53 protein-coding genes, 4 tRNA genes, 1 pseudogene and 1 riboswitch (1 of these 59 running past the window's edge) are annotated in these 57,671 nt (G+C 50.4%); of the genes and pseudogenes, 9 read left to right on the top strand and 49 right to left on the bottom strand.

Annotated features, from left to right (window positions below):
- From SD70_RS19395 to SD70_RS19380, 4 genes are all read right to left on the bottom strand, one after another.
- Positions 1-432: the 5' portion of a hypothetical protein gene (locus SD70_RS19395; protein WP_041049177.1), read on the bottom strand. The gene continues 309 nt to the left of window position 1, outside the view; only the first 432 of its 741 coding nucleotides appear in the window; its start codon is at positions 430-432; its stop codon lies beyond the left edge, outside the window.
- Positions 410-1,321 (bottom strand): tyrosine-type recombinase/integrase, encoded by a 912-nt coding sequence (locus tag SD70_RS19390; protein WP_041049176.1) that lies wholly within the window; start codon positions 1,319-1,321, stop codon positions 410-412. The genes SD70_RS19395 and SD70_RS19390 overlap by 23 nt, the downstream gene beginning before the upstream one ends.
- Positions 1,322-2,007: 686 nt before the next feature.
- A complete protein-coding gene (locus tag SD70_RS19385) occupies positions 2,008-3,126 on the bottom strand; it encodes a hypothetical protein (protein ID WP_041049175.1) in 1,119 nt (372 codons plus the stop codon).
- Between the two features lie 552 nt (positions 3,127-3,678).
- Complete coding sequence (locus SD70_RS19380; protein WP_041049174.1) at positions 3,679-4,956, bottom strand: hypothetical protein; 1,278 nt, start codon at positions 4,954-4,956, stop codon at positions 3,679-3,681.
- 408 nt (positions 4,957-5,364) lie between these two features.
- On the opposite strand from SD70_RS19380, the gene SD70_RS19375 reads away from it, so the two are divergent.
- Positions 5,365-5,772: a homing endonuclease associated repeat-containing protein gene (locus tag SD70_RS19375; RefSeq protein ID WP_052487643.1), complete on the top strand. Its 408-nt coding sequence runs from the start codon at positions 5,365-5,367 to the stop codon at positions 5,770-5,772.
- Between the two features lie 164 nt (positions 5,773-5,936).
- Here the strand turns inward: SD70_RS19375 and SD70_RS19370 are convergent, their stop codons facing one another.
- From SD70_RS19370 to SD70_RS19355, 5 genes are all read right to left on the bottom strand, one after another.
- On the bottom strand, positions 5,937-6,563 hold the full coding sequence (locus tag SD70_RS19370; RefSeq protein ID WP_041049173.1) for a hypothetical protein: 627 nt from the start codon (positions 6,561-6,563) through the stop codon (positions 5,937-5,939).
- Positions 6,564-6,789: 226 nt separating this feature from the next.
- On the bottom strand, positions 6,790-7,824 hold the full coding sequence (locus SD70_RS19365; RefSeq protein ID WP_041049172.1) for a restriction endonuclease PLD domain-containing protein: 1,035 nt from the start codon (positions 7,822-7,824) through the stop codon (positions 6,790-6,792).
- A gap of 174 nt (positions 7,825-7,998) precedes the next feature.
- Positions 7,999-8,208 carry a DUF6199 family natural product biosynthesis protein gene (locus SD70_RS39875; protein ID WP_331436818.1) on the bottom strand — a complete coding sequence of 70 codons (210 nt, stop codon included), beginning with the start codon at positions 8,206-8,208 and terminating at the stop codon, positions 7,999-8,001.
- A 130-nt stretch (positions 8,209-8,338) separates the two neighbouring features.
- Positions 8,339-8,980 (bottom strand): hypothetical protein, encoded by a 642-nt coding sequence (locus SD70_RS19360; protein WP_041049171.1) that lies wholly within the window; start codon positions 8,978-8,980, stop codon positions 8,339-8,341.
- Between the two features lie 516 nt (positions 8,981-9,496).
- Positions 9,497-10,354 (bottom strand): alpha/beta fold hydrolase, encoded by an 858-nt coding sequence (locus tag SD70_RS19355; protein ID WP_041049170.1) that lies wholly within the window; start codon positions 10,352-10,354, stop codon positions 9,497-9,499.
- Between the two features lie 555 nt (positions 10,355-10,909).
- On the opposite strand from SD70_RS19355, the gene SD70_RS19350 reads away from it, so the two are divergent.
- Positions 10,910-11,605 carry a DUF4238 domain-containing protein gene (locus SD70_RS19350; protein ID WP_041049169.1) on the top strand — a complete coding sequence of 232 codons (696 nt, stop codon included), beginning with the start codon at positions 10,910-10,912 and terminating at the stop codon, positions 11,603-11,605.
- 533 nt (positions 11,606-12,138) lie between these two features.
- Here the strand turns inward: SD70_RS19350 and SD70_RS19345 are convergent.
- The 25 genes from SD70_RS19345 to SD70_RS19230 form a co-directional block, all read right to left on the bottom strand.
- Entirely contained in the window at positions 12,139-12,408 is a 270-nt protein-coding gene (locus tag SD70_RS19345) for a hypothetical protein (RefSeq protein ID WP_041049168.1), read from the bottom strand.
- Positions 12,409-12,507: 99 nt separating this feature from the next.
- Entirely contained in the window at positions 12,508-13,050 is a 543-nt protein-coding gene (locus tag SD70_RS19340) for a gamma-glutamylcyclotransferase family protein (protein ID WP_052487642.1), read from the bottom strand.
- A gap of 72 nt (positions 13,051-13,122) precedes the next feature.
- The gene (locus tag SD70_RS19335; RefSeq protein ID WP_041049167.1) at positions 13,123-14,073 is read right to left on the bottom strand and encodes an amidoligase family protein; all 951 of its coding nucleotides are present in this window, start codon (positions 14,071-14,073) and stop codon (positions 13,123-13,125) included.
- A gap of 287 nt (positions 14,074-14,360) precedes the next feature.
- Positions 14,361-16,079 carry a GLUG motif-containing protein gene (locus SD70_RS33635; RefSeq protein WP_052487641.1) on the bottom strand — a complete coding sequence of 573 codons (1,719 nt, stop codon included), beginning with the start codon at positions 16,077-16,079 and terminating at the stop codon, positions 14,361-14,363.
- A 120-nt stretch (positions 16,080-16,199) separates the two neighbouring features.
- Positions 16,200-17,057, bottom strand: coding sequence for a hypothetical protein (locus SD70_RS19320; protein WP_041049164.1), 858 nt, complete (start codon positions 17,055-17,057; stop codon positions 16,200-16,202).
- Complete coding sequence (locus SD70_RS19315) at positions 17,054-17,359, bottom strand: hypothetical protein (RefSeq protein ID WP_041049162.1); 306 nt, start codon at positions 17,357-17,359, stop codon at positions 17,054-17,056. Before SD70_RS19315 ends, SD70_RS19320 begins: the two co-directional genes overlap by 4 nt.
- A 132-nt stretch (positions 17,360-17,491) precedes the next feature.
- On the bottom strand, positions 17,492-18,082 hold the full coding sequence (locus SD70_RS19310; RefSeq protein WP_041049161.1) for a hypothetical protein: 591 nt from the start codon (positions 18,080-18,082) through the stop codon (positions 17,492-17,494).
- A gap of 14 nt (positions 18,083-18,096) precedes the next feature.
- Positions 18,097-18,468 (bottom strand): hypothetical protein, encoded by a 372-nt coding sequence (locus SD70_RS19305; RefSeq protein ID WP_041049160.1) that lies wholly within the window; start codon positions 18,466-18,468, stop codon positions 18,097-18,099.
- A 422-nt stretch (positions 18,469-18,890) separates the two neighbouring features.
- On the bottom strand, positions 18,891-19,706 hold the full coding sequence (locus tag SD70_RS19300; protein ID WP_041049159.1) for a class B sortase: 816 nt from the start codon (positions 19,704-19,706) through the stop codon (positions 18,891-18,893).
- 45 nt (positions 19,707-19,751) lie between these two features.
- The gene (locus tag SD70_RS19295) at positions 19,752-20,495 is read right to left on the bottom strand and encodes a hypothetical protein (protein ID WP_041049157.1); all 744 of its coding nucleotides are present in this window, start codon (positions 20,493-20,495) and stop codon (positions 19,752-19,754) included.
- A 401-nt stretch (positions 20,496-20,896) separates the two neighbouring features.
- On the bottom strand, positions 20,897-21,163 hold the full coding sequence (locus tag SD70_RS36200; protein WP_156158102.1) for a hypothetical protein: 267 nt from the start codon (positions 21,161-21,163) through the stop codon (positions 20,897-20,899).
- Between the two features lie 170 nt (positions 21,164-21,333).
- On the bottom strand, positions 21,334-21,600 hold the full coding sequence (locus tag SD70_RS36195) for a hypothetical protein (protein ID WP_156158101.1): 267 nt from the start codon (positions 21,598-21,600) through the stop codon (positions 21,334-21,336).
- Between the two features lies 1 nt (position 21,601).
- Entirely contained in the window at positions 21,602-22,279 is a 678-nt protein-coding gene (locus SD70_RS19285; RefSeq protein WP_041049155.1) for a hypothetical protein, read from the bottom strand.
- Positions 22,260-22,940 carry a hypothetical protein gene (locus SD70_RS19280; RefSeq protein WP_041049154.1) on the bottom strand — a complete coding sequence of 227 codons (681 nt, stop codon included), beginning with the start codon at positions 22,938-22,940 and terminating at the stop codon, positions 22,260-22,262. Before SD70_RS19280 ends, SD70_RS19285 begins: the two co-directional genes overlap by 20 nt.
- A 59-nt stretch (positions 22,941-22,999) precedes the next feature.
- Positions 23,000-23,521 (bottom strand): recombinase family protein, encoded by a 522-nt coding sequence (locus SD70_RS19275; protein ID WP_041049153.1) that lies wholly within the window; start codon positions 23,519-23,521, stop codon positions 23,000-23,002.
- A 22-nt stretch (positions 23,522-23,543) separates the two neighbouring features.
- On the bottom strand, positions 23,544-23,750 hold the full coding sequence (locus tag SD70_RS40440) for a DUF5348 domain-containing protein (RefSeq protein ID WP_394297988.1): 207 nt from the start codon (positions 23,748-23,750) through the stop codon (positions 23,544-23,546).
- Positions 23,751-23,783: 33 nt separating this feature from the next.
- Complete coding sequence (locus SD70_RS36190) at positions 23,784-23,957, bottom strand: hypothetical protein (protein ID WP_156158100.1); 174 nt, start codon at positions 23,955-23,957, stop codon at positions 23,784-23,786.
- A 754-nt stretch (positions 23,958-24,711) separates the two neighbouring features.
- Complete coding sequence (locus tag SD70_RS19265) at positions 24,712-25,740, bottom strand: DNA adenine methylase (RefSeq protein WP_041049151.1); 1,029 nt, start codon at positions 25,738-25,740, stop codon at positions 24,712-24,714.
- Positions 25,733-26,740 carry a hypothetical protein gene (locus SD70_RS19260; RefSeq protein ID WP_041049150.1) on the bottom strand — a complete coding sequence of 336 codons (1,008 nt, stop codon included), beginning with the start codon at positions 26,738-26,740 and terminating at the stop codon, positions 25,733-25,735. The genes SD70_RS19265 and SD70_RS19260 overlap by 8 nt, the downstream gene beginning before the upstream one ends.
- Before the next feature lie 399 nt (positions 26,741-27,139).
- The gene (locus SD70_RS19255) at positions 27,140-27,631 is read right to left on the bottom strand and encodes a hypothetical protein (RefSeq protein ID WP_041049149.1); all 492 of its coding nucleotides are present in this window, start codon (positions 27,629-27,631) and stop codon (positions 27,140-27,142) included.
- Positions 27,589-32,193, bottom strand: coding sequence for a hypothetical protein (locus SD70_RS19250; RefSeq protein ID WP_156158099.1), 4,605 nt, complete (start codon positions 32,191-32,193; stop codon positions 27,589-27,591). Before SD70_RS19250 ends, SD70_RS19255 begins: the two co-directional genes overlap by 43 nt.
- Before the next feature lie 205 nt (positions 32,194-32,398).
- Complete coding sequence (locus tag SD70_RS19245) at positions 32,399-33,223, bottom strand: hypothetical protein (RefSeq protein ID WP_041049147.1); 825 nt, start codon at positions 33,221-33,223, stop codon at positions 32,399-32,401.
- Positions 33,224-33,572: 349 nt separating this feature from the next.
- Entirely contained in the window at positions 33,573-34,988 is a 1,416-nt protein-coding gene (locus SD70_RS19240; protein WP_041049146.1) for a stalk domain-containing protein, read from the bottom strand.
- Positions 34,989-35,143: 155 nt separating this feature from the next.
- The gene (locus SD70_RS19235; protein WP_041049145.1) at positions 35,144-35,596 is read right to left on the bottom strand and encodes a hypothetical protein; all 453 of its coding nucleotides are present in this window, start codon (positions 35,594-35,596) and stop codon (positions 35,144-35,146) included.
- Between the two features lie 4 nt (positions 35,597-35,600).
- The gene (locus SD70_RS19230) at positions 35,601-36,485 is read right to left on the bottom strand and encodes a leucine-rich repeat domain-containing protein (protein WP_041049144.1); all 885 of its coding nucleotides are present in this window, start codon (positions 36,483-36,485) and stop codon (positions 35,601-35,603) included.
- A gap of 641 nt (positions 36,486-37,126) precedes the next feature.
- On the opposite strand from SD70_RS19230, the gene SD70_RS19225 reads away from it, so the two are divergent.
- Entirely contained in the window at positions 37,127-39,415 is a 2,289-nt protein-coding gene (locus tag SD70_RS19225) for an SNF2 helicase associated domain-containing protein (protein WP_331436817.1), read from the top strand.
- Positions 39,357-40,394 carry a DEAD/DEAH box helicase gene (locus tag SD70_RS39870; RefSeq protein WP_331436819.1) on the top strand — a complete coding sequence of 346 codons (1,038 nt, stop codon included), beginning with the start codon at positions 39,357-39,359 and terminating at the stop codon, positions 40,392-40,394. The genes SD70_RS19225 and SD70_RS39870 overlap by 59 nt, the downstream gene beginning before the upstream one ends.
- A gap of 92 nt (positions 40,395-40,486) precedes the next feature.
- On the opposite strand, the gene SD70_RS19220 is transcribed toward SD70_RS39870, so the two are convergent.
- From SD70_RS19220 to SD70_RS19200, 5 genes and pseudogenes are all read right to left on the bottom strand, one after another.
- Positions 40,487-41,134, bottom strand: coding sequence for a DUF2306 domain-containing protein (locus tag SD70_RS19220; RefSeq protein WP_041049143.1), 648 nt, complete (start codon positions 41,132-41,134; stop codon positions 40,487-40,489).
- Positions 41,135-41,276: 142 nt separating this feature from the next.
- Positions 41,277-41,597, bottom strand: coding sequence for a pyrimidine/purine nucleoside phosphorylase (gene ppnP / locus SD70_RS19215; protein WP_041049142.1), 321 nt, complete (start codon positions 41,595-41,597; stop codon positions 41,277-41,279).
- Positions 41,598-41,652: 55 nt separating this feature from the next.
- The gene (gene tkt, locus SD70_RS19210; RefSeq protein ID WP_041049141.1) at positions 41,653-43,674 is read right to left on the bottom strand and encodes a transketolase; all 2,022 of its coding nucleotides are present in this window, start codon (positions 43,672-43,674) and stop codon (positions 41,653-41,655) included.
- Between the two features lie 244 nt (positions 43,675-43,918).
- A pseudogene (gene purU, locus SD70_RS19205) lies at positions 43,919-44,813 on the bottom strand (formyltetrahydrofolate deformylase).
- 100 nt (positions 44,814-44,913) lie between these two features.
- Positions 44,914-46,047 (bottom strand): deoxyribonuclease IV, encoded by a 1,134-nt coding sequence (locus tag SD70_RS19200; protein WP_041049140.1) that lies wholly within the window; start codon positions 46,045-46,047, stop codon positions 44,914-44,916.
- Positions 46,048-46,204: 157 nt separating this feature from the next.
- Here SD70_RS19200 and SD70_RS19195 point away from each other — a divergent pair, with 157 nt between their 5' ends.
- On the top strand, positions 46,205-46,666 hold the full coding sequence (locus SD70_RS19195) for a DUF2621 domain-containing protein (RefSeq protein WP_041049139.1): 462 nt from the start codon (positions 46,205-46,207) through the stop codon (positions 46,664-46,666).
- Positions 46,667-46,879: 213 nt separating this feature from the next.
- Here SD70_RS19195 and SD70_RS19190 read toward each other — a convergent pair whose 3' ends face one another.
- Together SD70_RS19190 and SD70_RS19185 are read right to left on the bottom strand one after the other, a co-directional pair.
- Positions 46,880-47,089, bottom strand: a complete 210-nt coding sequence (locus tag SD70_RS19190; RefSeq protein WP_041049138.1) for a hypothetical protein — start codon at positions 47,087-47,089, stop codon at positions 46,880-46,882.
- Between the two features lie 214 nt (positions 47,090-47,303).
- Positions 47,304-48,326, bottom strand: coding sequence for a Gfo/Idh/MocA family protein (locus tag SD70_RS19185; RefSeq protein WP_041049137.1), 1,023 nt, complete (start codon positions 48,324-48,326; stop codon positions 47,304-47,306).
- A 194-nt stretch (positions 48,327-48,520) separates the two neighbouring features.
- Here SD70_RS19185 and SD70_RS19180 point away from each other — a divergent pair, with 194 nt between their 5' ends.
- A complete protein-coding gene (locus SD70_RS19180; protein ID WP_052487640.1) occupies positions 48,521-49,303 on the top strand; it encodes a metallophosphoesterase in 783 nt (260 codons plus the stop codon).
- A gap of 614 nt (positions 49,304-49,917) precedes the next feature.
- On the opposite strand, the gene SD70_RS33630 is transcribed toward SD70_RS19180, so the two are convergent.
- From SD70_RS33630 to SD70_RS19170, 3 genes are all read right to left on the bottom strand, one after another.
- A complete protein-coding gene (locus SD70_RS33630; RefSeq protein WP_052487639.1) occupies positions 49,918-50,163 on the bottom strand; it encodes a sialidase family protein in 246 nt (81 codons plus the stop codon).
- A complete protein-coding gene (locus SD70_RS19175) occupies positions 50,112-50,936 on the bottom strand; it encodes a sialidase family protein (protein ID WP_052487638.1) in 825 nt (274 codons plus the stop codon). Before SD70_RS19175 ends, SD70_RS33630 begins: the two co-directional genes overlap by 52 nt.
- 79 nt (positions 50,937-51,015) lie before the next feature.
- Positions 51,016-51,960, bottom strand: coding sequence for an N-acetylneuraminate lyase (locus SD70_RS19170; RefSeq protein WP_041049136.1), 945 nt, complete (start codon positions 51,958-51,960; stop codon positions 51,016-51,018).
- Between the two features lie 189 nt (positions 51,961-52,149).
- Here SD70_RS19170 and SD70_RS19165 point away from each other — a divergent pair, with 189 nt between their 5' ends.
- Both SD70_RS19165 and SD70_RS19160 read left to right on the top strand, forming a co-directional pair.
- Positions 52,150-53,055, top strand: a complete 906-nt coding sequence (locus tag SD70_RS19165) for an AraC family transcriptional regulator (protein WP_041049135.1) — start codon at positions 52,150-52,152, stop codon at positions 53,053-53,055.
- 3 nt (positions 53,056-53,058) lie between these two features.
- A complete protein-coding gene (locus tag SD70_RS19160) occupies positions 53,059-54,408 on the top strand; it encodes an MFS transporter (protein ID WP_041049134.1) in 1,350 nt (449 codons plus the stop codon).
- A gap of 58 nt (positions 54,409-54,466) precedes the next feature.
- Here SD70_RS19160 and SD70_RS19155 read toward each other — a convergent pair.
- The 3 genes from SD70_RS19155 to SD70_RS19145 all read right to left on the bottom strand — a co-directional run bounded on the left by SD70_RS19155 (position 54,467) and on the right by SD70_RS19145 (position 54,781).
- Positions 54,467-54,549, bottom strand: a tRNA-Leu gene (locus SD70_RS19155).
- Positions 54,550-54,563: 14 nt separating this feature from the next.
- Positions 54,564-54,636 (bottom strand) — tRNA-Lys (locus SD70_RS19150).
- Positions 54,637-54,709: 73 nt separating this feature from the next.
- Positions 54,710-54,781: transfer RNA gene (locus tag SD70_RS19145), tRNA-Glu, on the bottom strand.
- Between the two features lie 143 nt (positions 54,782-54,924).
- Between SD70_RS19145 and corA the strand changes: the two genes are divergently transcribed.
- Positions 54,925-55,860, top strand: a complete 936-nt coding sequence (corA, locus tag SD70_RS19140; RefSeq protein ID WP_041049132.1) for a magnesium/cobalt transporter CorA — start codon at positions 54,925-54,927, stop codon at positions 55,858-55,860.
- A gap of 15 nt (positions 55,861-55,875) precedes the next feature.
- Here the strand turns inward: corA and SD70_RS19135 are convergent, their stop codons facing one another.
- Both SD70_RS19135 and SD70_RS19130 read right to left on the bottom strand, forming a co-directional pair.
- A complete protein-coding gene (locus tag SD70_RS19135) occupies positions 55,876-56,880 on the bottom strand; it encodes an HD-GYP domain-containing protein (RefSeq protein WP_052487637.1) in 1,005 nt (334 codons plus the stop codon).
- A 209-nt stretch (positions 56,881-57,089) separates the two neighbouring features.
- Positions 57,090-57,174, bottom strand: a riboswitch (cyclic di-GMP riboswitch).
- Between the two features lie 239 nt (positions 57,175-57,413).
- Positions 57,414-57,504: transfer RNA gene (locus SD70_RS19130), tRNA-Ser, on the bottom strand.
- Positions 57,505-57,671 lie beyond the last annotated feature (167 nt).

The following is a 57,671-nucleotide window of genomic DNA, read 5'->3' as shown; positions in this document are numbered from 1 at the left end:
GTTTTCCGCCAAAGCATACGAAATCCCCTCGCCAGCGTAGAGTTCGAAGACGCGATCAAGATATTTTATATCCATCCATTCTTTTAACAGAAGAACGATTTGAACCCCTTCGGGTCTTGGAAACGAATCGGGAAGTGGATCAGCACAGTCGGCTTTAAGAATTAACGGAACCGATCCTCGGTAGTTCTCGAGAGCAAGCTTTTGAATGAAATAGTCCGGGTTAGCGAAAAGCTTGCTCAGGTCGATGCCGTCGAGACTGAAATCGGCCTCTTCCTTTTCCAACTCCATTAGCTCAATTCCAGCCTCATAAGCAACAATTTTGAATTGCTCGTCCACCACAGGAATAAACTTTCCGCCGATAACGTTCATTGAATACCACTCCATATCATTTTGATTTGAGTAACCAATTTCATTCAAATTCCACTCGCTCAATGACCGAACCCATCTCCTGCATCGAAGGCTCGATGTACCGCCTGGTCGTTTGAATATTGGCGTGTCCGAGCAGAGATGCGACCGTTTCGATCTGGCCGCTTTCTCGGGCAACCCCCTTAGCATACGTGTGGCGGAGCTGATGTACCGTGAAATCGATCTTCGTTAACTCCGACAACTTCTCGATCATGTGCTGAATTGCACGAGTTGTCATACGGTCACTTCGCTGCGAATAGAACAGGTAGGGCGATTTCCTATCATGGAAAAATAACCAGCGCTCGAGAGTATTTTTCGTCTTCTGCTTGAATGGAACATGCCGATACTTTCCGCCTTTTCCGCTTCTGACAACAATTAGACCGGAAGGCAAGATCACATCGGTCAACATTAGATTGGCGGCTTCATCGACACGCAAACCGCAGTTGACTAAGACGGAAACGACCGCTTTGTAAAGCGCCTTTCTTTTGTCGCTGGTGCGCTTTAATAACTCAATGGCATGGAAGATTCTTGCGACTTCATCTTGATTGAGCCATCTGGTCTCGTTCTGCTTGGCGACCGGGATCAGCTTGATCGCGCTGATCGGGTCGGAGCGGAACTGTACCCCGAGGGCTCCTGCGAATACTAGCAACGTCCTTAAGGCAATCAAATTCTGGTTTATCGTCGCCGGGGCAAACTGCCGCTGCGTCCGTGCATCCATTCTTGATTGGAGAAACGCCTTGAAGTCCCGGACTACGGTCTGCGTCACGTCCTCGATCTCCGTAACCTCACCCCATGAAGCCGCCAACCAATTCAGGAACCGCCTAAAGCACATTTCATAGCCTCTAAGCGTATTTGCCGATTTCCCATCGGCTTCCAACCGCTTCAAGCACAGCGCGGCGACCGCATCGATTCTCAAGATTAGCACCCCCTTGCCAAACGTTATACGACGAGTTGTAAACGTACATTGTACGACGAGATAAGACCGAACAGGTGGCGTTAACCGCCAGCCGGAATACCAAACTCGTCATATAATGACTATTGTGCGACGAGCTAGAAGGGAGGGGATTCCGGGCATAGTGAACCTCATGTCGACCAGAATAAAACCCCCTGACTGACGAAAAAGAGGAAACTGTTCTTTTGGGCAGACTTCGGATGACTGTAATTATGACTGTCGGTACGGATGCGGATCGCTAAGAACGAGAACCCACGTAGGAGGGATGGGAGTACACATCTGGTCAGCGATACCGCATCCATAACAATAGTAATTGGTCTCGGGGATGTACTGCCGAAAAGAAGCCGAACATGCGATTCCCGGAGAATTACTTTTTCGAGTTACAAAAAGAAAGACAGCACAGAACTCGTAGGGCGAGTCCTTTGCTGCCTTTTTCTGAATAGTATGAATAAATTAGTGCGACAGAGCCGCTTGATTAATAAGTAAGAGCCACATTGTTAACGAAATAGAGCCATGCTCATAACGTAGAGAGCCACCTCAGATCGAGGTGGCTCTCTACGTTGTAATATTGAACTATTAGCGTAATCGACCAACAACCACGAAGGGCTGAAGGGCCTTCGTGACTAGCCTTATCCCCAATCGGTTGGAGTTCACTTTTTTAACCGCAACCCGTTCAGTAGACCGAGGAATTGCTTTTTGGACGCCGCCTCTTTGTCATGCTTTGAAAATTCCAGTACGTAAATAATTTTGTCTTGTATCGGGATGACTGCGAAATAGACGTCATGTGTGCCGGTTAGGCCGGAGGCGGCTGTACCGTTGTCAGCGTCGAGCGTATATAGCTTGCCGCTTCCGATGGGAGTATCGATCGCTTCTTCATTTGTAAGTTCGCTATGGTTGGGCTGATAAAATTTGAAGTCAAAATCGTCAACATACGGGTACGTGACAACTCCACCGAGATTGACTCCGTTCTCGTCGGTGATGGATGCGCCAAAGCGGTCTCCGGTACTCAAGTTCCATCCCTTCGGCAAGGGCAGTTCCAGATTGGAGACATCGTATTCTGAGTCTGTAATCGGTTGACCGAATCTCGATTCACTGACGAATTCTCTTCCGTTCCACACAAAGGATTGTATGACGTCTTTTCCGATACTGTTGTCATAATACGTGCATGAAAAACCCAATTTGTTTTTAGCCAACTTGGTGGAGTAACGCCCAGTACCGCTCATTAATATTTCCTGATGCCCTTTAATAGGCAACTCTTCGATTCGTCCAGACTTATCAAGCGTAAACAGCTTAAATATACCGCCGTTGCTCGATGCATATTGACCAATTGTAAAGTCAATATTCCCATCCCCGTTGTAATCATCGAAATCGATGTCAAAGAACGAGTTGAACACCATTTCGTCATTAAAATAACTATTTAAATCGACGGCACTTTTCACATCGCCGTTTTCATTGGAAAGCTGGATTTGGAATTCTCCCTCCCAATTGCGTCCCATTAAAGGCCCTGGGGACCAGTCTTCGAAATACTTTCCGTTAGTAAGTACCACACTCAAGTATTCTTGCTTTTTTGTAATCTGGAATAGATCGTTCCTTGACAAAGTGAGCGGTCCCGTTACAAGGATTGTGTTGGATGCGGCTGTGCGCGAAGGTTGGATTGGACTTGCGGTTGCCGTGTATAAAGGAGTCGGTGAATTCGTGATGTTTGTTGGTGCCTCGGAGCACGCAGTTAATAGCAACACGGGTACCATTGCATAAAACAATTTTTTCATATTACATTATGCTCCTTTAAATAAGTTTCCTCTGCAATTACCGTTTAGCTTAATCCCCGTTTGGCTCTGTATAATAACATAATGATTCTACTTTTTATTGACACAGTGGCTCTGACCCATTAACCAAACGGTACTGTTACATCGAAATATGGCAAGCCGAAATATTCATAGTAGTCGGGACACCGGACAGATAATTCACAACGAAAGCAGAAAGAGCAAGCTCTTTTCCTTCTATAATTGTACACCCCAAAATAAAGCGACGGATTGGACATAAAGGAAAACTGTTCCTTTAATCCCCGAGATGGGGAAGTTTTTGGACACCTGACCGGCAGTCGATTTATGCGTCCAAATAACAGGCAACAGCATACCATTAAGAGCGGAACCCCATTTTAGCCGTGAAACGGCTTGTAAGCGATCAAACCCCGATCACAGAAGGACGAGTACAAGAAAATCGATTTGTGAGCCTCGTAGAGCGGATTTTTATGAGTTAACAAATTACGGAAAATAAAAGCTCAGAGAGGGAGTCCTAAACTGTCAATTTTCTGAAATCATTTACAGCGAATACGAAAACTGCATGTAATCGTCCAAGGATTGTATCTCTTTACCGGAGCTTTTATCCGCCCCGAATTTACCATCATCCCAAGAAGCCATTCTGTTCGGGATAAACGTTGTTCCGTCGAAAAGGAATCGGACTTTCATGTTAAAAATACTCCGGCCTTCATTCCTTGCACTTAACTCCGCCGTAATTGCTAGTTCCTTCTGTGCTTCATCTAATTCGAAATGTCCGAAAGAGATCAAGTCAATTGGATACACGGTATTAGGCATACCGCCTGTGGTACTTACTTCATGTGTCAGACGATGCTCGCTATCGATAAACTTTCCTGATCCATCAGAAGCAATCTGAAGCGACAGAGTGCCATGCAGGATAGAATTATATTTTTCCGGTGAAAAAACACGTTCCCAACGATTGCTGGTTCTCTTTAGAATGATAGCATCTTCATCCAAATTTACTTTCAGAAGCTGGCTTCCTCTAAAAGTAATGGCTTCAACAAAACCGTTCTGATAGTAGCCAGAGCTTCCTTTATGGTCTTGATCAAAGAGGATGACCGGCTCTCCATCAATAATCAGTTCGACTTTCTCATAGTTTGGTTTTGTACCCGGATCATAGTAATAAACAAGGCTGACATTGAGTTTTTGGTTGCTGCCTATCTCGACTTTATTGTCAAACAACACTTTCCCGTTGATTGGTGAAGGTTTATCTTGACCGACATAAATGGTTTGCCCCTTCTGGATATATCCGATATGAAGCAACTGCAATAACTCCAAAGGCTGAATATTGATACCGCCTCCATGATGAGTGAAAGGCTGTGTCTCCATCTTCACTTCATGGTCGTTCTGAAAAACGTGATAAGTTGCGTTAGCCCCTTCAGCGAATTTCAAATACTTTAAGCTTTCTTTATGACTCGTATCCAACCTAAAGGTGACCTCATTATCCTTGCTTCCAATTCTGAACTCGTATGGTATCACGAAATCCTTATATTGTTCCGGCTTCTCAATTTCCTGAACAGGAATCCCGAACGCTTTGGACACATCAAGCAATGACCAACCAAATCCGTTATCTCTCAGTTCCTTGTGTAGCATGCCTTCATAAACGAATCCCTCGTACTCATCACCCGGAACGGTTTTGATATAAGAAAGGGCTCGTTTCACGTCAGGGGTTTGCGCAGACTGTTGTATCTGAGTTGTTGGCTTTTGGAATCCTGACTTATCTTCGCATCCGAACAAAAAAGGTATTACAGTGAAAAATATGATGAATCGTTTTTTGCTCATCAGGAAACCTCCGATCTATTGCATATCCATAACCAATAGACGAAAGCGATAAATTATAAGTTGCGTATAAGCGGTTTGGGCAGAGAAGAAAACTGTTCTTCTAACCCCCGAGATGGGGAAGTTCTTGAACACCTAACCGACAGACGATCTATTCGAACCGAATGAAAGGCAAAAGCAAACCATTGAGAGCGGGTGACCCAATTTAGCCGTGAAAGAACTTGTAAGCGATCAAACCCCGATAGCGGGAGGTGAGAGAACCATAAAATCGATTTGTGAGCCTCGTAGAGCGGATTCTTACGAGTTAGCCCAAGAAGGCAACGTCGAGAATCGGGAAAGGGAGTTCTTTACTGCCGTTTTGTGGTAGACTTTATATAGAAGCCTTTTGATTATGTTACGGGGGATACTACGATGGAGTTTAAGTTAGAGGAAGTCCATAGGTTCCTGAGTGATGACGAACTGATCAATGACTTAAAGAGAGTTGCCGTAGTACTGAATAAAACAAAAATTACTCTTGAAGAATACAACGCTAACGGAAAGTATCATGGCACTACTCTGACAAGACGATTCGGGTCATGGTTTACCTGTCTTGAACTGGCAGGGCTGCAACCGACACGTAGTCCGATAAACATCTCGGAAGAAGAGTTGTTCGATAATTTAAGATCGGTATGGACTGTTCTCGGCAGACAGCCGCGCTATGATGATCTTTCTCCTTCAATATCGAAATATTCAGTAAGTACATATGAAAAACGATTCGGCAGTTGGAATAATGCCTTGAGAGCTTTTGTTGAACATGCGAATAACATGAATGAGTCATAAACCGAAATAACAAGCAACCTTTTTATCTCTTTGAAAATGAAAGGCAGTGCCAGAACTCAGATCGTGAGAGTCCTGTACTGCCTTTCTTCCTATTTATGTAGGCGATATCCTGGAACTACACTGCTGGTCTAAGTTCTGTGACCAATTGTATTGCCGGGCTTATATTATTTGGGTTTAAGTCGAAATGATGATAGTACGGTTTCCATCACATTTTCGTCTATTTTTTCGCTGTTAAAATAAAAGCCGTATGAACGCCCATTTTCCTTAACGGATACATACCAGCGGGTTTCCTTGTACTTCCATTCGGCTTCCTTATCAGCAGCCGGTTTCGTGTGGGTCAACTGAATCTTATAGATGTGAACATCCATATTCTTAATTGCTAATAAGTCGTTGCGTTCTTTGAAATCTGTCTGTTCAGCATGATTAGGCTTGAAGTTTTTCCATGTTTCAGAATCAAACCATCCTAAAATCTCGGTTTCACCTATTTGTTCCCCATTTTTTTGGAATGAGAAAGCGTCTTTACCACTCCCCTTTTCCACATGCCAGCTGTTCGGAATTGCAAAAGTAAACGTGGACGCTTCAACTGTTTGATACCCATCGGGTAAAGAGAACGGCGCTTGAGTTACAGGTGGGTTTTCGTTTTTCGTTGGCTGGTCAACAACTTTATCGATAGTAGGTGTATTTGATGCTGGTGCCGGTGTTTGGATTTCTCCCCCCTTTTCACGACCACAAGCAGTAACGATCATCGCTAGAATAAAGACAGCCATTATCGATTTGAATATATAGCTCATGAGTATTCTCCATTTTTGTAATAAATTTGTATAGCGTTGCGGAACAAAAAGGGAAACATACCAAAGGTAAACCCCTGTTATGTTTCCAGATAATTATTCGTTTTATGATATAATGTCATCAGAGTCTATTGCACCACAAATTCCGAATAGCCGATTTTTTGAAGAATGAATGATATGTGCCACCTTAGGTCACCGATCCAATAGTAAGAATTTAAGTATTGAACTCTTATACGCTGCCCTCAATGATACTAATCACATGCTGAGCAAACTCCTCTGACAGCCTGATTTTGTCTGCTCCGAATTGCAAAGCTCCGAGTGTCCTTCCTCCTACATAAGTAATGGGCAGCTTGGAATCAAAAGAAGCCTGAATACTCGAGATCGTATTTTCGAATTTATACCAAGCTTGGCTATACTTCGGGCAGAGGTTCCTAGCCTTTACTTCCCAAGGCCATCTGTAATTCTCGTTCCATATGTACGGTTCGCTTATCACCTCGAAATACCCCAATAGTTTTGTCGAGCCAACCCCATAACAGATTAGAATATCTCCAACCCGTACTGAATTCGGGCGTCGTTTCGAGAAATGCATGGCCTCAATATCACTCGATAATTTCCTGGAAGGCTCGAAAGGTTCATCTGAGAAGCCAACCGGCTTTATGAAATAACGAACGTCCGACTTGGTTTCGATAACCTTATGCTTGATATAGCTATTTACTTCCAGATTGATCTTAGGAGCGACCGGTTCTCCCGAGTTCTTAGTGTAACTGTCGATTTTAACAATAATGTTGTGAAGCTCCTCATTCGTAAGAGCGTGACTGCTGACTTTACTGATATCGGCAATGATTTGCTTTAACGCTGCCGAGTCATCTATCTGAACACCCCACTCATGGTTGTGGCTTAACCCCCGATCCGTGAAATTCGCTGATGTAATGATACCCCTGATCGGGCTGCCATCTTTACTGGCGATATAGATTTTACCGTGTAGTTTGTTGTCAACGTGTACTCTATACGCAATCGAGCGAGTGAGACAATTTACTGAAAACGAGTAGAGGGAGTTGGCCTTTTTGAACAGGTCGGGATCATTGTCCCGTAAGGTTGTGATTAAGACGATACGCTTAACTCCAGAGGGAGCGATGATCTCATCGAAGAATACATCGAATGATTCCATCAGGAACGGACTGATAATGTGCAATTCGTCGGCGTCCTTGACCAAGTTCTTTATATCGTTGAAATGACTGGAGTCAATATTATTTAGAATCTTCATTCTGAAACCTCACTTGAATTGGATTCCGATCTCAGGCCACTAGAGACCTTCTTCATATTTTGACAAGACTCAACTATCCTTGTTTGTTGAGTTTTGACCAAAAAGAAGGCCGTCACGTGAAGCGTACTATTGGCGTATCCGGTTAGAGTTCAAAGACTAATATTCATTACTATACTACAAAACCCAAAACGCCAGAATTTCGCCTAATCCTGCAAGAGTAAACATCAATCCACCAATACGAGTCGACCATACATATAAGTCAGATGGCTCTGTTGCATCGCTAGATTTCCAACTTTCCGTAATTGACCAGATTATCGAAGGTTTAAACAACATAAATAGTCCCAATATTAAAAGAAGAACCCCCACAACCCCCAAAACGTTCATCCCCCAATCAGCATTTTACCTTCATACGTTTGGCGATGGAAAAAGTTGCATAAACATAAATTGCTTCCACGTTATGCGACCGAAACTTCAATAAAAAATCGACTTCCCTTGACTGTTAAAACAAGTCGAATTAGGAGCCTTCAGCTATTTGCAAAAAATCACCATTGGTTTGAGAAAGATGAATGGATCCTAGATCGGGAAACCACGTCAACTCTCTGGTCGATACACCGGCTGCAATGAACTCGATGCCCAGTTCGCGGAGATACTCCAAGACTCTGGTCAAGGCAGTTACGATCTCGGCCTGATTCTGCTGGTGGGGGAACCGCCGCGATAAAATGATGAACCGGGGTTTCGCCGTTTGCATTAACAACGGTAACGCTTGGAGTCCTTGGCCGATTTTCCGAATCGGCATTTCCTTCAATGAGTTCAGACTGGTCGGTTCGTAGTAATACATGCTTAACCAAACTGATCGATATACGATGGTAATTTCAAAGAAAAGTGGCCGCGGCGCAGATGCAGAACCCCGGTGAAGCCACTCGCTGGTGCTAAGAATTAATGGAGCCTCGCCACCGTAGGACTCGACGGCAAGGCGCTTGTAGTACAAATCCAATTGATTCTGGACTTCGTTGAGTCTGGATGTGGGGAAGTGCTTAATGAGGGTTGAATCTTCAAGGGTTAAGGTCGCTTCGTTCGCAATAATATCGCTGTGCCGATTTGTAACTGGAGAAAAAGTCAGGTCAATGCCGAGCATATCGAAATTGTATGTGTTCATGGCAGAACCCCCGTATCCCATGAAAAGCTGGACAGGATGCGGAACGCTGATTGCCGGTTCAAGAACCCCGCAGGAGGAAGGACGGGATTCCATGAACGGTCAGCGATACCGCATCCATGCTAAAGGTATTTAAAGTCGAATGAAAACTGTCTAAAGGAAGTCGTACATGGTTAACAAAAATACGAATTGTGCGAGTTAGAAATAGAAAGCCAGTATGAAACTCGAATAACGAGTCTTGTACTGGCTTTTTTCTAAGATATTTTGATCCAAATATGAGGTTGACAGCCATCACGCGCCGCCGCACCTCGCGCGGAGAACTGCGCGAGGTGCCGAAGTAATGCTCCACGGGAAAGGCGAGTAACGCAACTATCGTAGCCGTTAGTTGAAAACAGGCAATCACAGAAATCGGAAGGTGTTATAATAGGGTTTCACTTGAGCGATTCTACCATATATATTGCTAGAAAGAGATTGATTAGGTTACGAGGTCAAGTAACTTCAGGCTGAAAGGTCGAACCCTCAGCCTGAAGTTAAAAAATCATAAAGTTCAAGTTGCACGGCTAAAACCGATCCAGTGTGATCATAGTCTTGCATTCGATGCAACTCTGCGTTCGGGATGAGAGACGCTAGATATTCCGCGTGGCGTATCGGTACAATGTGATCGGCTTCGCTATGCCAGAACGCAACAGGAACTTGAATTTTTTGCAGCGGGATGTCCCATGGTTGCCCAAAAATCACATAATCATCTATCATCCCTTCTACTTGCCGAGCAGCTTCGATAGCGAATTGTTTAAAAACGGGAACCAGGTCATCCGAAATTAATTCTCTATCCAATTTTGGAAGGTTAGAGATATAATACGCCGTGAAGCGGTCTGGGTCAGCATTGACCATATTTGCTAACTGTGTTATGTATGCACGGGTGAATTCAGGACCCTGAAGACAAGTCTTTTCTTCATTAGAGAGACCTTCTTGTCCAAGGATATCGATAGGACCTAATCCACAAATAACGGCAATTTTTCGAACACGAGTCGGCATCCTATACGCACAGGCAAGAGCAAAAGGACCACCTCCAGAAATACCTACAATAGAAAAACGTTCAACACCAAGTTCGTCAGCCAAAGCTTCTATATCCTGGCACCAATCTTCAAGTGTTCTTCCTTCTTTTGCATCCGACAACCCGTACCCAGGTCGTTCCGGTACGATGATTCGCAAAGGAACTGGACCTTCCTTTGCAATAGACTCTAGTCGGGTGGCGTAGATTTGAAAGCGAGCTCCCGGCGTTCCATGAAATACGAAGACCACTTCACCATCACTTTGACCATACTCTGCAAAGCCAAGTTTTCTACCGTCAGACAACATTACGGTACAATCACTCATGTACTCAACCTCCATTTCAATTTAATAATTTGTATTCTATAAAAGTAATTACAGAACCTTCATACTTCTTCAAAATAACTCCCGTTACTTCAATGAACCAAAAGAGGAGCTGCCTGAAGCAAGCTCCTCCATTATCCTGCTCGTTAGTTCAGCAAGAAAAAGTAACTCGGCGGGGATGGCGCAACTCCGCTTTGTTCGAAATAAATCCACGTAAGCTACGCTCGGTTTTTTGCTTATACATTTGACCTTTTTGACTATCGAATGGTAAATTGTGTATACTATTCGTATCTTGTTAGTTTTGGGAGGTAGCCCTTGGGGATACACCAACCAACTTAGCGAAAATTATAAATGCGGGAGGGATGCTTATGCAGACACTGTGGAGTATGTTCGAAGGTATCAACGTTGGAATCCCACCGTTCGTAGTACGCATCAAGAAGCCAGACCTTTCAAAATTCGCTAAGGTATCTCCCAATGCTAATAAGAAGGTGCCGAATTTGGACAGCCGCTGAAACATGGCGGCTGATTTGTCATGGGGTCAAGAAGGGAGGTCTTCTTTTGACGAAGAAAAGGCATCACTTCGTTCCCGAATTTCATCTTGCTTTGTTCACTAAGGATGGAACTAAGGAAAGCAAATTGTGGGTTTTTGACCAATTAAACGGGAAACAATGGGACGCTATTCCGGGGGTGGCAACACCTGAGAGGTTTGAATCGATAAAGCAAAGAATGAAAGCAGATGGAGTTGAATTCGACAATAACGTTTCGTATGAAGACCTGAGGAAGTTCATCTTCGAGGAAAAGTATACGATTTCTTTCGACAACAATACAAATATCAATAATTTGTTAACTGCTATCGATGTCCTCATTCCTCTGCTAGGTGCTAGAAACTGGACTGTTGCCTATGCACCGCCCGAGGTTGGTGATTTCATCTGCTCAGATAATCCAGTGAGCCTTCATTGGATAACACAAAAAGAACGAGGGTTTTGGTCATCTCCTGGTCATGGTCTCATGGAGACAGAAGTCAGTGTCCCTCTGAGTAGTCGGATCATGCTACTAGGTCGATTTGAGGAACTTCCACCAAATGTCGTTATTTCGTCAAAGCGAAACTTAGCCATTTTAAATAGTTACACTGGAATGTACGCTGACCGATTTATCTACTCCAGAGAGAATGATTTCTTATGGTTCAAAAGAGACAACAGTGTAGGCAACGTGGCTGACTTAAAACGGTTGATACTTGAAAAGAGTGAATCGTAATGAGGAAGTCTTTGCGGCATAGACATCACTTGTTGGTTTTACCAGCTCTGGCTATTCATGAAGAAGAAGACGAGCTGCCGGAGAAATTCTCGGAGACTGGGTAGAGCGGTCAGAGAGGGCATTGCGGATAGAGCGGGCAGACTGGTCAAAGCATCACAAGCATAACCTCTCCTTCCTTCAGATCGGAATCGCCTCTGTGTTCTGGATTAACTGTTCCGCTCAACATTGTCGACTTTGCTGTTTACGCTCTTGATTGTCATCGTCTTGTCCTGTACTTTATGTATCCTATCTCTGTGTTCAACTCCAGACGAAATTTTTAACATCCATTGAAGCGATATTATTCTCAATCAGTATGAAAAATTTCTTCGTTGGCCGTGAACCTAAGAAAAGAAGGTGCCGTTTATTACCCCGGCACCTCTTCGATCAACTATACAAATTTTACGGCTAACCTCACGCGGGTCGAAGTGAGATGGGGGAGGAACGTTCAAACTGCAAAAAATATTCCGAACCCCCGTGGGATTACAGCAATTTGTTCAATACTCGTCGGGAAGCATGAACGTGTAATATTGAACCTTACCATCATTACCGTAAACCGCCCACACTGTTTCAGAAAAAAGTGGCTTGTCCACAGTCACCAGATGATTATCATTGCCGTCAGTAACAACGGTTTTACCATCAGCCTTCCGAAAGACAATAAAATGCTCATGATCTTCAAATAGCCTGTTAATGATCGAAATGACTAAACCCCAATCCGAACAGCCGATTCGTTTCACCCCAACGGTCATGACCTTCATTAACCGCATGATTACTTACCTCCACAAACGCAATTATGCGCCGCTCTTACGTGAAATCCAAGTATATTGACATAAATACAATGTGCTGATTTTAGGATCTCTTGCCCTTTACTTGTTCCGCCGCGGCGCAATTGTATCCTCATTTTCACCACCAACTTCAATATCCAGTTCGGGGAACGTAGCTCCAACTTTAATAGCCGCGATTGCCAGTGGCCGTTTACTCATCCCGTTTTGCTCATACCCTTCGCGGATTGTATTGTAGTAGGAAAGGGAAGGCGGCTCAATCGGCCTTGTGTCAGGATTCATGATGTAGACCATGACTCGAACCTCAGCCGATTCCTTTAATTCGCCAATTTGATCATCGTCTTCGTACAATGACTCAATCCGGGCGGTCAGGATTTCTTTACGGTAAAGACCGATATGTACCCCTTCATATCGATCCAGTCGGACTTCATCAGCTTCCGAGATTCGCCAGATTACAACCGGCACGCGTTGTCCGGGTGCTTCCGTAATGTTGGCGTAATAACGGAACTCCAAAACAAAGTCTTCAATATAACCGTGGCCGACTACTTGACTCTCGGGACAACGAACCGACATCCCGATCAGATTCATATTGCTTCCGTAAGCGGCATACAGCTTTGATTTTTGCACATTGTTCACCCTTTCGTTGGAATTGGTCTTCTAACTTAACTCACTTGCCCACTCAATCCAAGCGCCTTCTCGTTATTCTGCTATTTCCGCCAGCGTCTGTGCTGCCGGATCTCGCCACGCGGAATTTCCTTCGAGATGCTTTAACAGATGATGGCGCATGGTCTTGAACTCGTCGGAGATCGCACCCATCCTCAGCAACCAAACGCGAAACGCATATTTGTCATTCCCGTTATGCGCGGCGGTGACTCGATTGGTCGCCCGATGCTGATTTAACGCCTGAGCGACGATCAGTAAGCTGAACTGAACATAGCTCTTGACTTCTCCCGCATGGAGAGAACCATTGAATAGGCGGAACTCTACGGTTTTGAATCTTCCTGAAAGAAGGTTATGGAGATTCAATAAGCAGTAACGGCTATCGTGATATCGATGATCAATTGGCGATTCCGAGTTGACAGACGCATACCATACATTCCCGAATCCATCGAAAGTTGTCGGCTTCTTCTTATTTAACTGCCGGATGAAACCGTTAGAAAGCGGCTGACAGAACCGATTCTGTCGACTCGAATGACACTGTACGGCTTTGTACATCAAGTGTTGTTTGGCATACACGATGTTGCATAATACCCGCAGACTTTGCGGAGTAAAACGTTCGGCTCCGACATGCACATGGATGCCTGTGCTGCTGTTCGTTCCAGCCCCGGCGCGGCGAAGCTCGCGCACAACATTTTGCAATGTGGGGATGTCTTCATAGTCTAGCCTGGGCGAAACCAGCTCGCATTTGTAATCGTCCGTCGCAATTTGCACCCGATTATTCTCTAACCGATGCGGTGTTACGGAGCCGTCTCGCACGACTCGCCAAATCCGATTCTGACGATCTTTGACCTCGTAATTATCGAACCCCCAACCTCCAATCTGCGTTGCAACTGTTCCAAAGTACTTTGCTATGACTTCCGCTGCCTTCGACCGATTGATTCTTGTAAATTCAATTTCAATACCAAACTTAAGTTCTCTGCAATCAACCAACCCCTTCTGAGCCTCCCAACCAACGCAAATTTCCCCACGTTGGTTGTACAGACACTCAAGAAAAGTGAAGGCATTCTCGCACGTTTTTGAAAAAATTCTGAGAAGAATTTTGTAAAGATGCCGGTTAAACGATCAGCATAGCGATAGACAGCCGATCTTCACGATCACCCCCATCCGTATTGCCTTGTTTAGTACAAAAAGTCAATTTCCTCATCAAAATTCGAACCCCTAATTGGGACATAAAAAATCCCCTCTGATTAGAGGGGAGGGAGGAACCCCTTATAGGATTAACTGGCAAGCCCGACGCGCAAATACATTTGATAACTCATTACCTTGGATTCAGTGAACGCTCGGCCATGCTTACCGTCCAAGCTCAATTGTTTCGTTCCCAGTCGATCAAGCCTGATCAACCCCACAACCGTATCCGGGACTTGATCTTGGGTTTCAGCAGGTGACCAGATCGTTTTTCCATCCAAGTTAATGCCAAGAGCGATTTCGCTCGATGACTTAGACGCGGGAAGTTTTAACCATCCTTGATCGGAGTACTTATCCGCATTTACAACTTTAGTTGAAGTCTGTCCTGTCGAATGCATGCCGAGAAACTTCACATCAATCGGCGCGTTTGACTGGTTCAAAACCTGAAACGGAACACTGACAAAAGATTTGTCCGACGCGTCCGGTAAAATTGCAAAGCTAACCGTTGTCGGCACAGTTACGATTATCCATGTTGCATCTACAGTACCTACGATATCAAAATTTTGGATAACGTTACCGCCAATTGTGCCCCCGGTTCCCCAGGAGCCGCCAGTCCCTCCGGTGCCACCAGACCCCCCAGTGCCGCCCGTACCTCCACCAGAATCTCCTGCACCCCCAGTGCCGCCCGGATCACCGCTTGGGTCGCCAATACTAGCAAGTGTAACGAGCGGATATCCGTCATTAACACTGCTTGTAGAAACCCATTCCACACTCGAGAGGTTTCGATTTGCATTTAATAATTGAGCAAACTCCGGAGAGGTCATCTCGCTTGTTGTTTTCCCCGTTATGCCCGCTGAATCTCCGCTCCCAAATGCTAACTTTGGATTTTGCTGAACCCCTTCGACGATTATAGACGTATCCGTATTCCAGTAAGCATAAGACGCATCAAGTACCGCCGAACCTCCTTCTGTTCCGCCAACTAAACCGCCAAAATAGTGATCCCCTGGCCAACTGCCAACAGGAGAGATGTCGATTAAATCTCCCGTCGAGTATGAATTTGTGATTGAACCTGCTTCTGAACTTTGTCCGACTAGGCCGCCGACATAGTAAACACCGCTAACTGTTCCTGTAGCAAAAACATTTGAAAGTATGCCACTATTATATCCAACCAAACCACCGACTTTTTGATTGCCTTCAACATCTACAGCGGCATACGATGCGCTGATCTTTCCCTTAATGCCCGTTACACTCGATCCCGCATTAATCCCCACCAACCCACCAACACCATACCATTGGGTGCCATCTGTGGCCTTGATAGAACCTGTTGCGTAAACGTTGAAGATGGTACCTTCGTTCGTTGCGGCTAATGCGCCAACTCTATCGCCAACTGTATCGAAATTTACATTCTCTAATCCAAGGTTTTTCACGACTCCGGTGCTGCCAATATACCCAAATAGTCCGGTATCCATGTTGTTCGACGGATTATTTTTGGTCAAATTCAACAGCTTATGACCGTTTCCATCAAACGTTCCGTTAAATGTGCCAATAAAAAACGGATAATCCGATGTCCATCCGGCAACGTCAATATCATTGGCTAACTTTAGAAATTTTCCTTGAAACGAGTTCCCTTGATTCATAACTTGATCCGATACCCATTCCAGATGCGAAACCGTACTGATTAAGTACGGATCGGATTCTGTGCCGGAACCGGGAGGTGTGGCCGGAGCCGCATACGATGAAAGGGGAGAGAGGACTGCCAGTAACAAGGCGCTTAATAGAGACATGAGCATGACCTTCGAAAATACCTTCATGATCGCACCATCCTTTAAGAATTTTGAAAAATAGGGGATAACGAAGGAACATTACCCCTTTTATGCGGTTACTCCTCGTAAAACAACCGATTTGAGAGAACAACGGTTTGTGAGGTTGGCTTACACAACACCGCTCATAAGCTGCAAGAGCCAAGAAATCAAACCGCCAAGTTCTCCGGCGATCAAATACAAAAGGCAAAGCGCGAGGATAATGTACGTAAACACTCTACGCCTTAAGTAAAGCCAATACGGATTTTTATAGCCGCCTACAGAGCTTATTGAACTCTCAACTTCTCGGACAACCGACTCTGCATCGTGTGTAACCCACGAAATCTTTTGTCCATCCTTTTTTACCATTCGTTCTCTCGCCATCGGCATGCCTATAAAAAGCAAGTCCAAGATGGATGTTGCAATCAGAAAGAAGGTTATAATGAAAACTGCAACTCCAACGATTACTCTGATAGTTGGGATAAAAGGACTTACCCACTTTCCAGCCGTGTACAAGTCTGCCGATGTCTTATCCATCATCAGCGGAACCATCATTCTCGAAATCTCGTCATTCGCCATCGTCAAATGCTGATAAATATCGTCTTGCGTGCTTTTCGATACCCGTGAAGACTGGAGATTTTCAACAAACAAGCCTAAAGCCTTCTTGCGGGACTTCGCGGTTGCTGACCGAAAATTATCGTCGTGATACTCCAGAATTCCCTTGTTCTTGTCATACGTCAGCATTCTTGTGTCCGTGTTCTGGTTCTCCGACATGGATGTAAAGTCCAACTGCATGTAGGAGCCATCTGTGCCTAACGAATCCCAGACCTTCTCAAAGTAAGGTCGATCTCCAGCGTTAATCGGAATCGATATAACCGACGAGTTTTTCGTTCCAGTAGTACCATCCGATACATCAGCAAATGCTACAGATGACCCGAAAGCCAAGAAGCAAGCCAACGTCAGCATCAGCCAAAGAGAGAATCTTTTCATGGATTGTTCCCTTCTTTCTGCACAACAGGTCGACTAATAGCATCCTTCGTTTCAAACCGCAGACAATGGTAATAGGCCACCACTGCTGCCACCGTGATCGAAACGACATACTTGCCGACCGTTAACTCAAAATGCACTTGCTGACCCATCAAAGTCAGAACCGTCAAATAACCGATGGTTACCGCCATGATTCCAAGCAAAATAACAATTGTCTCAAGGAACCAGATCAGCGTCCGTTGCACTTTCCAGATTGCATTACTCGCAAATACCGCAACCAGCACATTCTGGAGTTTTGCTTTCAACCTGCATACCCCCCATGATTGAAATGGATTTACGTTTAGACGGACTCGTCAATCGAATCCGTCAAAACAGGAATTACGATGTCAAGCCGCCGCTACATATCCCGACAGCGGCGGCTAACTGCATTTTTTCGATCATCCTTCTGTCAACGCTACGCGAACGTACAACTTGTAGTTCAATGTCTTGGCAACATCCCACGCATTACCGTGCTTGGCGACGACCTGAATTTCCTCCGAACTGTTTGGTTCCAGAGGGAAAGTGCCAGCAGAGACAGAAGGCGTTACCCCCTCGATTTCTGCGGGCGACCAGACCGTAATTGGCGTACCACTAACCGATTCTAATCCAAGAGCAATTTGCGAAGTGGTCGCGGATCTTCCCAATGCCGACCATTCCTGATCCGTATGAGAAGCTGCATCGACCACTTTGGTATCGGTGCCGCTGGCGGATGTGATTCCGAGTATCTGCAGATCAACCGGCGCATAGGTGCTATTCACAACGGTTGCCGGAACGGAAGTGAAGGGTTTCACGTTATTCGGATTGATCGCAAACGACAAGACCGTCGGCATAGTTACCACGATAGTCGTGGCACTGGCAGTACCCACAACATCTACTGTCGAGCCGTTGTCCGGATCGATTGGCTGGTCGGCAGAAGCGACTGCCGAACCGAATACGAGTGACATTAACAAGGCAGCTGAAACGATTTTCTTTGAAAAACTTGTTCTCATGGACAACTTCCTCCTCAAGATTTGGTTACAGCCATAATTTCTGTTTCTTGAACCCCGACAATTTCGCCTTGATAGACAATGTTGTATCGGACAATCAACTTGTTCTTGTCGCCCTCCAGCGGCTTCGATAGCTCTGCCTTCTGGATGTACTGCTTGGGCTTCATGAGCGGCGATGTGTACAGCGTTTCACCTTTATGAATCACCTCCACGTAGCACTCCAGCGAATTGCGTTCCGGGTTGGCCACCATTAAATGAAGCGTCTTGCTGCCCTTTTGAATCGTTGCCTCCGAGTTGACGGTCACCGTAAACATCGAAGCGTCCTGCTTTTGCTTCAAATAATCCCGGATGGCGTCATCGGACATATGCGGCAAGTCTCCGTCCAGCACTTCACCTCCTCCGGGCAGTGGAACCGGCTTTTTCTTGTCCACTGGATCGCTGTCATGGTTACAACTTCGAAGAAATATGAATAGGACGGCAATAACCAATATCGCTCCGATCCCGATCCAGCGGTTCCGGTTACGACTGTTCTTTTGACGGTTTCGCTCATTCTCGCTCAAGAGAGCGTCCTCCTTTCCTAACTGAAGCCTGATTGATACCCCCATCTCATCTCTAAAAAGGTTCCGTATGCGACGTTTGAGCCGCATACGGACAAAAGAGAAAAGAAAGGAGGAACGGTCGTACAACCGGGTTTGGGAACCCTTGTACTTCCAATAGAAAGTAAATCATTTCTGTTTTTACATGCGTCCGATAAAAAATGTCTGAAGGAAACCGAACCCGAACTAGCACTTACGGCAAGTTTTCTGTTCGTTTATACTACGGTGGCAGAAGTTTCTTTCATCGCAACCAATTGAGCATGAACGGCAAGCCGTTTCGTCGTCCCGGCTGGCCCGTAACATGTCGATAACGTCAGATATTGATCCAGCGGCGTGATCAGATGATTGTCGATGGCCTTAACCTCATTTTTCTCGCGGATATGCTTCACGAAAGATTCGCGCCAAGGCAACTGAGTGCCGTTACCGACGTAAAGCATATCGTCCTCATCGGTAACGTAGATCGAAACGATTTTGAACACCATCTGTTGGGAAGGCGTAGTTAGCTGAATTATGCCCGAATCCGGCTCCTCTTTAAGAATGGTCAGCAACTCTTTCAAACTGCCGAACATTCTTTTGTTGCTAAGATTGTGGCCGTACAGAACGGTATTCGTACTAAAATTCCTCATATTGCTTGATGCGGAAGCAAACACCCAACCCAAGGAACTTGGTTTCTTGTCAAAATCGTGGTCAAGATAAAACTCGTTGTCCGTTGTCTGCACGATCGGTATATCAATGCCAACTGAACCGATTCTGAGCCACCCAACGACATCCTCATTTTGTTTCAACAACTTGTCGAAATCGACCGGCAGAAAGGGTTGAGTATTTGAACCCCCGACTGGGACGATATTGACCGATTGTGCGGAAACCGGCATTGGCGCTTTGGCATACTGCTGAACTTCCTCAAGAATTTGGTTGGTTTCCTCCGCATCCGAATGCCATGATGCCAAGGCATATGAGAAATGCCCCAGAAGAACCAAGGAACTGGACATCACGCCGTAAAAAATGAATTTACGAATAGGCGGCTTAACCAAATGACTGCACCTCCGGTTTCAAACTGCCAAAATTATGCGCTGATTCTACTGAGGAACTGCGAACTCTTCCTCTTCGGATGCAAAAAGATTCTTTTCCTGAAGCGATGTCCAAGCATCCCAAGCTTCCTCAAAACTCTGATAATTGCCCTGAAGCATTCGGTATAAGACTTGCCGCTCCATCACGTGCGCGTTATCCGTAGATTGCATAATGTAAAGCAGATGCGCCAGACGCTTATGATCAACTACTGCCAAGCATTCTTTGAAGAAACTCGTAGAGAAGAAGTGCAACAACCGTAGTTCCATCCTGAACTCATCCAACACACGAAAACCCATATTGGCAGGCTCCGGGAACCATTGACTCAAATCACCCAAAAACAATCTCTGATCACCACCGGGATTGACCCCAACACGAAACTGCAACAGCGCGGCATCCAATGCTTCCTGAGATTGAGCTTGTACGATCATTCGGATCGTATCTTTTCCGATGCGCCGCTCTAAACATTTACCGGCATATGAAACGGCTGACTCGATATTGTTCAGAGGACATCCAAAGTGCTCTGCCGTCAACTTGTAGTTATAGCGACACTTGAAGAAGAAGCGAAGCTTTTCTTTACCGGATGCATGAGAAAGAAAGTCCAAACTGCGTGTGTACTTCACGATTTCCATTAGCGCGGCGTACCGACTTTCTTCCAGCCGTTTCGCTTCTTCGTCCACAAAAGGTTGAGACTGCAATCTGTTCCTAGCCGAATAAACTGCTTCTTCAAGCTGTTTGAAGATAATCTTAGCCATTTTCCGATTCACCCCCAACAACACCAAAACTGCCGCGGCAACAACTAAAGTGACAAGAAAACAACCTAAACGAACCGATTAACCTTTACTTAGAAATTTCAAGCGATGAAAACTGAGAAAAGTAATTTCTTTCGATTTCCCCCTTTCAGAAAAGTCAGTCTTGACAGCCATTCGAACGCCAGAAGAAATGCGATTCTAAAACGAAGCCGACTTTTTTCTCAGTCGTGCATTCAAGTAAGAGTAGATCGAGGTCGGGCTTTTATTTTTCACACTGCTGTAATTCACAAAAAAAAAGTGCTGTCCACACCCCGATAAAAGCGAGATGCGAACAGCACTGTTAAAGAAGGAACCTTATCTGATGGATACCTTCTGCTTTGGGGCAGAAAGCCCGGAAGTCACGGTTAATTGACATAAACAGAAAAGATTTTTACCCCGGATAAAGGCATAGGAAAACCTTTCTGCGGGCTGTTTCCGTGACTCTCCGAACTTTTTGCAGATCGAGGATACGCATAATACTTTTCCTTGCCATCCTTAAGTTCATGCACATAAACCCGGTAACGAATGCCGCCAATACTCGTATCGTCACCATCGTAATAAGCATCATCCGGGATATCCGTGATTTTTTCGACGACCTCAACCGTTCCATAGCCGGGAATTATCGTCTGCATATAAAACACCGCCTGTTCGAGTTTTATAAAAGAATGAAGCTCTGTTCTAAACGACTGATCTCGTTTTATAAAATACTGCCCAACTTTTATAAGACGCTGGCCTTCATTTATAAAAGACTAACCAACTTTTATAAAACGCTAACCGACAGTTATAACGGTCTCAGCCAGATTTATAACGTCATATCAAAGGAAGGAAAAGGAGCGAGTGCCAGAATAGATGACCAGTTTGCCATGCAGATAAACAAAAACGGAAAATAACAACATAAACCGAACAGCATAAATAAAGAGAAAATGCCTCGCCGCTCTATGAGTGCACCAGAAAGATGCATAACTAAAGGCGGCAAGGCGATTGTGGAGAAAAATGAACCTGTTTCAAATATGTTTGGTTGTGGTATGATGCAGATCACTTGTCGCATTTTCCTGACCATCGGCTCCAACTTAGAACACCCGCCGAATCGGTGAAACATATTCAGACAAATTCAACCGCTCAATCAATTCCTCGTTCTCCAGTATGATGAGAATCAGCGTCTGGAAGGTATTCTCCTGCATCCAAGCGGAGACTCGATGGCTCAATAAGGTCATTTTTCCGCCTCTCCATAAATACTTGACTGTTGCCAACTCTTCAAAGTCATTGTGACGTTCAATTAGTTTCACCAACTTCTTGATTCCCCACGCTGTGCCTTTTAACGCGCTGGATAATAGAACATTCAATGCAATATGCTTTTCATCCGCAAAATAATCAGAAATGAGTCGGTAAACTTCACAAATGACTTCGAAGTCCTCATGAATAGCCGAGGATTCTGAAGAATCCGAACCCCGTAACAATCGGAGCGGAATGCCGTATAAGCGACTCGGGTACCGTTTTGCTTCATCATCGTTCAACATCGCCGTTTCTCTGCTGATTTTCCTGGTAAACGTGAACAATTCACAAACCGCGGCAAAAGCCTCAATATCGTTCGCCTTACCTTCATTCGACTTGCCGTCGATGGGTCGAAGGCAGAAGTCCGTCAGCCATTCCCGAGCCTTTGCACTTGTAAGCGGTCGTGTTATGACCGGGTAGATCTCCTGCATGACCTCGATATCGGTAAACGTCTTGTTAAGGCTGAAGGTTAGCATTCGCTTGCCCTCCAGTAGTCTCACTCCATTTTTTCCTAAACAACTCGACGTAATTAAACCCATTTCTATACTTGGGCCTAATAAACATTTTGTGATGATCATGATTTCCTTTTTGAGTGGTAATGTTTATATTGCCTATCCCATTATTCTCTTTCTCGCCGTCAATGTGATTAGGAACGACAGGTCGACCACTTCCAAGCGCGGAAAGAGCAAGTGATCCATAACCGAGCATTGCTATGATTTGATGGACTCTGGGAATAAAGTGACCACCCTCGTTACATTTAAAAAGGAGACTTCTGCGCCCCCCTGAACGCTTATAGCTGTTTAGCAAAAATTCCCCCTTTGTCGGGTAGAATACGCCGTTTTCATACACTACACGATGCTCACCTGTATTTTTGCGAGTCAAAATGATTTTGTTCTCCTTGTACAAGCTCTCGTACAAGTCGGCATTGAAACGATATATTTCACCTGTATTAATCTCAACAAACAGAACATAGTTTTGAAAGATCATACGAACTACTCCTGGAAAAACAACACGTTTCGAGTTGTTGAGCATGATCATATACTGCTGCTTTTTTGACAGACCCCCTTGTAGAGGGATTATGTTGTCAATCGGAACTCTATCCTTCAGATCGGCCACCACTTCATATTCAGCAGTCATTCAAACTCCTCCTCATTTTTCTCTTTATTAAATCTCTTTTAATGATTCAAACTACTAAATTACGCTTCGAAGGTACGAACTAACTCCCTGAAACGGTGAGCATTGATCCCCAGTAGTTTAGCGGCGTCATTGGAATTGTACGCCCCGGATTTATACTCACCATATACCTTCAGAAAGTCGGTTGGATACAGCAACAACTTACGTCCAATCTTCCTAAGACGAATTTCAGCGATGCGTTGTTTTTCTTCAACGAAATCAAAGATGAATGAGAGCGTCTCGAAGCTATCGTCTGTTAAAAATCTCTTGTTTCTGGAATCGAGCAACACCAGTTCTACATTGAGATTCCGGATTGTGCTTAAAAACAAACGTAAATCGGAGACGTTGTCGGCAACCTCACTCAGGGAGCGAAGAACGAGCGTATCCGAGAGAGAAAGAGTGTTCATCATTTCCTTAAGCTCTTTACCCCCCGTTTCACCGATCTCGTTAATCAGATCGATGAACAACTTTTCTGCATGAGAAACAACCTTAAACTCCTCGATATCCTGCTTGCGCCGACATCGAATGTACCCCAATCGTGCCATAACCAATAACCCCTTCCGTGACTTATATCAACACCCTGTACTTCTCCTGCTTACGGAGGTTGAACTTCACATTGCCGATGCAAATGTACCATTCCCTTCCGAACTCAATCCTGCAACGGATAAATGAATTTGAAAAATAAATGCTAAACCCATCTCCGCAATGAAGTGGATATTCGGAGCCGTCGTCTAAGTCAACGACCCAACGATCTAGACCAATGTCATATCTCATTGGATAGCCCATGTAGAATGTACACCTCCTCTCTTAAATCGATGCCCCGAATACACAGATCGCAAGCACGATTCCCATCGCAACGGCAATCGATTTGCTGATCTGCCGAACTACAAGCGGAGCGGATTCATTAGTTGCGATTTCCAGACAAGTGATGCAACCAACAAAGCTGAACAGAATACCGGCAAACAGAAAAAGATACAGCATTACGACCATCTCCTCCATTTTTCTCTTTAGAAAAAACCTTATATTTACTTTTTAACCATATAACCCTAAAAGGTTGTTGACATAATAGCTTCCTTTCAGAGAAACCGCAAGTAGTTTTTTGAAAACAAGGAGATTTATTTTCACAAGGAACCCGACCACAGACCGACCGCCAAAAGCGACCGACAACGTGACAGCCGGAAAGCCGCCTGTCAGACGACGAGAGGGGGAGGGTAAGGGTGAAGCACCAGCCGGGGGGAGAGAACGCCCGTTTGGGCAAACGTAGAAGGCGTGACGAAAGCAGGGATAGCGGGAAGGAAGCCGGAGCAAATTGGGTTTAGTTGGAAAAGGCGTGGGATAATAAAAATCCGAGCGAAGGGAAGCGAACCCCGCTCGAATATCGTCAGGATTCGCTTAGCTCATGATTTTTGAGGATGTGTACGTTTAGGTGAGGTCATGATGCAGTATAACGATACGATTCGACAAAGCTATGCGGACATTTGGGGCATATCAGGCCGAAAGTGTGTTTATACGGTAGACTTGTGACAACATGCTGTCAGTAAGTTCGACTGGAAATAAAGGAAAAGTGTTCTTTAAGACAGGTATTCTGACTGGATCACGATTACTCCCGGTTAAGCGTGGTCATGAAATAATTTCAAGACAGGGAAACCCGAATCATCTGCAATCAACCGATTCGGGCTTCCCTGTACTTTTATGAATCAACTGATAACCCTTATGGTCACTGCGGTCATTGTGGTCAGAGCGGGAACCGTGGTCTCTCAGCCCTCTGTTTAACTTGAATATCGGGTGAAATAATAGCCAGCACTTCATCCGGGATATGGAAATTGACATAGATGAACTCCTTAGCCCTTCGGTCTGTTCCTGAAGAAGAAACAGGTTTGTTCATTAGAAAAATCTTTGTCCAGCCGTCATTGCATAAATCATTGTAAATCTCGCTATCGTAACCGCAGACCATCATGTAGGTGTTCGTACACCTGATTAACTCGCGAAAATTGATGTGGTCATCTACGTCCCACGAGTAGGCATAAGGCTTTTTGTTACGCATTTCATTCGGGTCATAGGGAACGTCGGCAAATACTAAGCATTGTGATGGAGAATAATCCTCCTTCCCTTGCTCGATGCTTCTAATCAGTCTTCGACAATCCCAGCGAACAACATCAACCCCTGACAGGATTGGTGTGAACCGTTCAAGTTCTAGTATGCGGTTGTAAAATTTATCATAACGGCTTCTTTTTGAAAAATCGTCAAACACTTTCATGTCTGCCGCTCTGCTCATTTGTGCTGCAATAAAGGTATTTGCCGCCGCACTGATCCAATCACGATTGAAAATGCCCTTTTCAGCAAGCATATTATCTTGCTCTCGAGCGGCTACTGCTGCCTCGAATACTTCGCGGCTATAATCCGTCCAACTGAGCCTTGTAACTAACTCCTTCGTGAGGTTCTGATTTCCCAATACTTTGAATAAGCAACAAACCGGGTAATCAATCTCACAGTAAACCCGCTGTTCAAACAACCCCCGATCCAGATTCAAAAGACAACGTCCTCCACCACCTGTGGCTTCCACATAGCTTTTCAACCCGTACTGTTTAGCCGCCCATTCAAGAAGCGGAACCAGTATCCATACTAAGCCATACTTACCGCCGAGGTATGAAATGATTGACTGAATGGTTCTCTGCATCGCACTCCAAGGAATTGCCTCAACAAAGGAAGGAGAGGAGAAGGGGTGCCTCTCCTGATTTTTTGGTGAAAGGAACGGATTAGTCATTGTTAACACCTCCGACCACTGCTTCATACACTTTCGGGATTTCAAGAATGTAGAAGCGCTTATGCTTGTAAGCTTGGGGTATCCCCTTGATCTTGTCATTATTTCGATCATCATTCGACTTGGTGAATATCTTTAATAACCCAAATTTCTTCCACGTATACAAAATCTCATTGCGTTCAGGATCTGTTTTGGCATTATACCCAACACGACTTGGTTGATCTGAATCTTCATTCCAAGTAAAGACAGCATCTACTGTATGAGGATGTACAGCTACAAGACCTCTGGGATAATCCGGGGTGTCCAAAACAATCGCTTTGTGAGCCTCTTCAGAATAATTTCCTTCACTGAGCCGGGCAATCTCAGAAAGATCAATAAACAATTCTTCTTCTAATTTTCCGAGATTTTTGTACGCAGCATCTTGATCCAGCGCTCCTCCAAGAAGCGACTCAAATTCTGCCGACGTGATCTGCCTTACATAGTCTGTTAGGGCAAGCTTTTTCGCATAACTAATCATTTCCTCCAATTGTTTCCGTGACAAGTAACCTCCAAATTCACATAACGCACTTAAAATTTCGGGAATCTTTTTCTCGTTCCCCTCATAAAGCTCGTGTAAAACATACGACTGGCTCGATTGAACGAATTTTAAGTACTTAAACTCGACCAAGTACGCGCCTTTCGGATACCTGATGGTTTTTGCCCAATAGACCGTTACTTTCCAACGCTTTCCAAACACGATAGAGCCGGCCGTGAACTCCGCTTTCCATTCAAAAGACTTTTCGATTTCCTCAATAGATGTTAAAATTTTGTCATCGGATTCGCCTTCTTCGCACTTGTCGTAACTAGACTCTTCGAAATTACTCCTGTGTTCGCCCTGCTCAGCATTGCTACTGATGGGCAGTTGCGGGTTGTTTTCGCCTTGTACCGGAGTTCCGTGATCTGCTCCAGTTACCGCGCCCGCATTTTCCGATAATTCGTTCTTCTGTTTTTCTTCTTGTGCCATTTTTATTTCTCCTCTCGCATCTTTTTGACTTTCGAGAGAAGTACAGGACGATCCGAATATTTTTACAAAAGTAAATTAGAAAAAGGCCAAAATTAACCCTTTTTTGCCCTTCTCGAAAAATTTTTTCGCCTTCTCAACTATCCAATACAGCCCCATTTCCAATATCTTGTAAATGGGATTCTGACTCCAGAAGCAGATATCATAAAAAGCAAACGCGGAAACCAGAACATATGCATACCGATTGTCCAAACAACCGCCAATCTAAATCATAAATAAAGCGCCATACAGGATGGCGCATAGTCAAACATAACAGAAACCATATACAAGCACTGAATTGAATCGGGCATTCTTTATCAAAGAGTGTCGGTCAACGAATTGGCAACCGACACTCAAGCATTCTTACCACACCGTTCCGAAGGAATCCAAAACACTCACGTTCGGCGCAATGAAGTTGACGCCTTTTTCGGCAAACTCTCCGGTCGACGAATCGGCCTTCATGTGAGCGTCATTGCAGTTAGCCAGCTTGAAGTCCATCGTGACGAACCCCTGCTTACCAACGCTGAAGAATTGAGATTTGTCGGAGGGTACTTGCAGACCTTCAATCTCGAGCGGCACTTTGTCCGTATACGTCACCAGCGGCAAAGCAAACGTTGTGATGTACTCTCGGACGACGAGCTGCGTGGTGTCCTCCGAATACCAGCCTTGTCCGACCTGAAGATCGTTTGTACCCCGCACCGCATTCCCCAGTGTGGCGACCAACGATTCGCTTAATGCTGCACCGCCATTTTTCTCGAAGTTGGCGAATACGTTATCGTCGCTGAGGATTTTCATGTTGACCAGAGCGGTCTTTAAATCGGCATCAATGTTTTGAACCGACCTGTTTCCATCCACCCCGACGAGCTTACCTCCACGAATTTCGAGCGTATGGACGACCTGGGATGTGGATGCCTCCGTAGCCGACACGTTGGAAGTGACCGCGCCGAATTCCTTGCCGCCGATTTCAGTCTGCCTTCAATCGTAAGAGGTATCGACCATTTTCCGTCGTCGCCCTTCGTACCGTACTGGCTCAGGAACCCCTGATTGATCTCGTCCGGATTATACGTGCCGGATGGATTCCATACTTTATTCAAGGCAGAACTGCTGATATCCAGCGCGAAGTTCCTGATCTTCAAGTCGCCATCGGATTTGCCGCTGACCGTCACTGCGGAATCCTTGTAGATGACCTGTTTACCGTTTGCACCCAGTGAAGCCGCCAACTGTTTCGCGCCAGCTTCTGTCGCGGTCGATACCCCCGTGACCTCGGGGCTTACCTTGACGTTGTCGAACTGTACCATGCTGAAGCTGACCGGCTTGATCTCCCGCAACTTGTCTCCGGCTGCAAACGCCACGCTGGTATTGCCCGAAGTGTCGGAGTAGGCGTACAACACCTCGGGATTAACCTTGAAAGATTTCTCGCTCTGCTTCGTCTGCCAGAACAAGCCATTCTCCGACTGCGATTGGGCGCTGAACGTAGGGAGCGTGCTATCATCCTTCGGCACGTAACGCTTGAACATCACTCTGGTACGGTAATCGGCAGTGCGATACGATGGAGTTGCCGATCCCGACCAGCGATATGGCGTACAGCCAAACAAATCACAGGAATAGCGGGTCTCGCTGTACTGATAATGATCAGCCGGGCTTTTTACACCATACTGGAACAAGGATTGTTTAAGAACGGTCAACCAGTTCGCTTCCTCACCCATGCTTGCGGCAGTAATTCGCCCATCGAACAGGTTGAAGTTGTTGACCCACGACGCCAGCTTGATGTTGGACACCGAACTGTTATCCCGGATCGCCAGCAAATCACCTGCCAAGTTAAAGGAAGCCGATGACGAATATGGCGTTACCGATCTGATCGGTGTATCGTTCACCAGCTTCGCCTTGCTCATGGCCCATTTCACATTGCTCAAGTCAGGATCGATCAGACGGAACATTGTGCTTCCAGAAGGGGAAAGGCCGGGATTGATGAACGTTTGGATCGGCAAGGAAAGCGCAAACCTCGCCGTGTTCACGCCTTCGTCCGCGATATTTCCCCAATATTGCGATAACCGCCATTGCGGAACCTCGAACCCCGATACGACAGGCTCGGGACTATCCTCGACCGCTTTTACGAACAGCGTCAACTTCGCATTGGAATAAACGGGTTTGCCGTTCTCCTTGACATCCTTGTACTTATTCTCAACTGAAGGTAGCGGGTCGCCGTCACCGCCTAGATAGAAATGAAGCTTGTCTGGCGCAGGAGTGTCCCACCCCAAATCGATCTCCCAACTGTTAGACTCGGCGGAAACCGGAATCGAGACTGAACCATCCACACCCGTAGCCCGTTTGGTCATCTCTGACTTGTTAATGTTCTCGTTGTCTTTCTTGTCGACTAACGAGAAGCGGGCTTTGGGATCGGGAACCAGATCATAGGTTTTTCCTTCATGTTCGACCGACATGCTTCCTTGGATGGCCTGTTCCTCTGCGTTCTTCGCAATATCCCACAAATAACGTTTGCTTTCTTCCGTCCAGCCCTTCACCGGCTCGGTAAAGGTAACCCCTGTCGGAGTGCCGTTGCGGTCAACGACTTCGACGTTCAACTCGGCATCAATCGCTGGTTGGTTGTTCATATCTTTCCCACTGCCATATCCCCACGGCTGATACCCCCACCCGCCGAACGGGTTGACCTTGTAATCAGCAGATACCGGAACGCTCTCGCTGGAAGGCTGCAACGTTTTGGCGTAATAGTCCCGTGCATAGGAACGGAACGTGTACGGAATATTCCCGTTTTCCTTGTACGGAGAACGATCCGCATCCGCGGCGGAAGATGCACCCCCGAGAGCGACTGCTTCAGCCTGACGTAATGCGGTCAAACCTTGAACCGTACTGTCATTGGGCCGTGCCGTCTGGCGAACCCACAAGTACCAATCGACGGCATTTTGCATCGGCATAAACGCATATTCCCGATCCAACGGGCTGCGTCCGTCCCGAACGCTGATTCCGACAACCGTTTGCAAGTTGAGGATTACTTTGTTTTGGTTAAAGGCTTCCTTCATCCTCGATGCAAAATCATCGTATTCCCGGCCCGACAATATGCCGCGTTCCTTGATCAAGTCCAGATATCCCTTGAACATCATGCCGGCCGCAATCTGTGCGTCCATCTTATCCTCGTCACTCAAGCCGGAGTTGTTCTGGTCGGCTACGTAATCCGTCAACAATTTGCGGAACGTTTCACCCGCCACTTGCTCCGTCCCAATGCCGGACAAGGAACGATTCGGATTGTCGGGAGCCATCAGATACAAGGCTCTTTCAACGAGCTTCACAAAGACGTTATCGGAACCCATAATCGTTGAGTTCTCATGATTCGCATAAGGCAACGTGCGTTTCAACAATTCTTCTCGGGAACCCCCCGGAGCGCTGTCAGGATACAACGGATTATCGCCGTACAACGTTTTCACCCTGCTGCTGGAGCCGCTGCGTTCAAACGTCACCAACCCCGATCCTTGCTTGGTGAACAGATCATGAGAGGTTTTGTTCGGAGCCATGTAGAACATCATCGACTCGTTGTTGAAGTTGAACCCGTTCTGCATATCCGATTCGGTAGCGTCTGCTGTCAGTACTTGATTATCGTCGATCAGAAATCCGACTTGCAAAACCGCCACCGAATCGGAAGTTTGGAACGATCCGGCTGGCGTCGAAGAATAACTGCCGCCTGTAGCCGGGGGAGTGCCGCCAACGTTTGCTTCGCTCGAAGCTGCCTGAACCCCCGAAGGCGCGACGAATGAAAAAGTCGACGTTACCAAGGCCAGCACCAGAATAATACTCAGGCTGGAACGGGTAAGTGCAGAATTTGTGCGTTTCCTTTTATATAGAAGGAATGCAACTCCGCCAGTGAACACGGATGCACAAAGGACGAACGCCAACCAGAGATAAGGAAGCACGTCTCCCGTTTTCGGACTCGACGCTCCGGCCCCGGTTGCGATACCGGCTCCCAATACCACTTTGGTTACGGGGGAGCCTGCATCGATAGCGGCGGTCATGATTTCGCCCGTATCATTGTCCTTGATCATAAACGACTCGCCTGGCATTACGGCAAATGTTTCCGATTTATGGCCGCGATAGGACTTATCCGCCACCGCCGCGACGTTCATGATCGAGAAGTTGTAGTCTTTGCCGCCTTTACTGATCTCCAGCGTGTGCTTCGGTGTCAGGTCGATATTGATGTTGGCTTTACCCCCTGAAACGACTAAGGTATCGGTACTGGCCTTCGCCGCGGCGTACTTGCCATCGACCGTTACCTTGTACGTGCCATCGGCAATACCTTCGATGGTTTTACTGCTCAGGTTCAGCGGATAAATGCTCGATACCCCATCGGAGGACGTGAGGGTGACATCAACTTCCGACCACGCTTGGCTTAAATCGGCATTACTTTCCGTTGAAACATGGACGCTTATCGAACCCGATTTTGCAGATGCCTGTTCAAAGACGACAGGGAACACGACTGCGCTGCTCGATGAACCGGAAAGGAGAGAAGTCGGCAAACTGATTTCGGCCTTTCCGTTGGCTCCATCTTTGACGGTTCTTCCGGCAGACGAGACGAGGAACTTCCAAGTGAGCTTGTCCTTGTCGATCCAGACCATACCGCTATCATCGGAAGTGTAAGACAATGCGCCTTTGCCTTCCAACAACTTGATCTCGATAGGAACATTTTTGAGCAATGCGCCAGAAGCGTCCTTAAGCAATAAGCCGACCAGCTTCGGTTTGGTCTGCATCATCGCTCCGAACGGGTGAAGCTTGGTTCCCGCCAGATCACGAATGGTTTGGTCTTCTTGATCGCCTTCTGAATAATCGAACGTGCGAACGGTGAAAGGAAAGTGGGTGCCGACCTTCACATTGAAGTCATGCCGGGTCACACCGCCATCCGCTTCGGGGACATCATCGCTGAAAACCAAATGCTCGATTACCCCGTCTGCTTTTCTGAGAACCAGCGCCAGCCGATCTCCGAGACGATATTCCGGATGATTGAAAACGAGCCGGTAGCGGTTCGTTTTGCGGTCGAAGTTCTGGCTGTTGCCTGTGGCCGAACTGATCAGCTTGTTGTCCTGTGCCGACCATAGCTCCAGCGTGAATTCAGGGATATAATCCGATCCCCATCCCGCTGGAGCGTACACATCGACATACAGACCGTCGGTTACGGTGCGGTCGGAGCGGTCAACTGCAACCGGAGCGGACGTTGTGGGCGATGTGGTCTCTGTGGCGGCAGTGGGTAGACCGGATAGCCCGGATAGGGACTCTGAACCCCCGGCTCCACTAGCGGCTACAACTTGCGAATCGACCGAACCGTTACCGGCTGTCGATTCCGCCGCGAATACGGATGTGGCGAACAACGAGAAAAGTAAGACCGTTGCTGCCAGACTGCAAATGATTCTTTGCATTCTGCTTTCCTCCTGTAAACTTTGGTTTGCACCTATGCAACTTGGCTTCGCCGGTGCTTGATAGGAGTACATTCACTTGGAAATCCACTGCCCTCGCGAAAAAATATCTTCGGAAATAACCCCCAAATATCCACAGATTTATCCACACTTTGTTCACAGGCAAAAAGAGCGATACCGCTCAGGTATCGCTCCGATTAGGATCGACTTAAAATAAGTGAAGTATGGCAGAAATGATATCTCCTAGCCCTCCCAGCACGATATACGAAATGCATAAAGCAAGGACAATATAGGCGAATACTCTTCTCTTGAAATAGAGCAGATAGCCGTTCTTATAGCCTTCGTCGTTGCCAAGACTTGTCTCGATTTCCCGGATCACGAATTTCGCATCCGCTGAGACAAACCATATCTTCCCGCCGTTATACACCTTTTCTCGCGCCCAAGGCAACCCGATAAACAAAAGATCGGCAATCGTCGAAAATGTCCAGAACAACGTAAGAACAAAGGTGACTACGCCCAATACCCCTCTGATGATCGGAACGGCAGGATTGATCCAACCAAAGGCTGTGAATAAATCCGCACTCGTTGTTGTCGATACCAACGGAATCAACATTCGTGACATGTCCGAATCTCCATCGGATATCCGGTCAAATAAATATTGTTGCGTCTGTAAACTCAACTTCGAAGCTTTTACCTCCGAGACGAACTCTTCCACAGCGCGGTTTTTGCTGGTTCGGGTGGCTTCCGAAAAAGCCAATCTGTTGAAGGCAATTACCCCTGCATTCGGGTTATAGGTAAACAATTCATGTTCCGTGGATACCGGATGATCCACATTAGGCTCAAGTTGAATACGGGAATAATCTGTTCCTGCCCCCAAATTTCTGAAAATGACCGCCACTTCTTCCTGTTCCGAAACCGGAACTTCGATTTCGCTGATCGCCGTTCCCTGGTCAGCGGCATGGGCTGACGGTGGGGGAAGATAACATAAACAGACTAGCACCAATATCCCGACGATCCTTCTCAGCAATGTCATAGGAAAGCCTCCATTTTCCTCAAATAAAAAGCAATATGCAGAAGTCGCCTTCTGCATCGGAGAATGAACTTATTCAGTTCGAGCCATTTTTCCACAACTAAACGGCTTGGTTAATGTTTAAGAGTGATCTTGGAACCATCAGTTGGTTGAACGTAAATGTAAAAGTCTTTTTCCCACTGATCAAAGTCCGGCAGTCTATGCAGACCAGTCAAGTTGTACCATTTCCCGTTTATCATGATGGCTGACTCCGCATGTCCTTCCGGGCCGTAGATCATCGTGTTATACCCCAAGACATCGAATACAGCGGAATCGACTTGTGAAATGGATTCGCATCCGCGATTCAACTCAATCAGTGCTTGGTACGCCGAAAAGGGAGCCTCGCCAAGATCTTTTGCCTTCTCAACCAATTTGGTGGAAAGAATCCGCGCTTTGATGATCTTGACAATCTCTTCTTTGCTAACGCCGTCTGCAACAAGTCTCCATAACGCTGTTCGGCAAAATATAACCCCTTATTCCGTTCCGAACGATCACTTTTGTCACCCGACCATCTTGCGCCGTTCATGTACTCGGCCAGATACTTCTCCTCTTGCGAGATGTCGATCTTGTCCAGACCGGCAACGGCTTCATCGACGATCTTCATGACCGTATCGTATTGGGACTGATTCAGGCTGCCATAATCATGTCGACCGTAACGAACTGTACGTTTCTCGAAATTGCGGTACTCAAGGAATTTTCCGTCCATGTCGACGATCCTGATTTTTTCGGCGGGTAAGACCGTTCCTGTCGTAACCGGCTCTTGGGCAGTGCCGGTATTTTCAGAACCCCCGACAGCACTTTCGATGTAGACGGTGTACGTCTCGCCATCCCACCTGACCGTTCCGCCTAACGATTCGCTCACGAAACGGAGCGGAACCATCGTGCTGCCGTTTACCTTCTGCGACGGTATGGCCAACTTTACCGTTTTGCCGTTTACGGTGGCTTCGCTCTGGCCGACCGTAAGCTTGATCGTCGTTGCTCCTTTTGTGGCGGTTACGGTTTCGGTTGCGCCGTCCCAACTGACTTTTGCGCCAAGCGTTTCAAATATCCCCCGAAGCGGCACAAGGACGCTGCCATTCACCATGATCGGCGGCTGCGGGTAGTTCTGCACCACATTATCGATCACGACAACGGGATCTTTCTTTTGGACAGACGCGATCATGACCTTGCCTTTCCCGGAAGTGGCAGATGAAGTTCCGTCCAAGCGGCCTTTGATCCGGTTTATTTGCGACAAGATGGTGTTGTTCTGGCCTCGAAGCGCAGACAAGCCGTCGCCGCCTTGGATGGTTACGACGATTTTGGTGTTCATGAGGGCTGTCCGCAAACTTTCTCCCTGAAAAGCAAAGCCTTCGTCCATCTTCTCTTCGATGGCCGACAAGCTATCCATCATCTGTGTGACGGTTTCAATGCTCCAGCCGCTTTCTTTCAGAGCGGCAACCGCCTTGTTCAGATTCGAAACATAGGTATCTTCATCGAAAACATACGTCTCATATCCGCTGGAGACGGATTGCTGCTGCGCGGCGGCGACTGGAGAAGATAAGGAATGGGGAGAAGGAGCCGCAAGTGCAGAACCCCCTCCGAGGACTAGCTGGCCGATTAATGCGGTGGTCATAAGAACCCCGTTTACAACAAGAGCGAACGACCGTTTGGCTGGCTTGCTGCGCGTGTAGACGGAACTCATCTGAACCTTGACATGACTGAGTGTTTGCTTTACCGGCTTTTCGTTCATCAATGTTGACCTCCTTTGCGAATTGGCTTTCCTCGCCACTTGTTGTATTCGCGCTCTGTTTGTAGGTCAGCAAAGATATTTCTTTCTTCGAAACGAGAGCCGGTAATCGTTGGGAGTTATGAAACTTCTTGAAGTAAAAACTTCCCGGAGACAGTTCATATCCATGCGCCCAGTTCCTTTAATTGCTCGACCTTCTGTCGATGCCAATCGATTTCCAAAACATCTGATCGTTCAAAACCGAACTCGGTCTGCGTGTAGTAGAAGAATGGCTGCGAAAATTCTAAGGCTGGTATTTGCTTCATGCCGACCCCCTCACGAATTGTCCGAACCACCTGCACGTCGATAGTGTCGGAAGGGAAACGGACAACATTATTCGACAACTTTTTCGGTTTTATCAACTCGTCGCCTTGGAAATGGAATTCCTTAATCGACGTTAACGTAAGGCGGTCTCCATCCAGCTTCCAACGAAACGTATGAAACGAATCGTACTCCGCCGCGCTAAACCAGAAGTAATAACCGGTTCCGTTCTCCATCAATGCAAGCGCATCGTCTTCCCATGCGATATGATAAAGTGAACCCCCTGTCCAATAACCGACAATATCTGGCATTCGATTAACCTCGCTTTCTTCTTGGGTTATACGAATCCACATCGTGTCGCTGAACAGGCAATTGATTCAAAACAGAATAATCGGTGATCGGGTTGTGTCCGACGCACAATTTACTCAAGTTGACGAAGTGTACCAATGGCGAAATATCTGTAATCTGGTTATGGCGCACATCCAGATAGTCCAAATGCCAACGATCTCTGGCAATTAACGATAAGTCACTCAGCCGATTATATCTGAACGTTAAAGAATAGAGTGGCAGATCCAAAACCGAACTGAAGTCAGAGATTTCATTATGAGACAAGTCCAATTCGGCCAGCCATTTCAACTCTGCAAGGGGAGACATATCTTGAATTCCGCAATGTATCAATCGAACGAACTCAAGCTTATGGCTCCAGAGGAACGGATCACTGGAACGGGCGGCGATTTCCTCCTGTTTAATTGCCAATTCACCGAGCACCCTCAAATCCTGCAACGAAGCGTTCTGAACGAACAAGCATCGCAAGTTAAGCAATTCTCCTAAAAACGACCAGTCTTTATGTCGACTATCGACGACATGCAACTCGGTTAGCTTCGAAAAGTTACTAAGGAAGCTAAGGTCTGTCGTCTCTGCATACAAATAAAGGGCTTTAAGGCGGTTGAAGTGCCGCAAATCCGATTGCCACAGACCATTTTCCGAACTCAGTACGTTGAAGCATAACCCCGGTTTATGGATGTTAAATGCTCCACTTTCCGATTGCCAAGGAACCTGAAGATACTTGTCCGCTGAAGCGAAAATTAGAATACTGTCTAGTCGGGCAACGTCTTTGTGCGAAAGCCTCTCTTTTCCCATGCCCAAAGCTGTCTTAACCGCACTTTCAAAGCCTTTGTCCATAAAATCGATGAACCCCATATGACCACCTCTCCAAGATTAATACTTTCGTAAATTACCGCATTAAAGAAACGGTGTTCTATGTTACCGTAAAAGTGCCGTGATGGGAAGATCTTCTTCGGGTGATTTGAAAATAATTATCTTAAAACAACATGATAAGAGTTATTACAGCGAACCCCTTATGACAGGGCAGATAGAATTTTAAGCATTTATAGAATAGATTTTCACCTAGGAAGCACAACAAAAAGACGAAGGTGCCAATTTTAATCGGTGCCTTCGTCTTTTCACAATTACTGGATGACCCACAAGCAAATATAAACAGTCATGACTGCCCCATCAAACAACACGTTTGGCACGTACAACTTTACCATTCAACATAAACAAAACAAACTCAATTTTTTCACAAAGATCAAAGAGCGTGGTTTTAGGGTTATCGATGGTACGGTTCAGCGTATCATAAATAATGATGATAATTTAAGGGCGTCCTGGATGACGCCCTTTTCATCGCCACGGATACACCCGCATATCGATCGCATCGTTTACTAGCACCGCGGGACTGCTGGCTCCCCCCGTTATATCCGTCAAGAACCAACCCGTTTATGTTACAATAATCACAACACGCCAATGGATGCCTCAGAGGCAGGAAGGTCCGGAGCGAAGACATGCAGCTTACCAAAAAAGCCATCAAGCAGCGGTGCGGCACATACACCTATCAAATTGGCGAAAGATTAAGCCGCGCGAATAAAGTCCGCTTTACCCGATTCGATCCCGAAAACAACGAATATGCGGCTGAAGTAAAAGGGAGCGCGAGCTGCGAGGTGCGCCTCGCTTTTGACCACGACGGAGAAGCGGTCGCCAAGTGCTCGTGCCCTACGCTCGGTTCCTTCGATTCGTTCTGCCAGCATATCGCCGCCGTCTTGATCCGCCTGCACGACATTCAGCAAAACGGCGGCTTGCAGGCACCGCCGGTTATTGCCGCCTCGCAGCCGAAAGAAACCGCAGCCGACCGTACGGATGATACTCGCATCGCCGAACGAATTCTAGGACTTTTCGACGACAAGCCGGTGCGCCCGATTCACAATAAAACGCTCGCGGAAACAAGAACCGCTCTCGAGGCGGAATTCATCCTCAAGCTCTTGGCCTACCCCAACAACACTTTCATCTTCGGCATCGAGCTTAAGGTCGGCCCCAAATCGGTATATGTCGTACGGAACCTCGCATCCTTTTTGGATCAACTGGCCCGGGGAGAAAGTTACCCCGTCACGGCGAGCTTCAGCTACGATCCCGAAACGCACAGCTTTGCAAAAGAGAACGAAGCCGTTCTTCGCGTTTTGATCGACATGGTTCGGGATACCGCCCAGTATCGCGCTGCACAGCGCATGGTTCCCGCAATCGCCTCCGGAACGAGCGGCGACCGCATGCTGCCGATTCCGCCGCAAGCGTGGGCGGCCATGCTCCCTTTACTGATGAAGGCGCCCAGAGTGACGATTATGGATGGCGACAACAAATATGACGGCCTTCAGCTATCCGACGGACCGCTGCCTCTCCGCTTCGAGTTCGAGCAAGAAGAAGGCGCAGATACGTGCCGTCTCCGCGCTCACGGATTGGAGCAAATTGCGGTAATGGAGCCGTACGGCATCGTTTTCACGAACGGCAAGCTGGTCCGGCTTGCGGCGAAACCGTGCAAACGGCTTGCCGAGCTGAAAGCGATCCTCGAGACGTCGGACCGGCGCGATATTCCGGTTCCGCACGAACAAATCGGGACTTTTATGGAGAAGGTCGTTCCCGGCCTGGCCAAGCTGGGCAGCGTCGACATAGCTCCGGCCATCGCCGAACGCGTCACGCAAGCCCCTCTGCAAGCGAAGCTCTATTTGGATCGAGTAAAAGATCGGCTGCTGGCCGCAGTCGAATTTCAATACGGTGACGAAGTCATCAACCCGCTGGAGGATAGCCGGAGCCAGCGCGACGCTCATCGGATACTTGTCCGGGACCATGAGCGGGAGCGGCGCATCATTGACCTGATCGAGCAAAGCCCGTTCACCAAAACGGAAGCGGGCTACTTCATGAACGAAGAGGAAGCGGAATTCGACTTTCTCCATAACGTTGTGCCGCAGCTGGAACCGCTCATGAAAATTTATGCGACTTCGGCCGTAAAAGTCCGCTTGCTTAAAGGACATGCGCTGCCGAAGGCCAGCGTGCATGTCGCCGCGGCCGAACGAATCGATTGGCTGGAATTCCGCCTGAACATGGATTGGATTCCGGAAACCGAAATCCGCCAAATCGTCAAATCGCTGGAGGAAAAGCGGAAGTACTACCGACTGCCGAACGGTTCCCTCCTGCCGCTTGACATCGCCGAGCTGCAGGAGATGGCGCAGCTTTTGGCGGAGCTGGGCCTCACCTACGAGGATGTGACAGGCTCGACAATCAGCGTCCCTCTTTTCCGCGGGCTCCATTTGACCGATCGGGAATACCGCGGCGTGAAGCTCGACAAGCCGGTTCGCCAGCTCCTCGATAACCTGCGCAATCCGGACAATCTCGACTTCCCGATACCCGATCGTCTGGCCGATGTGCTGCGGGATTATCAGAAGCTGGGCTACCAGTGGCTGAAGACGCTCGCTCATTACGGTTTCGGCGGCATTTTGGCGGATGAGATGGGGCTCGGGAAGACGCTGCAGAGCATCGCTTTTATCGCATCCGTCCTGCCCGAAATCCGGCAGCGGCGCACGCCGGCCCTCGTCGTTTCGCCGGGATCGCTGGTGTACAATTGGCTGAGCGAGCTGCGGAAGTTTGCGCCGGACATTCGCGCGGTAATTGCCGACGGCAACCGAACGGAGCGGGCAAGGAAACTGCGAGGACTGGCGGAGCGACGTCGTCATCACTTCGTATCCGCTCTTGCTGCGGGATGCGGACCTGTACGGTCAGCAATCGTTCCACACGCTCTTCCTGGATGAAGCGCAAGCTTTCAAAAACCATGCAACGCAGACAGCCAAGGCGGTCAAATCGATCCGCGCCCCGTTCCGCTTCGCCCTCACCGGAACGCCAGTCGAGAACCGTCTCGAAGAGCTGTGGTCGATTTTCGACGCTGTCTTTCCGTCTTTGTTCCAAAATCGGAAAGCGTTCAACAATTTGACTCAGAGCGAAGTGGCCAAGCGTTCGCGCCCCTTTATGCTGCGCCGGTCGAAGCGAGACGTGCTGCAGGACCTCCCGGACAAAATGGAGTGGCTCAAGCCTTCCGAGCTGCATCCCGACCAGAAAAAACTGTACGCCGCCTATTTGGCCAAGCTGCAGCAGGAAACGTTGAAGCACTTAAGCGTAGACGGCTATCACAAAAGCCGCATCAAAATTTTGGCCGGCCTCACCCGGCTGCGCCAAATTTGCTGCCATCCCGCCCTGTTTGTCGAAGGATACAAAGGAAGCTCCGCCAAGCTGGAGCAGCTGCTCGACATCGTGGAAGAATGCCGGGCCAACGGGAAACGCATGCTCATTTTTTCCCAGTTCACAGAGATGCTGGGCCTCATTGGCAAAGAGCTGCGATATCTAGGAATCCCTTACTTCTACCTGGACGGCTCAACGCCGACCCGCGAACGCGTCGAGCTTTGCAGCAGGTTCAACGACGGCGAAATGGACGTCTTCCTCATCTCCTTGAAGGCGGGGGGAACCGGCCTGAACTTAACCGGAGCGGATACCGTTATCCTTTACGATCTGTGGTGGAACCCTGCGGTAGAGCAGCAGGCCGCCGACCGGGCGCATCGCATCGGCCAGAAAAACGTCGTGCAAGTGATCCGCCTCGTTGCCAAGGGGACGATGGAAGAAAAAATGTACGAGCTGCAACAAACAAAGAAACATTTGATCGAGGAAGTCGTCGGCTCCGATCGGGAAGACGTTGCTTCCCTGACCGAACAGGACATTCGGGAGATTTTGATGATATGAGGTGAAGCGATTTGGGCTTGCACGGGCTTGCGGAACAACCGCCGCGCGTCTTCCGGTGCCGTTTTCGCGAGAAGAAGCCGCAGGGCTGCAAATCAAGAATCGCCGGGTAATCGATGCGCCGATTTCAACACGATCCACTCGATAATGATGAAATTGAGAAGTAACCCCGCCCATATATTGACATTCAGGACTTCTTCAACCATCTTCTCTCTCCCCCCGGGGAGGGAGAACCCGTTTAACGTATAATAGGCCAGCAGCAGCACTGGTACTAACAGTCGTCCGCTTACGGCAACCAGCGTTATGCCGAAACTCCGAATCATCCATTTGCGATGCTCGCCAAAACGCTTCCTTACCGCGGAACGATACCCTTTCCAGGAAGTAAACAGCCACGTAAGCGCCAATGCTAGAAATGAAGTCGCTTTCGCAAAGTTTTCAATATAAAAAATAACCGCTAGAGCAAGCGCCCCGCTTATCATCACGCTGCCCACATATATCCTTCCGAGATAACGGTGGATGCCCGGGGTTTTTATTCGAATACGCTCGATGAATTGAAAGAAGCCTGCAATTAAAGCTACACAAGCCGTAACAATGTGAGCAATCAAAAGGGGAAATTGTATGGCCGTCGAAGTAATCGGCACACGGCTTTTGGCGGGATTCAGCGTGATATAAGGAGCCACAAAAGGAATGACGACTCCTAAAGAGACAATAAGCAGCAACCACCAACTTTTTTTAGGTCTCACTTCTTTCACACTCCCAGACTTTGCAAATTAGTCTAGCCGGCATCCGGCATTGTAAGGAAAAAGACCGTCAGAGCAAGTCACATGCCCTGACGGTCTTTTGCTGTACATGGTTAGCCGTTCCGCTGTTGCGAACCGTCTTGCTTTACTCCTCTACGTACGAGCAGCAGTAATCGGTCACGCTGTACACGACGAGCTGGAAGCGCGCGTGCGCCGGCACCTCGAACGTGCCGCTGCCGTCGATTTCGAGCCAATCGCTGCGGCCCGGGATCAGCACCTTCAGACGGCCGGCTACAATCTCCATAATTTCCTTCGAATCGGTGCCGAAGTCGTATTCCCCCGGCAGCATAATGCCGAGCGTTTTCCTCGTGCCGTCCGCAAAAAGCACCGTGCGGCTCGTCACTTTCCCGTCAAAGTACACGTTCGCTTTCTTCACGACCGAGACTTGATCGAATTGTTCCGCCATGACAGCCTCTCCTCTCCCGTATAGGCCGGCGGATGCCGGTCTATGCCGTTTCCCTTTATTTCAACAAAGCTTTGACGCGGGCCGCAACGTTCTCGACCGTGAAGCCGTACTCCGGCAAAATGCGGCCGGCCGGCGCCGAAGCTCCGAACTTATCGATGCCAAGCACATCGCCGTCCAGACCGACATACTTGTACCAGGACATCGGGTTCGCCATCTCGACGGCCAGACGGGCTCTGACGTTTGGCAGGATAACCGAATCCTTGTACGATTGCGGCTGCTTCTCGAACAGCTCGAGCGACGGCATGCTGACGACGCGGACGTGAATGCCTTCGGCAGCGAGCTGCTTTTGCGCCGCAACGGCGAGCTGCACCTCGGAGCCGGAAGCGAGAATTTGCGCGACCGGCTGGCCGTTCGCCGCGTCGGAGATCACATAGGCGCCTTTGCGAACGCCTTCCTTCGCCAGCTCTGCCGTGCCTTCGAGAATCGGCAAGTTTTGCCGCGTCAGAATGAGCGCATACGGCGTATCCTGATGCTCCATCGCATAGCGCCAAGCTTGCGACGTTTCGTTGGCGTCCGCCGGACGAAGCACCGTCACGCCGGGCATCGTGCGCAACGCCGGCAGCTGCTCGATCGGCTCGTGCGTCGGGCCGTCTTCGCCTACGGCGATGCTGTCGTGCGTGAATACGTAAATGACCGGCTGCTTCATGAGCGCCGCAAGGCGGATCGAAGGCCGCAAGTAATCGGAGAAGACGAAGAACGTGCCGCCGAACACGCGCAGCCCGCCATGCAAGCTCATGCCGTTCAGCGCCGTGCCCATCGCGAATTCGCGCACGCCGAACCAGATGTTGCGGCTCGCGTAATCGTTGCGGCTGAAGTTGCCGAGCCCTTTCATCTCCGTATTGTTGGAGCTGAGCAGGTCGGCGGAGCCGCCGAACAAGTACGGCACTTTTTTGGCGATGGCGTTAATCGCGGCGCCGGAAGCGGCGCGCGTCGCAATCGCTTTATCCGTCGGAGCGTATACGGGAAGCTCGGCGTCCCAGCCTTGCGGCAGCTCGCCGGATGCGGCGACGCGCAGCTGCTTCGCCAGTTCGGGATGCGCCTGCTCGTAACGGGCCACTAGCTCGTTCCAAGCTTTCTCGGCAGCAGCCCCGCGCTCCTTGACTTTCGCATATTCGGCACGCACTTCGTCCGGCACGAGGAAGTCCGGCTCGGTCGGCCAGCCGTACGCTTCTTTGGTCAGCATCGTTTCTTCCTTGCCTAGCGGCGAGCCGTGCGGACCGGCGTGTCCGCCTTTGCCCGCCTTGTTCGGGCTGCCGTAGCCGATGACTGTCTTCACTTCGATGAGCGTCGGGCGGGACTTGTCCGCCTTCGCTTCCGAGAGAGCCGTCGAAATAGCCGTCAGGTCGTTGCCGTTGTCGACGCGCAGCACTTGCCAGCCGTAAGCTTCGAAGCGGTGGCGCACGTCTTCGGAGAACGACATGTCCAGATCGCCGTCGAGCGAAATATCGTTGGAATCGTACAGCATGATCAGTTTGCCGAGACGCAGGTGGCCGGCGAGCGAAGCCGCTTCCGACGCGACGCCTTCCATCATGTCGCCGTCGCCGCACAGTACGTACGTATGATGATCGATAACGTTAAAGCCTTCTTTATTGTAAGTAGCCGCAAGATGCGCCTCGGCCATTGCCATGCCGACTGCCATGCCGACGCCTTGGCCGAGGGGACCGGTCGTCGCATCGACGCCCGCGGTATGGCCGTATTCCGGATGGCCCGGAGTCAGCGAACCCCATTGGCGGAAGTTTTTGATCTCCTCCAGCGGCAAGTCGTATCCGCACAGATGGAGCAGTGCATACAGCAGCATCGAGCCGTGTCCGGCGGACAGGACGAAGCGGTCGCGGTTGATCCAATGCGGATTGGCCGGGTTGTGGGTCATGTGCTGCGTCCAGAGCGAGTACGCCATAGGCGCCGCCCCCATCACGATGCCGGGATGGCCCGAATTCGCCTTGTCGATGGCGTCAATCGCGAGCGTCCGGATCGTATTGATGGCAAGCTGGTCGATCGATTGGTTGGTTATAGCCATGTAATGATATGCTCCTTTCCGATTCCCTTGCGTGTCTGTTTGGCGCATTAACTTACTGAAGTCACTCCAAATATTGTACCATTTGCATCGTAGCTTTGCCACAACCTGCCTTGAAAATGCGAAACATCGTCTCGACCTCGACGGGCAACGAAAAAAAGGCCGTCCTCGCCAGCGTACCGACGCTAGCGGGGACAGCCTTTTGCCATGCTCGTTCGGTTCCCGGCCCACAGCCGAAAGCCCGTTATCAGTTAAATACAACCGTCTTGTTGGCGTGGACGAGAATGCGGTCTTCGACATGCCAGACGACGGCGCGCGCCAGCACGATCCGCTCGATATGGCGCCCGATCCGCTTCAGATCGCCGGCGTTGTCGCGGTGCGAGACACGCTGCACGTCCTGCTCGATAATCGGCCCGCCGTCCAGCTCCTCCGTCACGTAATGCGCCGTCGCCCCGATCAGCTTCACGCCGCGGTTGTACGCTTGCGCATACGGTTTGCCGCCTACGAACGCCGGCAAGAACGAATGGTGGATGTTGATGATCCGATTGCGGTAATGCTCGATAAACCACGGCGACAAAATCTGCATATATCTCGCCAAAATAATGACGTCCGCCTGCGACGCGGCGACCGTCTCGATCTGGCGCCGCTCCGCTTCCGCCTTCGTGTCGGCCGTCACCGGAATGTAATGGTACGGCACGCCGAAAGAGTCCGCGATCGGCTTCATGTCCGGATGATTGCTGACAATGACGGCGATGTCCGCGTCGAGATCGCCCGCCTGCCATTGCCACAGCAGCTCGAGCAGGCAGTGATCCTCCTTCGACACGAAAATCGCGAGCCGCTTTTTGCGGCTGGCCGGGGAAAGCGTCCACGTCATCTCGAACTGTGACGCTACCGCGGCGAAGTCCGCTTTGAGCGACTCCAGACGGTCCGACAACCCTTCCAAATCGAACTCGATGCGAATAAAAACGGTCCCCCGACGGATCCATCGTATATTGATCCGATTGCACGATATTCGCGCCGTGCTCGTACAAAAACCGCGATACGGCTGCGACGATGCCGGGCCGGTCCGGGCACGAAATGAGCATTCGCGCCCGGTTCCGCATCGCCTCCGTCCCGCGGCCGCTGCTGATGCTGCGCTCCATAAGCTGCCTCCCTAGATCTGGTTGTAGCACCCGACCCGCCCGCCTCGTCCGCCTGTCAGGGCAAACTTCAGCCGCAGCGGGCCGTTCCTGCCGTTACTTTTTACTTCGTCAGCGCCAAAAGCGCGTCTTTGCCCGCCAGCCAAGCGGTGAGACGGTGGTTGATCTGCTCCTCGCTGAGCTCCGGGAACAGGCCTTCCGCCTCGATGAGATCGTAGAGCCGCTCCATCGGCTCCCGGCCGTCTTCCTTTTTCGCCTTTGCGTCGGTTTTGAGCAGCTCCCACGTATTCAGGATGAAGTCGCGGTGGTGAATGTCCTGCTTCGCGAAGAAATGCTCCAGCTTCTCCACATGCTCGGCGAACTCGCCCCCGAACCGATCCAGCGCCGTGCCGCCGAGCAGAGCGATTTCCGCTTCGTACATCGGACGCTCCGCGCCTTCGTTTTTGCCGATCCAAGGCGTCTCGAGAATCATCGGCAAATGCTTCAGCTTCTCGTGGTGCACGACGTCGTAGATCGTTTTGAAGCCGATCCAGCCCGAGCCGACCGGCGCATGCCGGTCCTTCGCGGCGCCGCGCGGATTTTTGCTGTCGTTCAAATGGACGACGGCGAGCTTGTCCAGCCCGACGATTTTGTCGAAATGCTCCAGCACTCCGTCGAGATCGTTCACGATATCGTAGCCCGCGTCATGCACGTGGCACGTGTCGAGGCATACGGTGAGCCGGCCGTTCGACTCCACCTTGTCCATAATTTCCGCCAGCTCCTCAAACGAGCGGCCCAGCTCCGAGCCTTTGCCGGCCATCGTCTCCAGAGCGATGTTGACACTCGTGTCCTTCACCCCGCTGAGCACTTCGTTCAATCCTTCGGCAATGCGGCCGATGCCGTATTCCGGATCCTTGTCCGTATACGCGCCCGGGTGGAGGACGATGTTGCGTACGCCGAGGTAATCGGTGCGGCGAATTTCGTCCTGCAGGAAGTCGACGGCGAGGCGGAACGTATCTTTTTTGTACGAACCGAGATTAATAATGTAAGGGGCGTGCACGACGATTTCGTCAATGCCGGCCTCCTTCATTTTCTCGCGGCCCTCATCGATATATTGGTTTTCGATCGGTCTGCGCCTCGTATTTTGCGGCGCTCCGGTATAAATCATAAACGTGCTGGAACCGTACGAGAGTGCTTCCGTAGCAGCGTTAAGCAGCCCCTTATCGGAAAACGAGACGTGCGAGCCGATTTTCGTCATTACATTATCCCCCTTCGTTCATCACCAAATATTATCTTTTTATTTTACCCTTTCCCACTCTACAAGTCTACTAGACGGCATCAAGCCCGGGGATGAAGCGGGCTGATCTTTGCGGCGTGGCCGCCGTCCCTGACGCGCCTTGGCTGCCCGTGCACAAATGCGCTATAATAACCGTGAGGTGACTTTCCCTGTGAGCAATTCCATGTTCATGTGGTTTATCATGTTTTGGGTGTTCGTGCTGCTGTTCTTCATGTCCGTCGGCGGCTACTTCATGTTCCGCAAATTTTTCAAAGTGCTGCCGCGCGCCGACGGCAAATCGAAGCTCGACTGGCAGAACTACTATGTCGAGACGTCCCGGCATCTGTGGACGGACGACGCCAAGGCGTTTCTCGACCAGCTTGTCTCCCCTGTACCGACGGCGTTCCGCGACATCGCCAAACATTCGATAGCGGCCAAAATCGGACAGCTGGCGCTGGAGGAGAAGGCGCCGGAAGTGACGCGCGACCACTGCCTCCGCGGCTACATACTCGCTACGCCGCGCCGCGATTACAAGAGCCTGACGAGCTTTCTGGACAAGAATAACATCGACTACAGCTCCTACAAGCATCTGCTGCAATAGCGCAGTCAGGAAGCGGCTAATGCCGTACCCTGCACCCTTATCGGCAAAAAGGCCGCCCGCTCCGAGCTCCGGCTCGGGAGGGGCAGCCTTTTTTTTTTTTGCTACGCTGGTTGTATAAAGCTGCGCCCGTAGTGGGCTGATTTCGCTGCGGTAAACGGGCACCGTCCCGAAGCAAAGCATGTATCCTCGCATGCGCGCTGCTTGCCGCCCGGTTTACGCCAGCTGCGCCGAGCTGCATTCCCGCTCAACCGACTGCGGCGGCACGGGCAGCCCCGCGGTCCGTTCGGCGTTCGCGCAAATTTGGCAACGGCCGAGCGGTATCGTCGTCCGGTAAAATCCTGTGCGGAATACGAGCTCCGCTTCCGCTCGCGGCTTTACGGCACAGCACTGTATGCAATAGATCGATTCGTGTGCTTTCGTCACGGTACAACACCTCTTCTTTCTAAGAGAATAGCCCTCTATAGAATGAAATTTATGACGAAAAGCGTCTATTTATGCTAGCAGTACGGAAAGAAGACGCCTCATGCTCCGAGTATTGTCAAACTTCGCCAGCTTTATACGGCATAAGGCATGGATTTCCTTTGAATTTCCAATCCCCGCTTTTCCGCCGCAAGGCAAGAAACTTCCGCCCGTTTCGCTAAAACTCGATAGCGACTTTGCGCCCTTCCTTGGCGCTGCGCAAGGCGCCGTGCACCATCGCCAGGCTGCGGATGTTGTCGCGGCAGTCGGTTTCGGCGCGGCGCCCTTCCTGCAGCGCCGCGAACATTTCGTCCAGACAGCCGGCGTGCCCTTCCCGGCCTTCCCAGTCCAGTTCGGCCGTGAAGCGCTCCGTCCGCCGCAAAAACGCCGGCTCCGCATCCGCTATTGCGACCTCGTACGTCGGCGCGCCATGGCCGTCCCACAGCACCGTGCCGCGCGAGCCGACGAGCCGCCACGAGCTTTCCCACGACGTCGGCGCTCCTTCCGCGCACCACGAGCCGCGATAGCTGAACACGGTGCCGTCGGCATACTCGAACAGGCATACGGCGGAAGCGTTGCCATTGTACCACGAGCCGGGCGGATTCCACTCATGCGCCGTGACGGCGATCGGATCTTTGCCTAACATAAAGCGCGCCTGGTCGAACGTATGAATCGCCATATCGAGCAGCAGCGGGCTGTCCATCGCTTCGCGGAAGCCGCCGAAATGCGGACCGAGGAAAAAGTCGGCGCAAGCGAAGCCGATCTCTCCGGCACGGCCCGAGGCGATGACGTCCCGCAAAGCGCGGATGCGCTTGTCGTAACGGCGGTTTTGCATAATGGCGCAAAAACGTCCGCTTCGGTCGGCAGCGGCAACAATATCGCGCGCCTGCTCCATCGTCGCTCCGAGCGGCTTCTCCGCCATCACGTCGCAGCCCGCGGCGAGCGCAGCGGTCACGACGTCGCGGCGGCTGTCCGGCACGGCGACGTCGAACATGAGCGTCGCGCCGGTCGCGCGCAGCGCCTCGCCGACGTCCGTAAACGTCGGGCAGGTCAGCCCGAACTTTTGCGCGAACGCCTCCGCGCTGGCCGGAAACTTATCCGCCAGCCCCACGATTTCCGCATCCTGGCGCGCGAGCGCGTACTCCGCCCACGTCCTTGCCATATTGCCGCAACCGGCGATCACGATCCGATGCCTCTTCATCCCATTTGCCTCCTTTGGCTTGAACAGATCCGTTTTCTACCAGTTTACCAGCCGCAGCGGCAAATCACAAAGCGAGGCGGCGCTCGATTTTCGCCGTTCCGGATGGTACGATATGGTTATGGCCGAAGGATCGGATTGCACGCGTCAGCCCGCGTTTCGAGTTTCGCGAAGCTGGCGCCGGAGGAGGCATAGTTATGGCCGCGACGGCCGTTCTCATATTGCTTGCGGCAGCGGCAGTCGCCTTTGGCGGCTGGTATGCGCTGTTCATTTTGCCGACGCAATGGCTGAAGGTGGAGCGTATCACACGGCCGCTCGGCCTGAACGTGACGATGCTGCAGCTGAGCGATCTGCACGTCGAGCAGCTGCGCATCAAGCCGGAGCGCATCGCCAGGCTCATCCGCGCGGAGAAGCCGGATTACATCATGGTGACGGGCGACTTCACGCAAAAAGAGGCGCAGCTGCCAATGCTGCGCCGTTATCTCGAAGTGCTGCGCGGCAGCGGCGTGCCGGTGTTCGCCGTGCTCGGCAACCACGACTACCAGCTGCGCAAAGTCGGCCGGCTCGTCAAGCTGCTGGAGCAATGCGGCGTACGGCTGCTGCGCAACGAGCACGTGCCGCTGGACCGTTTTGAGCTGATCGGCATCGACGACTATGGCAGCGGCAAAAGCCGCATCGGTCCCGCTTTTGCCGGCGTCTCGGCGGAGCTGCCGCGCATCGTCATTACGCACGACCCGAACGTCGTGCTCCAGCTGGAGGAACGCTACGACTATTTGCTGGCCGGCCATCTGCACGGCAAGCAAGTGAACATCCCGTTCTTTTTCCGGCTGCGGCCGATGGGCAAGCTTCCGGCGATGGGCATTTACAAAGGGCTGCACACGAACCGCTACGGCACTTACTATATTTCCAAAGGGCTCGGCCAGACGAAGTACAACATTCGCCTGTTCGTACGCAGCGAAGCGACGGTGCACCGACTGTGACGGGTTCGCATGGCGTCACTTGGACTGGTCGTGCTTAACCTTCACGGTTACGCTTTTGGTTGTGACGTGTCCGGCGTGGTCCTCCGCCGAATACTCGATCGTATAAACCCGCCCCGGTCCGTCGCCGGTGCGCTCCGCGCGAAGCAGGAAAGTCCTGTCGTCGGGGTCATTATGCGCGTGTTCAAACGTGACTAACCTTGGCAGCCATAAAGGAACGTAGTTCCGTTATGGCACGGATAGAGGGGCATCGGAACAAGCTTAACGGAACGTAGTTCCGTTATCTGTCTGAAGCCAGAGTGATTCTCAGCCAAAACGTGGAAATAACGTACCGACGTTCCGCTATTTTCGGGAAATACCCGGGAAATAGGCCGATAGCGGAACAATTTTCCGCTAACCCCCGAGGCTAACCGGAGTCAAGTTTGTTTATCGGCCACTATGCTAAGCAAACCAGCTCCATTCGAAAACAAAGGCTTGCCCAACACTCCAAAACACTCCATTGATCATTGCGACTGCTCCCGTAATTCCGGAAAAAACTAACACCGCAAGCACAATCCCCTCGCCCCCAAGGGGAGCAATGTTACTATCCCTATTCCCCCCTCACTAGCAAGCTACAATCAATCCCTGCCAAACCGCGCCACCGCAATCATCTCGTAAGGCCTCTCCTCGCCGCATTCGAACAGGCACAGTATCGTGCCGTCCCCGGCGATAGCCAAGTCGGAATAGGCCGCCGGACCTTCGTGCACGACTTGCACGATCGACCAAGTCGCGCCCCCGTCTGCGCTCGCCTTGACCGTCAAGTTTTCCCGCTTCAGGCTGGAAGGGTTGGAGAACAGCAGCCCGCCGCGCCCGTCTTCGAGCACGCTCCTTGGCACACCGGTTCGACGAGCGCCTCGTCCAGCCGGATGCCCGTCCACGAGAGCCCGCCGTCCCGGCTCCAGGCGGCGGCACGCCGGTTGTGGCCGTGGTAGCTGCGCATATTGAGATACACGATGCCGTCCGGTAATTCAGCGAGTGCGCATTCGTTCGTATGCTCGTCGGCTATGCCCCCGATGTGCCACGTCGCTCCGTGATCGTCGCTGTAAATGACGTGCGCCGTATACGGTCCCGACGCTGCGGCATCCGGCTGCAAGGCGGCGTGATTGCACGGCACGATCAAGCGCCCGCTCCGCAGCTGCACCGCGTGGCACGGGCCGGTGGCGTACCAGGTCCACTCCGGACGTTTTACATCAGCAGTAATCTCATTCGGCTCCGACCAAGTGATGCCGTCGTCGTCGCTCTTCATGGCAAGCACTTGCCGCGATCGCACCCCCGCCAAAATGTCTTTCTCGTGCCCGTCCTCCTCGTTGCGGCACAGCAGCAACCAAATCGTTCCCGTATCCCGGTCCTGAACCGGGCACGGGTTGCCGATCGTATTCGCGCCGTCATCGGCGATGATCCGCAGCGGCCCCCACGTTCGCCCGTGGTCCGTGCTTCGCCGCAGCGCGACATCGATGTCGCCGGCGTCGTCCGGCCCGTTTTTTCTGGCTTCGCAAAAGGCGAGCACCGTGCCCTCCCGTGTTACCAGCAACGACGGAATCCGAAACGTATGATAGCCGTGCGTTCCTGCGGCGAATATATTTTGCTTCTCCAGCACTTCTGGCTCTCCTTTCCGTGGCATTGCTCCGTCGCAATCATCAAGCTGAGCAGCGCACCGCTCGTCACCGCGAAGCCTTCTAACGTTGCGATCCGCCAAGCCGGTGGCGGCGCAGCGTTTCGCTTTGCGCATAATAGCTCTCGATCCGCTCGCGCTCTTCCCGCGTGAACTGCTTCAGCGGCTGGCGGACTGTCGGCGTTGCCAGCACTCCTTGCAAGTACAGGATGTATTTCTCGTACGCAATAACGTCGAACTGGACCATATGCGCGATCACTTCGTTCGCCTCCGCCTGCAGCGCTTGCAAAGTCGGCATATGCGGCCGCTCCTCCGCCGAGACCAGCTCGTGCATGCGCACAAACAGGCCAGGCATCATGTTGAACGTACTGCCGATAGCGCCGTCCGCCCCGGCCGAGGCGCCTCCCGCATACACTTCGTCGTGTCCGTTGTAAATGAGAAACTGTTTGCCGCATCGCGTGCGAATTTGCTGCATTTCAAACAGATTGAGCGAAGTGAATTTAACGCCGATGCATTGCGGGGTACGGCTCAACTGCTCGTAAAAATCCATCGTCAGGCTGACGCCCGTCGCTCCGGGAAAATGATACACGATCATCGGCAGCGAGGTTGCCGCCATGATAGCTTCGTAATGCTCGCGGATTTCTTTCATCGTTACTTTGTAATAGAACGGAACGACCGCCGATACGGCATCGGCGCCTTGCCGCTCCGCATGCTTGGCGAGCCGGATCGATTCCTTCGTCCCGATGCAGCCGACGTGCGCCACGATCGTGACTCGGCCTGCGGCGGCGCGGACGACCGTCTCGAGTATTCTTTCGCGTTCGTCGCTTGTCAGGATAAACGCTTCGCCTGTGCTTCCGCCGACGTAAAAACCGCGGATGCCTTGCCCGATCTGATGCTCCACCAACCGCTCAAGCGACGGAAAATCGATCTCCCCGTCCTCGCTCATCGGCGTCAGCAGCGCCGTAAATATGCCGCAGAACGCGTCGCGCGTCTTCACGCTCTTGTTCATTGCCGTCCCATCCTTTCCGTTGCCGCTCTACAATTGAATGGCCAGCGGCGTTGCTCGACTGTATTGTAGCTCGCGGGCAGGCGGCGCGAATTTCATTTTTTTAACCGGCCTCTCATTTCTTTACCGGAGAGGCGCTTGTATAATGAAATTAGAGAACCAGCACCGGTCAGGAGGGGGGGACGGCGCGTCATGTATCCGCAGTACCTTTTCGAATATCCGAATGACGGCTCCGACTTTCCGTTCTATATGAAGAAAAAAAGGTATACGTCCGTCCCCGCCCACCGTCACGATTTCATCGAATTATCGTTCGTGCTCGAAGGAAAAGGAACGGAGCGCATCAACGGCGCCGAACACGAGATGCTGCCCGGGACGGTCGTGCTGCTGCTGCCGTATCAGATTCACGATTACCGGGCCGCCGCCGGCGATTCGCTGCTGATGTACATATGCAATTTCGACATGAAGCTGCTCACTTCCGGGCCGGAGGCGGCCTGGGGGCTGCGCGAGCTGCTGCTCGGCAAGGACAACGCCCGGCCGGCATACGTTCAGCTCGCAGGCGGCACTTTCGAGACAGGGCTGCGGCTCTGGGAGCATATGTATCAAGAATACGAATCGTCGCGAATGTGGAAGCCGATTATGCTGAGAGCTCTGCTGATGGAAGCGCTGTCAATGTTCGTCCGAAGCGGCTCGGGGCGCGGATCCGGGCGGGCCGAAGAGCAGCTGCCTGAAACCTCGAATGCGAAAGATATATGGCCCGTTGTGCAGTATGTATACGACCACTATCTTGATCCGCTGTCGCTGACCGTCTTGTCGGAAACGTTCCGCATCCACCCGTCGCAGCTCAGCAAACAGTTCAGCGAAGAGTTTGGCAACCATTTCGTCGATTTCCTGCACGAGCTGCGCATTCGCCATGCCTGCAGTTTGCTCATGACGTCGGATTTGCCGATTTCGCAGGTCGCTTACGAATCCGGGTTCGCTTCGTACCCTACGTTTTCCCGGGCTTTTCTGCGCATCAAAGGAATGGCGCCAAGCGAGTACCGGGAACGGCGCGGGCGGAGAGGGGCTGCCGAGCACCCGATCAGACAAGGAGGGCTTTAACCGATGGAACCGGAATCGACCCGCACCCGCACCAGCACCGCCGCACCGCTTGGCGAGCCGCGCAAGGCGCTCGCTCTGTACTTCTCGCTCCCGATCTTGTCGTGGGCACTCTATGATTTCGCCAACACGATATTTTCCTCGAACATCGTGACGATCTTCTTTCCTTTCTACCTGCAAAATGTTATCGGCAAAAACGAAGTCATGAACCAGATCGCCAGCACGTTCATCACGTACACCAACTCGGTCTCCAGCTTCTTTCTCGTGCTGCTGTCTCCGCTGTTCGGCACATGGATCGACCGCACCGGCAAGAAAAAAAGCTATCTCGTGGCGTTCACGCTGCTATGCGTCGCCAGCACGCTGCTTATGGGCGCCGCCGCAGGATGGAAGACAGGCGCGGAATGGTTCGGCCTGAATGCGGGCCTCGCTTTGGTGCTGCTCATGTTTATGTTCGCCAAGTTTTTTTACAATTCCGGACTTATTTTCTACGATGCGATGATCGGCGATTTGGCCAAAGGGAAAGAAGTCGGGCTCGTCTCCGGGTTCGGCGTCGCCGTCGGCTACGTCGGCACGTTAATGGGGCTCACCGTTTACCCGCTCGTCGGCGAGCACGGGTTCCACAAAGCGTTCATCCCGAGCGCGCTGCTGTTTCTGCTGTTCTTTATGCCGCTGTGGCTGTTTTATCGCGAACGGCCGCAGGCCACGAGGTCGGCACCGGCCGGCAAGCCGGCTTGGTGGCGCGGCTACGCCGACATTTGGCGCACGTTCAAGGAGGCGCGGCAGTACAAGAACATTTTCCTGTTTATGATTGCTTACTTCCTGTTCAACGATGTGATCGCCACCGCAATCGCCGTCATGTCCGTATATGCCAAGGCAGTCGTCGGCTTTTCCACCGGGCAGTTCATCTTGCTGTATCTCGTCTCCACCGTCTCGAGCATCGCCGGCTCGTTCGCGTTCGGCTACGTGACCCGCTCCGTCGGCGCGAAGCGCACCGTTACGATCGTCGCGGCGCTGCTCATCGCCGCCGTGACGCTGGCGTCGACCGCGGCTAGCCAAGGCATGTTTTGGGCCGCCGGTTCCATGTACGGGATTGCAATGGGAGCGATGTGGGTTGCGTCGCGAACGCTCATCGTCAATTTGTCGCCGCCCGAGAAGCGCGGCCAGTTTTTCGGCTTGTTCGCCTTCTCCGGCAAATTGTCGTCCATCTTCGGTCCGACGCTGTACGGCACGATCACGCTTGTTCTCGCGGAAACCGGCAACCTCGCTTCCCGCATCGCCCTAGGCTCGCTGGTCGTACTTGTCGCCGTCGGATTGCTGTTCCACGCCAAAGTCAAAGTCGAGCACGACCATGCTTAACTGAGAACGAAAAAAATGGAGCGCATTCCGTTATCGGAATGCGCTCCATTTTGCTCAATGCGGTCGGTGGGATTTGAACCCACACGGGCTTGCGCCCGCCACCCCCTCAAGATGGTGTGTCTGCCGTTCCACCACGACCGCGTATAAAATTGGAGTGAGCCATGAAGGACTCGAACCTTCGACACCCTGATTAAAAGTCAGGTGCTCTACCGACTGAGCTAATGGCTCTCGCTGGCCCGTAAAAGTGCCCCGGCGCGATCAAGCGCGTACCCGGAAACTTTGCGAGAGCTGAGCGAATCGATGACCCGTAGGGGATTCGAACCCCTGTTACCTCCGTGAAAGGGAGGTGTCTTAACCCCTTGACCAACGGGCCACGCTGCTGACGTCCTTTTTGGACGGCAAAAGTTATTATAGCGGATTCGCTCCCGGATGGCAATACTAATTTTCGTTATGTTATGCTGAAGCTAACCTGTCCATACACAATAACCTAAAACTGCCAACGGGGTGCCCTGCCATATGCTCATTTACAACACCGCCACGAATCAATTGACGCGAGAACCGGAGCCGCGGCTGCCGGCGGAAGGCGAGGTCGTCTGGATTCGTCTGCACGCGCTGCAGCCGCAAGAGGTCGAACGCGTGCTTGGCGACATGTATCGCTGCCATCCGCTGCTGGTCGAGGATTGCATCAAGCTGAAGCAGCGGCCGAAGCTCGACCACTATACGAACAATGTGTTTCTGACCTTCTACGCGATCGATCCGAAAACGTTCCAAACGGAGGAGCTCGGCATCGTCGTCGGCCCGAACTACATCATTACGGTATGCAAGAAAGAGCCCGATTTCCTTGAAACCGTTACCGGTTATTTCGAAAAAATCGCCGAGCGGATGCACCACACCAGCGATATTTTGCACTATTTGCTCGATTCCTGCGTCGACGATTATTCCGCCCTTATCGACCGGCTCGAAAACCGGATCGAGAAAATGGAACAAAGCATTTACAACAATCCGTATGTCCGCGTCGGCCACACCATTTTTCAGCTCAAGCGGGAGCTTCACCGGCTGCGGCGCGCCGTTTCCGAAGAACGGGCGATTTTGAGCGAAATCACGCAAACGAATTTCCCTTATTTGCGGGCGGAAAATAACGTCTATTTCATCGACATCTACGATCATATTTCCCGCGTCGTCGATTCTCTCGACATGTTCCGGGATTCGCTAACCGGGCTGCTGGAGCTGCAAATGAGCATGAAGGCCGACCGCATGAACGAAATTATGAAGACGCTGACGATCATCTCCACCATTTTCCTTCCGCTTACGTTCATCGTCGGTTTATACGGAATGAACTTCCGCGATATTCCCGAGCTTTCATGGCCTTACGGGTACTTGTACGTCTGGGCGCTGATGATCGCCGTAGCTCTCGGGCTGATCTGGTACTTCAAGAAGAAAAAGTGGATGTAAGTCCGGCCGCCGGCGCTACGCGAGCTTCGCAATATGCAAATCGCTGCGGCAGCTAAGGTCGATGAACGTCCCTTTGCGGCAGACGACCGGATTAACCGGATCGTCGGGATGGACCATCACGACGATGGCCAAGTCTCCGTCCGACAACGTAACTTCGACGCCGATGAGGCTGTCCATCATTTTCCGCAAAAACACCGTCGTCACCTCGGGGGAGAAGCGGCCGAACGAGCCGTCGCGAATTTGTTCGAGCACCTGGTGGAAAGGCACGGCGTCTTTGTATATGCGCCTCGAGGTCATGGCGTGGAACACGTCGGCAACCGCCACGATTTTGCTCAGCTCGTCGATGTCCGGCCCCATCAGGCCGAACGGATAGCCGCTGCCGTCTTCGCGTTCGTGGTGCTGCAGCGCGACGTCGGCGACGCGGCCGGGCCCGAGCGTTTTCAAAATGAGCTCGTACCCGTACACCGTATGCTGCTTCATCAGCTCGTATTCGTCCGGGGTCAAGGCCATCGGCTTGTTCAAAATCGAAAGCGGCACCTTCACTTTCCCGATGTCGTGCAGCGTGGAGGCGAGCGACAGCGCCGTGAGCGTTGCCTCGTCATAACCGAGCCATTTGCCGATGAGCGTCGAGATGACCCCGACGGCGACGTTGTGATGGTAGGTGTAGTCATCCATTTCCTTCAGCTCGGCAAGCACGGAAATAAGCCCGGCCCGGTCCAAAATGCGCCGCAGCTTCGGGATATAACGGATATAAACGTCGTCGATCGGTATTTCCTCCGTCGCCCTTGTCCGCTCGCAAATCGACTTCATGTCCGCCGCCGCGTCGCGCACCCATTGCCGGTATGCGTCTTCCTCCGGGCCAACGTCGTCTTCGGTAAGCAGAATGCGGTGGTCTGCAAGACTTTCCAGCATTTCCTCGGTAAGTCGGGTATCGGCCGCCAGCAGCAAGCTGCCGTATTCGGAATAGATGTTTTTGCTAAGCCTGCGGCCTCTCCATTGCAAAATTAGTTGGTCCTCCAACACCCAGCTCCTCCTAGCAACAGTTATCCCCTTCAAGCCTGCAAATCGGGCGCCGGGGGCCGCGAAGCAAGAAGAAACGGCCAAGGGCCGTCCGTTTCCGGCTGCCCCCCGTTTCTCGCACGGAATCGGCCCAAGTATAGGCCAAGCCTATACTTTCCGATGTAGCGAAAAAAACCATTTACCGACAAGGGTAAATGGCAGTTTCCCTGTTCGGCAACCTGGCAACCATTGACTGACGTCTTTAGGCCCATGGCTTTGCGTCCCTGCTTTTCAACAGGTTTGCTGTATCGCAGCGGTATAATTGGCGATCTTTGTCTTTTATTATCGAGTATTTTACACGATTTGTAAATATAATTATAGAACAGTCAATAAATTTACACAATTTCCCACGATGTGACGGCAAACGCCACAAATCGCTCGGTCCTGTAAGGCAAAATGGCCCCACGACCGGGGAGCGAAGTTTCTTCCGGCCTCGAAACAACAAAAAGCGGCCCCCGCAGGGCCGCTTCATCGCATCGTTCATCAAGTATGTATGGCGGAGAGAGAGGGATTCGAACCCTCGCACCACTTACGCAGTCTAACCCCTTAGCAGAGGGTCCCCTTGAGCCACTTGGGTATCTCTCCATAGAAAATGGCTCCCCGAACAGGACTCGAAACAATGCGCTGAACATTCCTCCGCTGCTCCAATTGCTCTTTCGGCAACTACAGCGAGCTTCTCGCGAAAAACGACTCCGCAGTTGCAATTTCGGACAACTGCGGAACAATTTTGGCAGGAAGCCGGCCTCGTGCAC

This window comes from Gordoniibacillus kamchatkensis (assembly GCF_000829455.1).
In the GTDB taxonomy this organism is placed as follows: domain Bacteria; phylum Bacillota; class Bacilli; order Paenibacillales; family NBRC-103111; genus Gordoniibacillus; species Gordoniibacillus kamchatkensis.
The sequence above is the reverse complement of the archived record's forward strand: the minus strand, read 5'-3'. Positions and strand labels throughout refer to the sequence as shown.

Excerpts from the sequence above, each read along its gene's own strand:
- SD70_RS36200 (WP_156158102.1), bottom strand. The coding sequence starts at position 21,163 with ATGCAGACGATAATTCCCGGCTATGGAACGGTTGAGGTCGTCGAAAAA.
- SD70_RS39875 (WP_331436818.1), bottom strand. The coding sequence starts at position 8,208 with ATGAACGTTTTGGGGGTTGTGGGGGTTCTTCTTTTAATATTGGGACTA.
- SD70_RS19380 (WP_041049174.1), bottom strand. The coding sequence starts at position 4,956 with ATGAGCAAAAAACGATTCATCATATTTTTCACTGTAATACCTTTTTTG.
- SD70_RS19180 (WP_052487640.1), top strand. The coding sequence starts at position 48,521 with ATGGCCGCGACGGCCGTTCTCATATTGCTTGCGGCAGCGGCAGTCGCC.
- SD70_RS19230 (WP_041049144.1), bottom strand. The coding sequence starts at position 36,485 with ATGGGGTTCATCGATTTTATGGACAAAGGCTTTGAAAGTGCGGTTAAG.
- tkt (WP_041049141.1), bottom strand. The coding sequence starts at position 43,674 with ATGGCTATAACCAACCAATCGATCGACCAGCTTGCCATCAATACGATC.
- SD70_RS19295 (WP_041049157.1), bottom strand. The coding sequence starts at position 20,495 with ATGGCTAAGATTATCTTCAAACAGCTTGAAGAAGCAGTTTATTCGGCT.
- SD70_RS19245 (WP_041049147.1), bottom strand. The coding sequence starts at position 33,223 with ATGACATTGCTGAGAAGGATCGTCGGGATATTGGTGCTAGTCTGTTTA.
- SD70_RS19285 (WP_041049155.1), bottom strand. The coding sequence starts at position 22,279 with ATGCTAACCTTCAGCCTTAACAAGACGTTTACCGATATCGAGGTCATG.
- SD70_RS33635 (WP_052487641.1), bottom strand. The coding sequence starts at position 16,079 with ATGAAGGTATTTTCGAAGGTCATGCTCATGTCTCTATTAAGCGCCTTG.
- SD70_RS19360 (WP_041049171.1), bottom strand. The coding sequence starts at position 8,980 with ATGAACACATACAATTTCGATATGCTCGGCATTGACCTGACTTTTTCT.
- SD70_RS36190 (WP_156158100.1), bottom strand. The coding sequence starts at position 23,957 with ATGCTGTATCTTTTTCTGTTTGCCGGTATTCTGTTCAGCTTTGTTGGT.
- SD70_RS19355 (WP_041049170.1), bottom strand. The coding sequence starts at position 10,354 with ATGAGTGATTGTACCGTAATGTTGTCTGACGGTAGAAAACTTGGCTTT.
- SD70_RS19195 (WP_041049139.1), top strand. The coding sequence starts at position 46,205 with ATGCGCTATAATAACCGTGAGGTGACTTTCCCTGTGAGCAATTCCATG.
- SD70_RS19280 (WP_041049154.1), bottom strand. The coding sequence starts at position 22,940 with ATGACTGCTGAATATGAAGTGGTGGCCGATCTGAAGGATAGAGTTCCG.
- SD70_RS19370 (WP_041049173.1), bottom strand. The coding sequence starts at position 6,563 with ATGAGCTATATATTCAAATCGATAATGGCTGTCTTTATTCTAGCGATG.
- SD70_RS19345 (WP_041049168.1), bottom strand. The coding sequence starts at position 12,408 with ATGCGGTTAATGAAGGTCATGACCGTTGGGGTGAAACGAATCGGCTGT.
- SD70_RS19225 (WP_331436817.1), top strand. The coding sequence starts at position 37,127 with ATGCAGCTTACCAAAAAAGCCATCAAGCAGCGGTGCGGCACATACACC.
- SD70_RS19200 (WP_041049140.1), bottom strand. The coding sequence starts at position 46,047 with ATGACGAAAATCGGCTCGCACGTCTCGTTTTCCGATAAGGGGCTGCTT.
- SD70_RS19240 (WP_041049146.1), bottom strand. The coding sequence starts at position 34,988 with ATGAACGAAAAGCCGGTAAAGCAAACACTCAGTCATGTCAAGGTTCAG.
- SD70_RS19160 (WP_041049134.1), top strand. The coding sequence starts at position 53,059 with ATGGAACCGGAATCGACCCGCACCCGCACCAGCACCGCCGCACCGCTT.
- SD70_RS19250 (WP_156158099.1), bottom strand. The coding sequence starts at position 32,193 with ATGCAAAGAATCATTTGCAGTCTGGCAGCAACGGTCTTACTTTTCTCG.
- SD70_RS40440 (WP_394297988.1), bottom strand. The coding sequence starts at position 23,750 with ATGAGATATGACATTGGTCTAGATCGTTGGGTCGTTGACTTAGACGAC.
- SD70_RS19310 (WP_041049161.1), bottom strand. The coding sequence starts at position 18,082 with ATGAGAACAAGTTTTTCAAAGAAAATCGTTTCAGCTGCCTTGTTAATG.
- SD70_RS19265 (WP_041049151.1), bottom strand. The coding sequence starts at position 25,740 with ATGACTAATCCGTTCCTTTCACCAAAAAATCAGGAGAGGCACCCCTTC.
- SD70_RS19365 (WP_041049172.1), bottom strand. The coding sequence starts at position 7,824 with ATGAAGATTCTAAATAATATTGACTCCAGTCATTTCAACGATATAAAG.
- SD70_RS19185 (WP_041049137.1), bottom strand. The coding sequence starts at position 48,326 with ATGAAGAGGCATCGGATCGTGATCGCCGGTTGCGGCAATATGGCAAGG.
- SD70_RS19275 (WP_041049153.1), bottom strand. The coding sequence starts at position 23,521 with ATGGCACGATTGGGGTACATTCGATGTCGGCGCAAGCAGGATATCGAG.
- ppnP (WP_041049142.1), bottom strand. The coding sequence starts at position 41,597 with ATGGCGGAACAATTCGATCAAGTCTCGGTCGTGAAGAAAGCGAACGTG.
- corA (WP_041049132.1), top strand. The coding sequence starts at position 54,925 with ATGCTCATTTACAACACCGCCACGAATCAATTGACGCGAGAACCGGAG.
- SD70_RS19385 (WP_041049175.1), bottom strand. The coding sequence starts at position 3,126 with ATGAAAAAATTGTTTTATGCAATGGTACCCGTGTTGCTATTAACTGCG.
- SD70_RS19170 (WP_041049136.1), bottom strand. The coding sequence starts at position 51,960 with ATGAACAAGAGCGTGAAGACGCGCGACGCGTTCTGCGGCATATTTACG.
- SD70_RS19235 (WP_041049145.1), bottom strand. The coding sequence starts at position 35,596 with ATGCCAGATATTGTCGGTTATTGGACAGGGGGTTCACTTTATCATATC.
- SD70_RS19260 (WP_041049150.1), bottom strand. The coding sequence starts at position 26,740 with ATGGCACAAGAAGAAAAACAGAAGAACGAATTATCGGAAAATGCGGGC.
- SD70_RS19320 (WP_041049164.1), bottom strand. The coding sequence starts at position 17,057 with ATGAAAAGATTCTCTCTTTGGCTGATGCTGACGTTGGCTTGCTTCTTG.
- SD70_RS19165 (WP_041049135.1), top strand. The coding sequence starts at position 52,150 with ATGTATCCGCAGTACCTTTTCGAATATCCGAATGACGGCTCCGACTTT.
- SD70_RS19375 (WP_052487643.1), top strand. The coding sequence starts at position 5,365 with ATGGAGTTTAAGTTAGAGGAAGTCCATAGGTTCCTGAGTGATGACGAA.